Origin of the sequence: Brevibacterium sp. NPDC049920, assembly GCF_040656435.1 — a bacterium.
Lineage (GTDB): Bacteria > Actinomycetota > Actinomycetes > Actinomycetales > Brevibacteriaceae > Brevibacterium > Brevibacterium pityocampae.
In genome coordinates, this window is the sequence record NZ_JBFAMF010000001.1 from 169715 (window position 1) to 227385 (window position 57671).

Here is a 57671-nt window from a genome sequence, read left to right on the forward strand (position 1 = left end):
GTGCTCGCCGGGCCGCTCGGCGCGATGATCATCCGCCGGCCCGGCGCCGCGCTCTACTGCGAGATCCTCGCCGCCGCCGTGTCCGCCGTGCTCGGCACCCAGTGGGGCATGCAGGTCCTCATCTCCGGCGCGCTCCAGGGCCTCGGCGCCGAGCTCGTCGTCCTCCTCCTGCTCTACCGCCGCTTCGGACCGGTCGTCACCCTGCTCTCCGGACTCGGGGCCGGACTGTTCCTGGGCCTCGGCGAGAACCTCATGTACAACACCGAATGGCAGCCGGCCTGGCAGCTCGTCTACCTCGCCGCGGCCGGCGTCTCCGGGCTCGTGCTCGCCGGGGGCGGCACCCTGCTGGCGGTCCGGGCGCTGCGCCGCACCGGGGTGCTCGCCCCGCTCGCCTCCGGCCGCACCGCCGCCGAGGTGTGAGCCGGCCGATGCGCACCACCGGCCGTCCGGCCCCGGCAGTGAGCTCCGCTCGGGGGCCTGCGGTCATCACCGCCCGCGGCTACGGCTGGCGGCACGCCGGCCGGAAGGCGCCTGCCCTCACCGACATCGACCTCGCCGTGCCCGCCGGTCAGCGGGTGCTCCTCGTCGGCGCATCGGGCTCGGGGAAGTCGACGCTCCTCCACGCGCTCACCGGAGTGCTGCCGGCCGACTCCGGGCACCGCACCGGGGAGCTGCTCGTCGACGGCCGTCGCCCCGATCCGGCTCGCGGCCGCTCCGGGCTCGTCCTCCAGGACCCCGAATCCCAGGTGATCCTCGCCCGGGCCGGGGACGACGCAGCCTTCGGGATGGAGAACCTCGGGGTCGACCCCGAGGACATCTGGCCGCGCGTCGACGCCGCGCTGCACACCGTCGGCCTCGGTCCGGGCGGGGCCGCCGCTGCCGAGGCGCGGGCCCGGCTCACCCGCACCCTGTCCGGCGGGCAGAAGCAGCGCCTTGCGCTCGCCGGGGTGCTCGCGATGGAACCGGGGCTCATCGCACTCGACGAGCCGACGGCGAACATCGACCCCGCCTCGGCTCCGGTGCTGCGCGATGCCGCGCTCCGCGCGCAGGCGGTCACCGGGGCCACGCTCCTCGTCGTCGACCATCGGGTGGACCTGTGGTGCGATCACGTCGACCGCGTCGTCGTCCTCGACCGGTCGCGGATCGTCGCCGATGGCACCCCGGACCTCCTCACCGACCCCGGGCTCCGCGACCTGCTGCGCACCGCAGGCGTCCGCATCCCCGGCACTCCCCCGCCACCGGCACGACGGCCCGCCGCCGGAGGGGAGACGCTGCTCACCGCCCGCGACCTGGCCGTCACCCGTCCCGGCCGGCGGGAACCCGTCGCAGGCGGCATCGACCTCACGCTCTGCGCCGGCACGGCGACCGCGCTCGTCGGGCCGAACGGAGCGGGGAAGTCGACGACCGCGCTCACCCTCGGCGGGCTGCTGCGCCCGGCGGCCGGCGCGGTCTGGGCGACCGACGCGCTGCTCCGCACCCACCGGCCGGTCCCCCGCCGCCGGGAACCGGCCGCGTGGCGCTCGCGCGAGCTCGTCACCCGCATCGGCTCGGTGTTCCAGGAGCCCGAGCACCAGTTCCTCACCGACTCGGTCGCCTCCGAGCTCGCCTTCGGACTCCACCGGGCCAGGCTCCCCGAGGCGCGGATCCGGGACCGGGTCGAGGAGCTGCTCGGCGTGCTGCGCCTCGCGCACCTCGCCCGCGCCCACCCCCACACCCTGTCCGGTGGGGAGAAGCGGCGGCTGTCCGTGGCGTGCATGCTCGCCTGCTCGCCGCCCCTGCTCGTCCTCGACGAGCCCACGTTCGGGCAGGATGCCGCGACCTGGGAGGGGCTGCGCCTGCTGCTCACCGCGGAGCTCGACCGCGGGACCGGGATCCTGCTCGTGTCCCACGACGAGCCGTTCATCGCAGCGCTCGGGGCGCACGAGCACCCCGTCGGGGCGCGCACGGCGGTGGGCGCGGCATGAGCACACTCGCACCCCGGGCCACGCCGCTCGTGCGCTGCAACCCGGTGACCAAGCTCGCGGCCGGGTTCATCCTCATGTTCGCCGTCCTGCTCAGCGTCGACGTCGTGTCCGCTGGGGTGCTCCTCCTGCTCGAGCTCGCGCTCCTGCCGCTCGCCGGCCTGCCGTGGCGCACCGTCGTGGGCCGGACGTGGTTCCTTCCGATCATCGCGCTCACCGGCGGCTGGAGCACTGCGCTGTTGGCTGAGAAGACCGGGGCGACCGTCGTCGACCTCGGTCCGGTGCTCCTCACCGCGGACTCGCTCACGGCCGGGGCGGCGATCGGCCTGCGCACCATGGCGCTCGCGCTGCCGGCGGTCGTGCTCCTCGCCACGATCGACCCCACGGATCTGGCCGACGGGCTCATCCAGAAGCTCCGCGTGTCGGAGCGCTTCGCCCTGGCGGCGCTCGCTGCCGGGCGGCTCGTCTCCCTGTGGATCGCGGAGTGGCAGGTGCTGCGGATGGCGCGGCGGGCGCGCGGGGTCGGCGGTTCCGGGCCGCTGTCCCACCTGGGCGCGTTCTTCCCGGTGATGTTCGCCCTCCTGGTCCAGGCGATCCGTCGCGGCACCCGCCTGGCGATGGCGATGGAGGGGCGCGCGTTCGGGGCCCCGGGCCGCACCTGGGCCAGGACCTCGCGCTTCGCCGCGCGCGACCTCGGGCTCCTCGCCGGGGCACTGCTCATGGCCGCGACCGCCGTGGGCGCGGCGATCGCGACGGGCTCCTGGAACCTCATCGTGTGAGATGCGCCCGGGGCGTGGGGGCGCGGGCGGTGCGGCGCGGGCGGTGAGGCGCGGCTGACCGAACTGCGGAGTATCCGAAAGCAGGCGCGCAATTGCGCGTCGCGCTCTGGATACTCCGCAGTTCGACAGTGAGGGCGCGCGAGTGAGCGGCCAGGTGAGGGCGCGGGTCCCCGGGTGGCGGGCGCGTTCGACCTAGCGGGTGATGAGGGCGACGCTGTGGGCGACGGTGAACCAGGCGTCGGGGCCCTCGCACCAGCTGCGCCAGCCGTCGGCGATCCGCTCGAGCTCCTCCTGGGAGGCGAACCCGTAGGCCACGATGTCCTCGGCGAGCGCGGTGCGTGAGACGCGGTCGGCCCAGGTCTGCGACCACCAGCCGCAGTCCTCCGGGTTCGCGAACACCCACGGCCGGGACAGGTAGTCGACCGCGGCCGGCCCGTGGCCGAGCACCCGCGGGGCCGCGGCGTTCGTCCAGGCGCGGAGGAACACCCCGGCATCGGGCTCGCCGCCGTTGCGCCGGGCCGTCTCCCGGTAGAGCTCGAGCCAGCGGCTGATCTCCGGGGACTCGGGGTGCCAGCGGAAGCCGGCGTAGTCGGATTCCGTGACGGACACGGTGCCGCCCGGGCGGACCACGCGGATCGCCTCGGCGAGTGCGGTCACCGGATCCGCGACGTGCTGGAGCACCTGGTGGATGTGGACGGCATCGAAGAAGGCGTCCTCGAAGGGCAGCTCATGGCAGTCGGCGACGACGACGTCGATCATGTCGACGCCGCGCCGCTGCGCCTCCGCACGGGTGAGGGCGGCGCTCTCCTCGGCCCGCTCCACCGCGGTCACGTGCGCCACGTGCCCGGCGAGGTCGCAGGTGATCGTGCCGGCGCCGGAGCCGATGTCGAGGATCCGCATCCCGGGCTCGAGGCGTGCGAGCAGGTCCGGTGCGCAGCGCTGCGCGGTGCGCCACGAGTGGGAACGGATCACCGACTCCTCGTACCCGTGGGTGTACTTCGGCTGTGCGCTCATCGCAGCTCCTTCAGCAGGTCCTTGAACCAGGCCCGCCATTCCTCGACGGCGCCTGCGCTGCCCAGTCTGCTGATCTGGAAGGCCGCAGTGCTCCGCACATCCGCACTGCGGACAGCCTCCCGGCCGGATTCGCCCGCTGCGCCCTCGGCCTGCTTCCGATCGCGGGTCGGGGCCTTGGCGCCGATCGTCGCGGTCACGCGGGTGCCGTCGGCGAGCTTCGCCCGCCAGTACTGCCACTTCTCCGTGCCCGAGGTGGTGGGCTCCTCCGCGAAGTCGACCCCACCCAGCCCGGTGCGGCCGGCCATGAGGGTTTCGACGGCGGCGAGCACCTGTGCGGGGTCGCCGGGCAGTGTCTTCGACACGCTGACCTGGAAGGTGCCGTCGCTCACCTGGCCCGGGAGGCGGCGGCCGATCTGCTGCTCAAAGGCGACGGCGGCGCTCTGCGCCCACCAGCCGGCGTTGTCGACCTTCCCCCGGAACAGCGTGTGGGCGGCCGCGGCGAGCCCGGCGTGATCGGTGTCCGCACCGCCGGCGGCATCGAGGGCGGCGCTGATCTCCGACCACGGCAGGCCGGTGGCGGATTCGATGGCGGCGGTGCTGCCGGGCCGGGTGGTCATGGCGTGCGGTCCTCCGTGGAGTGGGAGAGGCGTCGTGGGACGGACACTGTGGGCCGGGCGCTGGGAGCCGGGGGACGGGCGCCCCGGGATGGGCACTGCGGGTCGGGATGCTGCAGGCTGCGGTGCAGGAGCCGCGGGAGCCGCCCAGCAGGCGCGGCGGCTGCTCGTGCGGGCTTCCGGCGCGCTCAACGTCCGGGGGTGGCGATCGCGACGAGGAAGTCGCCCGGGTCGGTGAAGGGGCGCAGCGTCCATGTCGAGAAGCGCTGGACCAGCGTGAGCCCGGCGGCGGCGAGGTCGGCGTCGAAGTCGTCGAAGTCGTAGCCGCGGCCGGCCCCGAACCCGCACACGAGCCTGCCGTCGGGGCGCAGCGCACCGGCGAGATTGCCCATCACCGCCGAGCGGCTGGTCGGGTCGAGGAAGGTCATGACGTTGCCGGCGGAGACGATGACGTCGAAGCCGGGCCGGTCGCTCTCCGGGGCGGCCTCCGGTCGTCCGAGGAGGTCGGTGGAGGCATGTGCACCGAGGTCCCGCATGTCCCGCCCCTCGTCGAGCGCGGCGAAATCGAAGCGGGCGAGGTCCCCGACGTACCAGTCCGCGCCGGGATAGGTCTCCTGCGCTTCGGCGATGAGGTAGTCGTCGAGGTCGACGCCGACGACCTCGTGACCGCGCTCGGCGAGGTATCCGCCCACCCGGCCGGTGCCGCAGCCGGCGTCGAGGATCCGACTGCCGCGCTCGGCGAGCGCGTCGACGAACCGCGCCTCCCCGTCGAGGTCGAGCCCCTGGGCGGCGAGGTCCCGCCAGCGCTGGGCGTAGCGCGCGGAGTGCTCTGGGTCCCGCTCCCGCATCTCGTCCCACATGTGCGTGTAGCTCATGGCGCCATCCTACGGACTCCCGCGGACACCGCCGAGGGACGTGCGGGCCGGCTGCGCACGGCGCCCCGTCCTGCCCTCGCCCTTTCCCGCCCTCAACCCAGGCCGCCCTCACCTCGGGTTGACCTCAACCCAGGCAACCCAGGCCGCACGCGACCCAGGCCAAACCCGCCCTAGCCTCGGGCCGGGTGGGCGCCGCGGGTCAGTCGGCGGCGAGGCTGAGCTCGGTGAAGACCTCGCCGAGCACGTCGACGACGTGGGCGATCGCCGGCTGCTCGGCCATCCGCTCGTGCACCATGATGACGATCCGCCGGCCGCCGGCGGTGATCCCCGGGACCAGGCGCGCGGTGCTCGGCGCGAGCGACATCATCACCGGGGTCGCGAGCGTGTAGCCCATTCCGCTGCCGACCATCGCGAGCGCCACCGCGGAGTCGACGACGATGTGGGATTCGCGCGGCGCGAAGCCGAGCTCCGCACACGCGAAGCGCATCGCGCGGCCGAAGGTCGACTCGTTGCGCGGCAGGATCCAGGACGCGGTGGCGAGCTCCTCCACGGTGGGGTCGGGGAGGTGGGCGGCGGCCACGACGCCGAACCGCTCGGAGCGCATGGTGTGCATGAGGAGACCACGCTGCGGGGCGAGCGGCGAGGACGGGTAGTCGATCCCGATGCCCACGTCGATCCGGCCCTCGAGCACGGCCGACTGCATGACCTCGACGTCGACCTCGCGCGCCTGCAGGCTGATGCCGGAGCCGGAGAGCTTGGCGGCCGCCGGGCCGAAGGCCACGACCGAGGCGGAGCCGAACACCCCGAGCGTCACCCCGTGAAGACTGCCCTCCACCCGTCCGCGCACCGCCTGGGCCGCCTGCTCCTCGGCGGCGAGCACGGCGCGCGCCCGGCCGAGCAGCAGCTGCCCGGTCTCGGTGAGCGCGAGCCCGCGGCCGGACTGCACGACGAGGTCGGTGCCCACGACCCGCCGCAGGGCACTCATGTGCTGGCTCACCGCCCCGGGCGTGTAGCCGAGCACTCGGGCGGCAGCGGTCATCGTGCCGTGGTCGGCCACCGCGACGAAGGTCCGCAGCTGGCCGAGAGTCCAGTTCATCGAGCCCTGCATCGTGCTCTGCGCCATCCCCGCTCCTCCTGACCACCCAGGGGGCGACACCCTATCGTCGGCACGGGGACTGCCCACCGGCCACCGCCCACCAGCCGACCCTGCATCAATCCTATGCGCGATTCAGTATCACTGATAGCACTGTTGACGTTCTATCGCTTGTCTGAACCTCGCCGAGACCGCACGATGAAGGAACAGTGATCTCCGTCACAGGAGACGGCTCCGGGCGGCATGGATCGCTGTGCACCACGGATCTCCGGTCACCGCACGGGATCCGAGCAGCGCACGACCGCACCCGGTCGCCGCGCACAGTTCCCTTCACAGCGGGAGGACCGATGACCACGGGATCGACACCCCAGGTGGCCCCGTCCCATGCCTCCGTCGTCGTCATCGGCGGCGGCATCATGGGCGCGGCCACAGCGCACTACCTCGCCGAGGCCGGAGTCGAGGACGTCGTCCTCGTCGAACGCGACGAGCTCGGCAGCGGCTCGACCTCGAAGGCGGCCGGCGGGCTCCGCTCGCAGTTCTCCGACGAGGTCAACATCGCCCTCGGGGCACGCAGCCTCGAGACGTTCCGCCGATTCACCACCGACTTCGACCACGACATCGACCTCGTCACGAGCGGCTACCTGTTCCTCCTCGACAATGACGAGGACGCGGCCGCCTTCGAGCGCAATGTCGCGCTCCAGCAGTCGCTCGGTCAGGCCTCGCGGATGGTCTCCGTCGCCGAGGCGGCCGCCCTGTCCCCGATCATCAGCACCACCGGCCTGGTCGCCGGGGCCTTCAACCCGGAGGACGCCCACTGCACGCCCGAGGCGGCCGTCGCCGGGTTCGCCCGCGCCGCCCGCCGTCGCGGGGTCACCGTGTGCAAGCACACCGAGGTCACCGACATCGTCGTGGAGGACGGCGCGGTCACCGGGGTGGAGACGAGCCGCGGGCCGATCGCCACGGACACCGTGGTGTGCGCCGCCGGCGTGTGGTCGCAGGCACTCGGGGCGATGGCCGGCGTCGAGCTGCCGGTGACGCCGCTGCGTCGCCAGATCATGGTCACCGAGCCGGTCGACTTCGACGCCCGGTCGCTGCCGTTCACCATCGACTTCTCCACCTCGTTCTACTTCCACTCCGAGGGCGACGGACTGCTCATGGGCGCACCCGAGGTCGCTGACGTGCGCGAGTTCGACATGCACCGCGACCCCGAGTGGGCGGAGCACCTGTCCGGGCTCATCAGCCGCCGCGCCCCCGCGCTCGAGGACGTGTGCGTGCGCAGCGGCTGGGCCGGCCTCTACGAGTGCACCCCGGACCACAACGCACTCATCGGCTCGGCCGAGGAGGTCAGCGGCTTCCTCTACGCCTGCGGGTTCTCCGGCCACGGCTTCCTCCAGGGCCCGGCCGTCGGCGAGGTCATGCGCGACCTCTACCTGGGCCGACAGCCCTTCGTCGACGTCAGCCCGATGGGCGTCGGCCGCTTCAGCACCGATGAGCTCCGCGTCGAGCTCAACATCGTGTGAGCGCCCGGGTCGGCCGAGCCGCGGGGCACCTCGGCGCCGGCCCGGCCCCACCGGCAGGGCACCTCGGCGCCGGTGATCCCGCACCCCGAACCGGCTCCCTGTGAGCCATGACACGATGACAGCAGACCGCTCCACGACCGTGAGCACACCGCTCCAGAGAGGACACACCATGACCGCTCCCGACTCCACGACGACCGCCCTCCCCACCGAGGACGCGATCATCGACCTCGCCCGCAGCGGCCTGTCCGCGTGCGGCGCCGACCTCGACGCGCTGCTCGCCGGCGGCGCCGAGGCGTCGTCCACGATCACGCTCCGCTCCCCGATCACCGGCCAGGTGCTCGGGCAGATGGCCGCGGACACCGCGGAGTCCGCGACAGACACGATCGGGAAGGCGCACGAGGCGTTCCTCGCCTGGCGCGACGTGCCCGCCCCGGTGCGCGGCATGGTCGTTCAGCGCTGGGGCCAGCTCCTCACCGAGCACAAGGAGGACCTCGCCAAGCTCGTCACCCTCGAGGCCGGGAAGACCCCGTCCGAGGCTGCGGGCGAGGTGCAGGAGATGATCGACATCTGCGAGCTCGCCGTCGGCCAGTCCCGGCAGCTGTTCGGCAAGACCCTGCCGAGCGAGCGGCCCGGCCACCGGCTCATGGAGACCTGGCACCCGCTCGGCGTGGTCGGCATCATCTCCGCCTTCAACTTCCCCGTCGCCGTCTACTCGTGGAACACCGCGCTCGCCCTGATCTGCGGCGACTCCGTGGTGTGGAAGCCCTCGGAGGTGTCCACGCTGTCGGCGGTCGGGGCGAACGCGCTGCTGACCCGCGCGATCGAGGAGAAGGGCGGCCCGGCCGGCCTCAACGGGCTGCTCGTCGGCGAGCGCGCGATCGGCGAGGCGCTCGTCGACGATCCGCGCGTCGAGCTCCTGTCGGCGACCGGCTCGGTGCGGATGGGCCGCGAGGTCGGCCCGCGGGTGGCGCAGCGGTTCGGCCGCTCGCTGCTCGAGCTCGGCGGCAACAACGCCGCGATCGTCACCCCGAGCGCGGACATCGATCTGGCGCTGCGCGGCGTCGTGTTCGCCGCCGCCGGCACCGCCGGTCAGCGCTGCACGACGCTGCGCCGCCTCATCGTCCACTCCGACATCGCCGGCGAGCTCGTCGACAAGATCGTCGCCGCCTACGGCACGCTGAGCATCGGCTCCCCGACCGCCGAGGGCGTGCTCGTCGGACCGCTCGTCAACCAGGCGTCCTACGAGAAGATGCAGGCCTCGCTCGAAGCCGCACAGGCGCAGGGCGGCGAGGTGCTGTGCGGCGGCACCCGCGTGCTCGCCGATGCCGCGGCCGACGCCTACTACGTCGAGCCCGCCGTCGTGCGGATGCCGGGTCAGACGGAGATCGTCGAGGACGAGACCTTCGCGCCGATCCTCTACGTCATGGAGTACACCGACTTCGATGCTGCGATCGAGCTCAACAACGCGGTGCCGCAGGGGCTGTCCTCGGCGGTGTTCACCTCCGACCTGTCCGAGGCGGAGCGGTTCATCGCCCGCTCGGACACGGGGATCGCGAACGTCAACATCGGCACCTCGGGTGCGGAGATCGGCGGGGCGTTCGGCGGCAACAAGGAGACCGGCGGCGGGCGCGAGTCCGGCACCGACTCCTGGCAGGCCTACATGCGCCAGGCGACGAACACCGTCAACTACTCCGGTGAGCTGCCGCTGGCCCAGGGCGTCGAGTTCCTCTGAGCCGAGGTTCCCGGGTAGGCGGGCGCGGTTGCCCTGTCCCCGGGCAGGCGGGCGCGGTTGCCCCGTTCCCGGGTAGGGGGGCTCCCGGTTCCCGGGTAGGCGGGGCTCCCGGGGCATTCCAGTGCGGTTCCCCGGTTACCGGGTCATTCCAGTGCGGTTCCACGATTCCAGGGTCACTCCAGTGCGGTTCCCCGGTTACTGGGTCACTCCAGTGCGGTTCCACGATTCCCGAGTCATTCCAGTGCGGATACTCGCCGGTAAGCGCACTGAACCGACTCCGGAACACCTGACGCCGCTGCGTTCTACGGCCCACCGATGCCGCCGCTCCGTCCGGGAGCGGCGGCATCGTCGTGTCCGGGTGCGCTGTCGAGTCCGAGGTGGACCACCGAGTTCGTTGGCCCCCGTCCCCGAGGCGGATCGCCGGGTCCGAGGTGGTCGCCTCGCCCGCGGCGGGTCGCTGCAAGGTGGTCGCCGGGCCCGAGCCGAGGTGCCGTGTCCGGGGTGCGTGCCAGACTGAGGGCCATGGCATACACCTGCACCGAATGCGGTCATTCGAACCCCAAGTGGCTCGGCCGCTGCCCCCAGTGCCAGGCCTGGGGCACCCTCGAGGAGACCGGCCCGGCCGCCACGTCCGTGCGCACGAAGGCGAAGGCCGCCCCGGCCGGCCGTCGCGCCGCCCCCATCACCGGGGTCGACGGCACCTTGGCCCGTGCCCGGCCCACCGGGGTCGGCGAGTTCGACCGGGTGCTCGGCGGCGGCCTCGTGCCCGGCGCGGTGATCCTGCTCGCCGGCGAGCCCGGGGTCGGCAAGTCGACCCTGCTGCTCGACGTGGCCGCCCGGGCGGCGCGCGCCTCGGCCCGGGCGCTCTACGTGTCCGGCGAGGAGTCCGCCGGGCAGGTGCGACTGCGCGCGGAGCGGATCGGCGCACTCGAGGACTCGCTCCTCCTCGCCGCGGAGACCGACCTCGGCGTCGTGCTCGGGATGATCGATTCGGAGAAGCCCGACCTCCTCGTCATCGACTCGGTGCAGACTCTCGCCTCGAGCGATGTCGAGGGCGTGCCCGGCGGTGTCACCCAGGTGCGCGAGGTCGCCGCCGGGGTCATCCGCGCGGCCAAGGACCACGGCATCCCGACGATCCTCGTCGGCCACATCACCAAGGAGGGCACGGTCGCCGGGCCCCGCCTGCTCGAGCACCTCGTCGACGTCGTGTGCTCCTTCGAGGGCGACCGGCACTCGCGGCTGCGCCTGCTGCGGACCACGAAGAACCGGTTCGGCCCCGCGGACGAGGTCGGCTGCTTCGACATGACGGAGACCGGGATCGAGAGCCTCGCCGATCCCTCCGGGCTGTTCCTGTCGCGGTCGAACACGCGTGCGCCGGGCACGTGCCTGGCGGTGAGCCAGGAGGGCCGCCGGCCGATGGTCGTCGAGGTGCAGGCGCTCGTCGAGGAGTCCGCGGCGGGCAATCCGCGGCGCACCGTGAGCGGGGTCGACGGCAACCGGGTGGCGATGAACATCGCGGTGACCTCGAAGTACACCAAGCTCGGCAAGCACGACGTGTTCGTCGCGACGGTCGGCGGAGTGCGGGTGAGCGAACCGGCAGCGGACCTCGCGGTGTGCCTGGCGCTCGTGTCCGCCGCCGTCGACCGCCCGCTGTACTCGCGACTCGTGGCGATCGGTGAGATCAGCCTGTCCGGGGAGATCCGCAACGTCCCGAACGTCGGACTCCGACTGGCCGAGGCCGCCCGGCTCGGGGTGACGAACGCCGTCGTGGCGCGCGGGGCGCTGGAGAACGTCGCGGTCCCGGCCGGCATGCGGGTCAAGGAGTGCGAGACGGTCATCGACGCGATCGACGTCGTGCTCACCGGTGCCGAGGAGACCCGGCCGGTGTGGAAGGGCAGCCGAGCGCCGGGACAGGAGGCACCAGTGTAGGTGGGCGTGGTGTAGGTGGGCGCGGTGTAGGTGGGCGCAGGCGCAGGAGGTGTGAGCGCAGGTTTGAGTTCGGGCACCGACCCCGACCCCGGCGGGGTGGTTGCTCGCGTGCCGCCGCCGACCGCAAGCCGGGTTGTCGGTATCGATACAGTTTCGAACCCCATTCGTTACCTGCCGCAGCGGTCGTGCCGCACCCCTGATCGATAGGCTGGAGGGATCCTCCCCCTTGCTCCGAAAGGCCTTGCCGGTGCGCACCCATTCCAATCCGCACATCCTCGACCCCCAGTCGGAGGAGGACCGGGCGAGCGGCGATCTGCTTTTCTCCACCCTCGCCGCGGCCGCCCCCGGGACGGAGCTCCGCGACGGCCTCGAGCGGATCCTGCGCGGGCGCACCGGTGCGCTCATCGTGCTCGGCAGCTCGCGCACCGTGGAGTCGATCTCCACCGGCGGCTTCCCCATCGACATCGAGTTCTCCGCCACCCGGCTGCGCGAGCTCGCGAAGATGGACGGGGCGATCGTCCTCGACCGCGGCGCCTCGCGCATCCACTCCGCCGGCGTCCAGCTGCTCCCCGACCCGGCGATCGACACGACCGAGTCCGGGACCCGCCACCGCACCGCCGAGCGCGTGGCCAAGCAGACCGGGTTCCCGGTGATCTCGGTGAGCCAGTCGATGCAGATCGTGCAGATCTACGTCCACAACTCCCGGCACGTCCTCCAGGTGTCCGACCGGATCCTGTCCCACGCCAACCAGGCCCTCGACACGCTCGAGCGCTACAAGGCGCGGCTCGACGAGGTCACCGGCACGCTGACCTACCTCGAAGTCGTCGACCGCGCCACGCTCGCCGACGTCCTCGTCGTCCTCCAGCGCCAGGAGATGGTGCGCCGGATCTCCGCGGAGATCTCCACCTACATCCTCGAGCTCGGGCAGGACGGACGGCTCGTCACGCTCCAGCACGAGGAGCTCATGGGTTCGTTCGGCAACGTCCAGTTCAACCTGCTGCGCGACTACATCGATGCGATCCCCGAGCACGGGGAGATCGACGACGTCATGCGCAACCTCTCCCGCCTGTCCGGCAGCGAGCTCGTCGACATCGACGTCGTCGCCCGCTCGATCGGCTCCTCGGCGGCGAGCGAATCGCTCGACCGCCACGTCTACCCGCTCGGCTACCGGGTGCTGTCCTCGATGCGACGCGTCCCCTCGCTCGTCGTCGAGCGGCTGGCCGAGCACTTCGGTCGCTTCACCGAGCTCCTCGCCGCCGACGTCACCGAGCTCAAATCGGTCGAGGGCGTGGGCGAGCACCGGGCACGGATCGTGCGCGAGGGCCTCAACCGGATCGTGGAAGAGGCGACCGAGAGCTGAGGCCCGGCGCGGCTCCGGTCACTCGCCGGATTCCTCCTCGGCAGATTCCTCCTCGGCGGATTCCTCGGACGGCTCCTCGGTGGGCTCCGGGGCGGTGATCTCGAACTCGACAGGTTCGCTCTCCGTCTCCCCCAGCGAGGTCACGAGCTCGTACTTCCCGCCCTCGAAGCCCTCGGCCATGCGGTTGCAGTTCTTGTCCACGGGCTCCACGGTCCACTTGAGCGCCGCGCGCTTCTCCGACCCGGCGGCGAACACGACCTCGGCCTCGGCGGCGTCGCCGTCGGCCTCGGGGTCCGCGCAATACTCCGAGCTCCACACCGTCTCCCCGTCCTTGCGGACGGTGAAGGTCTGCTCGCTCGTGCCGACCGCGATCCGGCAAGCGGCGTCGTGGGTGTTCGTGACGATGAGCTCGAGGGTGGCGCTCGCCCCGGGGTCGTAGGACTTCTCATTGGTCGCCGCCCCCACGGTCACCGCCTCCGTCGGGCAGGCTCCGCTCGCGTCGTCGCCGGTGGGCATGGGCGCGGTGGGCTCCGCGGTCTCCGTCGGCTCCGCGACGGGGGCGGGATCCTCGGACGGGGACCGCAGCGCCTGGACGATGACGATGGTCGCACCGACGACGACGGCGAGGATGATCAGACCGAGCACGGCCACGGTCATCCGGCGGCGACGGTACACGGCATCCATGCCCTGTCCGCCGCCTCCGCGCCCGCTGCCCGAGCCGCCTCCGGTCGCCGAGGTGCGCGCACCTCGGGCCCGGTTCGCGGCCGGTCCGGCGCCGGGCGAACGGGGGCCAGTGGACGTGCGGCCACTAGACTGCGCTGAGGCGGAGCGCCCGCCTGCCGAGCCGCTGCTCCGGCCGGTGCCGCTCGCCTTCCCGGTGCCGCGGCGCGATCCGCCGGCAGCGGACTGACCCCCGCGGCGCCGGGCGCCGGAGGAGCCGGATGAGCGCGGGGGTTCGGAACCAGGACCACGGGTCGAAGGAGACATCATCTCGAGAGTAGAACGCCGGGCCGCGAACACCGCCCAGACACTCCGGATCCCGCACGAATCCCAGCTCGCACGGGTCCGGCGCACCGTCGTCGACTGGTTCGCCGCGCACGCCCGCGACCTGCCGTGGCGGGCGGAGGGCACCTCGGCATGGGGCATCCTCGTGAGCGAGGTGATGTCCCAGCAGACACCGATGGTCCGGGTCGCGCCGCGCTGGACGGAGTGGATGCGGCGCTGGCCCACCCCGGCGGACCTCGCGGACGCCTCCCCCGCCGAGGTGCTCCTCGCCTGGGACTCGCTCGGCTACCCGCGGCGCGCCCTGCGGCTGCGCGACACCGCGCGGGCGATCGCCGACGACCACGACAACGCGGTTCCGGTGGGTGAGGCGGCGCTGCGTGCACTGCCCGGGGTCGGCGACTACACCGCCGCGGCGGTCACCGCGTTCGCGCACCGACAGCCTGCAACCGTGCTCGACGTCAACATCCGGCGGGTGCTCGGCCGGGTGTTCGCCGGCCGCTCGCACCCGACTCCCGCACCCACCCGGGCCGAGCGCGACTGGGCCGCGGCCCTTGTGCCGACTGAGGAGCACGTCGAGTGGAACGCCGGGCTCATGGAGTTCGGGGCGCTCGTGTGCACCTCGCGGAACCCCGCGTGCGAGGAGTGCTCGTTGCAGGCCGAGTGCCGGTGGTTCGCCGCCGGGCGGCCGGCGGACGCCGGGCGGAAGCCCACGACCCAGGCCTGGCACGGCACGGACCGGCAGCTGCGCGGGGCGATCATGGCCGTGCTCCGCGCCGCCGGGCCGCCAGGCGCTGACGGTTCAGGCGCGCCGGCCGAGGCGGTCGCCGCAGCCGGCGCGAACGAGGCGGCGGGATCCGATGCGGCAGCCGCGAGTGAGACTGCACCGGCCGGGGCGGGCCAGGTGAGCGGCGTGGCGCGGGCGCTCCTCACCGCGGGCACTGCGGACCTCGACGCCGAGGCGCTCGCCGCGCTGCCCGACCGGGTCGAGGCGGCGGTGCTGCGCGTGCGGGAGCTCGGGGACTCCGAGCGGGTGGACCGGCTGGTGCGCGCGCTCGTCGCCGACGGGCTGGCCGCGGAGTCCGGCGGCGTCCTCCACCTCCCGCAGTAGCAGTGCGGGCAGGCGCGTGGGCAGGCGGGTGCGGGCAGGCGCGTGCGGGTCAGAGGTGCTTGAGCATCCGCGAGTTGCCCAGGGTGTTCGGCTTGACGCGGGCGAGGTCGAGGAACTCGGCGGTGCCCTCGTCGTGGGAGTGGAGGAGCTCGACGTAGACCTCGGGCGACACCGGGGTGCCGGAGATCTCCTCGAAGCCGAGCGACTGGAAGAAGCGGGTCTCGAAGGTCAGGCAGAACACGCGGGAGACCCCGATGTCCCGGGCGTCGGCGAGGATCTGCTCCATGAGCGAGCGGCCGATGCCGCGCCCCCGGTAGTCGGGGTGGGTGGCGACGGTGCGCGCTTCGGCGAGGTCGTCCCACAGCACGTGGAGGGCCGCGCAGCCGACGACGACCTCCTGCGGCCCGGAGCGGTCGACGACGAGGCGGAACTCCTGGAGCGACTCGAAGTAGTTCACCGGGTCCTTCGCGACGAGGATCCGCGCCTCGGCGAGCGGCTCGACCAGCCCGCGGATCGCCTTGACGTCCGGGGTGCGCGCGCGGCGGATGAACAGTCCGCTCGGCAGTTCCCGGGCCTCGGGCAGCGGCGGCGTCCCGGGGTCGGAACCGGCCGCAGCGGTCACCTGGGAGGCGGTGGCCCGCTCATGCGTGGTGGTCGCCTCGGGCACGGTGGGCGCCTCGGTGGCGGTGGTCGCCTGGGGTGCCGTGGTCGCCTCGGGCACGGTGGTCCGCTCGGGACCGGAGATCGGTGGCGTCGCGGGGTCGGCAGGCATTCCTCCATTCAACACCCGAGACTGCAATTTCCCAAGGTTCCTGAGAGCGGATCCGCCAAATAGCGCAAGGTCACGGGGCCTGACCCCGGGCCGGCGAGCAACGACGGCACGCCGACCCCGGGGCGTCGCTGCCGTGCCGGCACCGCCGACTGCGCGGTATCCGATGATCAACGCTCAATTGCGCGATCCATTCGAGATACTCCGCAGTCGGACGGTGATGGATCGGCCGCACCCGCTGCCGCATCCACCGCGCGCACCGAACACAGCGCGGACGCACCACCCGCTGCAGCACCCACCGAATCGCCCTCGACACAGCACCGACGCCGTACCCGGCACTCAGTAGACCCACCCGATACGCAGCACCGACGCCCCAACGCCGTCCTGACACAGCAGAATCCTGCGGTTCCGTTCTCAGGAACCGCAGGATTCTGCTGTATGAACCGCGGGCCGACCGGGCTCAGCGGGCCGAGCTCAACCGACCAGACTCAATCGGCCGGACTCAGCCGACGGACCTCAGTGGGCCGGCTCAGAGGGTGCGCTCGGCGCCTCCGGCCGCGGCCCCTCCGGCGGGACCCTCGGAGGAGTCATCCGCATCCGGGTCCGCGTGCGAGGTGGCCGCCGCGTTCGCGACACCGGCCTCCGGGATGGCCCCGCTCACGTCCTCGGACTCGTCCGCGCCCACGGTCACCGGCACCCGCTCGGTGTCGCGGCCGTCGAACGTGAACTTGGCGTCCGCGCCCTCGCCCTCGACATCGACGAACACCGTCTGGCCCGAGTGCAGCTCGTCGAACAGGATCCGCTCCGAGAGCTGGTCCTCGATCTCCGACTGGATGGTGCGGCGCAGCGGGCGCGCACCGAGCACCGGATCGTAGCCGCGTTCGGCCAGCAGGTTCTTGGCCTCCTGGGTGACCTCGACCTTCATGCCCTTGTCCGCCAGGCGCTCGTCCAGGCGGGCGAGGAACAGGTCGACGATCCGCACGATCTCCGGCTTGCTCAGCTGCGGGAACACGATGGTGTCGTCCACGCGGTTGAGGAACTCCGGCCGGAAGTGCTGCTTGAGCTCGTCGTTGACGCGCTGCTTCATCCGCTCGTACGAAGTGGAGGTGTCCCCCTCGATCTGGAAGCCCAGCTGCTGACCCTTGGCGATGTCGCGCGTGCCGAGGTTCGTGGTCATGATGATGATGGTGTTCTTGAAGTCCACCTCACGACCCTGCGAATCCGTCAGACGCCCGTCCTCGAGGATCTGGAGCAGCGAGTTGAAGATGTCCGCGTGCGCCTTCTCGACCTCGTCGAACAGGACCACGGAGAACGGCTTGCGCCGCACCTTCTCGGTGAGCTGCCCGCCCTCCTCGTAGCCCACGTAGCCGGGAGGCGAGCCGAACAGCCGCGACACCGTGTGCTTCTCCGAGAACTCGCTCATGTCGAGCGAGATCAGCGAGGACTCGTCGCCGAACAGGAACTCCGCGAGCGCCTTGGCGAGCTCGGTCTTGCCGACGCCCGTGGGCCCGGCGAAGATGAACGAGCCCGAAGGCCGCTTGGGGTCCTTGAGGCCGGCGCGGGTACGGCGGATCGCCCGGGACACCGACTTGATGGCGTCCTGCTGACCGATGATCCGCTTGTGCAGCTCGTCCTCCATGCGGAGCAGCCGCGCGGACTCCTCCTCGGTGAGCTTGAAGATCGGGATCCCGGTCGCCGAGGCGAGCACGTCGGCGATGAGCTCCTCGTCGACGATCGCGGAGCCGTTCTTGGCGCCGGAGCGCCATTCCTTCTCCGCCTCGTCGTGCTTGGTCTGGAGCTTCATCTCCGCATCGCGCTCGTTGGCGGCGAGCTCGAAGTCCTGCGCGTCGATCGCCGCCTCCTTGCGATGGCGGGCCTCGACGATCTGCTCCTCGAGCTCCTTGATCTCCGGCGGGGTCGACAGCCGCGAGATCCGCAGCTTCGCGCCGGCCTCGTCGATGAGATCGATGGCCTTGTCCGGCAGGAACCGGTCGTTGACGTAGCGGTCGGAGAGGTTGACGGCTGCGGCGAGCGCACCGTCGGTGATCGTCACCTTGTGGTGCGACTCGTAGCGGTCGCGCAGACCCTCGAGGATCTTGATCGCGTCCGACAGCGAGGGCTCCGGGACCTGGATCGGCTGGAACCGGCGCTCGAGCGCGGCGTCCTTCTCGATGTTCTTCCGGTACTCGTCGAGGGTGGTCGCACCGATCGTCTGGAGCTCACCGCGGGCGAGCATCGGCTTGAGGATCGAGGCGGCGTCGATCGCGCCCTCGGCCGCGCCGGCACCCACGAGGGTGTGGATCTCATCGATGAACAGGATGATGTCGCCGCGGGTGCGGATCTCCTTGAGGACCTTCTTCAGGCGCTCCTCGAAGTCACCGCGGTAGCGGGATCCGGCGACGAGCGAGCCCAGGTCGAGCGTGTAGAGCTGCTTGTCCTTGAGCGTCTCCGGCACCTCGTCGTTGACGATCGCGGCGGCGAGGCCTTCGACGACGGCGGTCTTGCCGACGCCGGGCTCGCCGATGAGCACCGGGTTGTTCTTGGTCCGGCGCGACAGCACCTGCATGACCCGCTGCATCTGCTCCTTGCGGCCGATGACCGGGTCGAGCTTGCCCTCGCGGGCGGCGGCGGTGAGGTTGCGACCGAACTGGTCGAGGACGAGCGAGCCCGAGGGCGTGCCCTCCTCGCGACCGCCGGCGGCCACGGGCTCCTTGCCCTGGTAGCCGGAGATCAGCTTGATGACCTCCTGGCGCACGCGCCCGAGGTCCGCGCCGAGCTTGACGAGCACCTGGGCGGCGACGCCCTCGCCCTCGCGGATGAGGCCGAGGAGGATGTGCTCGGTGCCGATGTAGGTGTGGCCGAGCTGGAGCGCCTCGCGGAGGCTGAGCTCGAGCACCTTCTTGGCACGCGGGGTGAACGGGATGTGGCCGCTCGGGGCCTGCTGTCCCTGGCCGATGATCTCGGTGACCTGTTCACGGACCTGGTCGAGCGAGATGCCCATGCCTTCGAGCGCCTTGGCGGCGACGCCCTCGCCCTCGTGGATGAGGCCGAGCAGGATGTGCTCGGTGCCGATGTAGTTGTGTTTGAGCAGCTTGGCCTCTTCCTGCGCCAAGACCACTACGCGACGGGCACGATCTGTGAACCGTTCGAACATTTGCCCCTCCTCGGTCTGTTGATTCCTTCGACTCTAACCACCGCTCGCGGCGATTTATTGCGGTTTCGCGGTCAGCCGAAAGGGATTCGGCTCACGGCGTAATCGCCGGGTGCGGCGGCGGGAATCCGCATGACCGCGCGGGGTGATCGCGGGATGAGCGCGAAGTGGGCGTGGGTGATCCGCCGTTCCCGAGGCGCGGGCCGGCTCGGGCACAGACCGCAGCCCGCCGTACTGCGGGGTATCCGAGGATCGACGCGCAATTGCGCGTTCCGTTTCGGATACTCCGCAGTTCGACGAGGCACTGCGCAGGGAGGGGCGACGAACGGGCCGGCCCTCGCGAGGAGAACCGACCCGTTCGATGAACCGTCCGAGGTGGCGCTGCGGTTCAAGTACTGCGCGTAACTCAGTGCGCGGCGTCGTAGGCCTCGAACACCTCGGCCGGGATGCGGCCGCGGTCGGAGACGTCGTGGCCGTTGGCCTTGGCCCAGGCGCGCACCGTCGAGGTGTCCGCGCCGGTGCGCGAGGAGGCACCTGCACCGCCGCCGGTGCGGCGACGACCGGTGGAACGCTGGCGGGAGGCCACGCGGCGCGCCTTCTCGATGTACGGGGCGAGGGCCTCGCGCAGCTTGGCGGCGTTGGCGCTGGAGAGTTCGATCTCGTAGCTGTGCTGGTCGAGCGAGAAGCTCACGGTCTCCGCGGCCTCGCTGCCATCGATGTCGTCAGTCAGCATGAGTTTCATTTCACGAGCCATGTTCGGGGTCCTTTCGGGAGGTCGATTCGACCGGCACGGTGGAGTCGTGCGCAGGCGAATCGGATGCATTCAGTGCGTCGTGAGTCGGATCCGCTCCGGACGAACGAAGATCATTCAGATCACCCGTGGATTCCGGGGACTCACCCGCGGAATCTTCGTTCTCCGAATAGAAACGGTCCATCTCCCTCCGTTCGATGCTGTCGGCGCGGACCACGGAACGGATGACGTACCAGAAGAGCAGTCCGACACAGATCGAAGGAAGGAGGACTTTGACGTATTCCATAATGAATCCTAACCGACGAATACCGCCGCGGCGAATAGAGAGCTGAAATATGATCTGGACAACACGGTTATTCTCCCACCGCGTGATGAGCACTTCATGTGACCGCGCGCCGCATATGCTCGAATGTGCATATCATGGAACGCCGCATCCGGCCCGGATCGCGCCGATAAACCGCACCTGAGGCGAATGCACTCTGCGCGGGATATCGGCCGCCACCATCGATCACCTCGCAGTTGTGCGGGTCACCGCAGAACGCAGAACCGGATAACCGGAATTCGCAGTGTCGCTGACCACAGGGCGATCCATCTGACGATGAAGCGGAGTCCGCTCACTTCTCGAGCGGCTTGACGAGCGGGAAGAGCACCGTCTCCCGGATCCCCAGCCCGGTGAGCGCCATGAGCAGACGGTCAATCCCCATGCCCATGCCGCCGCTGGGCGGCATGCCGTACTCCATGGCCATGAGGAACTCCTCGTCCACCGCCATCGCCTCGTCGTCGCCTCGCGCGGCGTCGCGGGCCTGCGATTCGAAGCGCTCGCGCTGGATCACCGGGTCGATGAGCTCCGAATAGCCGGTGGCGAGCTCGAATCCGCGCACATAGAGATCCCATTTCTCCACCACGCCCGGCTTCGAGCGGTGCTCACGGGTGAGCGGCGAGGTGTCGAGCGGGAAATCGACGACGAATGTCGGCGCCCACAGCCGGTCGGAATAGAAGTGCTCCCACATCTCCTCGACGTATTTGCCGTGGCTGCGGAACACTCCTTCGAGATCGATATCGTATTTCTGCGCAATCTCCGCGAGCCGCTCCACGGTGGTCTCCGCGGTGATCTTCTCACCGACCTCCTCGGACAGCGAATCGTACATGCTCACGACGGCCCATTCGCCGCCGAAATCGTATTCCGTGCCGTCGGACAGGGTGACCTGGAGCGAACCGGTGGCATCGCGGGCGGCATTCTGGATGAGCGTCTTGGTGAGATCCGCGATCGAATGATAATCGCCATATGCCTGATAGGCCTCGAGCATCGCGAATTCCGGGGAATGCGTGGAATCCGCGCCCTCATTGCGGAAATTGCGGTTGATCTCGAACACGTTGTCGAGGCCGCCGACCACCGCCCGCTTGAGGAACAGCTCCGGGGCGATCCGCAGGAACAGCTCCATGTCGTAGGCGTTCATGTGGGTGGAGAACGGCCGGGCGGCGGCGCCGCCGTGGAGGGTCTGGAGCATGGGCGTCTCGATCTCCATGAAGCCGGTCTCCGCGAAGGTGCGGCGCAGGGAGATCATGACGTCGGAGCGGAGCTTGACCGCCTGGCGCGCGGCGTCGCGGGTGATGAGGTCGATGTAGCGCTGGCGCACCCGGGTCTCGTCGGTGAGCTCGGTGTGGAGCGCGGGCAGCGGGCGCAGGGCCTTGGCGGCGAGCTGCCATTCCGAAGCCATGACGGAGAGCTCGCCGCGCTTGGACTTGATGACCCGGCCGCGGAGGAACACGTGGTCGCCGAGGTCGACGTCGGACTTCCAGGCGTCGAGCCGCTCCTTGCCGACCTCCTTCTGCGACAGCATGCCCTGGAGGCGGGTGCCGTCCCCGGCCTGCAGGGTGACGAAGCAGAGCTTGCCGGTATTGCGGAAGAACACGACGCGTCCTGCGACGGCGACGACGTCCTCGGTCTCCTCCCCGTCCTCGAGCGCGGGGTAGGCCTCGCGCACCTCGGCCAGGGTGTGGGTGCGGGGCACGTGGACCGGGTAGGGCTCCTGCCCCTCCTCGAGCAGCCGGACGCGCTTGTCCTTGCGGATCCGCAGCTGTTCGGGGTCGAGGTGGTCCGGGGCGTCGGCCGGGGCAGCACCGGCCTGGGCGGGATCGAGTTCTGGCATGGCTCCAAGGCTACCGCGTGCGGTGCGCCCGGCAGGAATCCGCGGGTCCCGAGGCGCCCGCCGGCCCCGGCAGGAATCCGCGGTTCCCGAGGCACCCGCCGGCCCGGCAGACCACGCACGGCCCCGGCCGCCCGGCCGGAATCAGAGCTTCTCAGCTCTCGAGGAGCTCGATGATCTGCAGGGCCTTGGCGTCGTCGATCGTGCCGTTGCGCAGGGCGCGGGCCACGGTCGCCCGGGCGAGCGCCCGATACGTGTCCCCCACCTCGGTGGAGCCGGCCTCGACGGCCTGCTCGGAGAGCGCCTCGAGGTGGGCGCGCACGGTGTCGACGTCGCCGCGGCTCACGGGCCCGGTGAGCGCACCCGGCCCGGACTGCAGCGTGTTGTCGACGCTCGCGCGGAGCAGCGAGGCGAGCACCCGCGGGGCGTCGTCGATGCCGAGCCCGGCGAGCACCTCGAGCGCCTGGCCGACGATCGCGACGGTGTGGTTCGAGGCGTGGGCGATCGCGGCGTGGTAGAGCGGGCGGTCGGCCTCGGCGACGACGATCGGCTCCGCGCCCATCTCGACGACGAGCGCCTGCCCGATCGGCAGCACGGTGCGGGCGGCGGTGACGGCGATCGTCGCCTCCTGCAGTCGCGGCAGGTCCATGCTCGTACCGGTGAAGGACAGCGAGGGGTGCAGGGCGATGGTGATGGCACCGGCCCGGGCGGCGGGCTCGAGCACCTCGGTGCCGAACCGGCCGGCGCAGTGCATGATGATCTGCCCGGGCTTGAAGCGGCCGAGCGCGGCGAGCCCGGACACGAGCTCGCCGAGCACGTCGTCGGAGACGGTGAAGAGGACGAGCTCGGCGCGCTCGACGACGGTCTCGATGTCGAGGACGGGCACCCCGGGGAGCATCGCCTCGGCGCGGTCGCGGCTCGCCTCGGAGGTGGCGGTGACGCCGACGACGGCGTGACCGGCGGCCCGCAGCGCCCGGCCGATGACCGCACCGACCTTCCCGCAGCCGACGATGCCGACCCCGAGCCGGGTCTGATCCTCGAGATTCATCGCACTCCCTCCCCTGCCCGGAGCGTCCGCCGGGCCCAGTCCACACAGGCTACCGGGCGCCGACGGACGCAGTCGCCGCGGTGCGACTCAGGCGTCGAGCAGCCAGTCGTTCGGAGCGAACAGCTCGTAGTGGACGTCGGCGGCGGCGACGCCGCGCTCGTCCAGCTGCGTCCTGATGAACTGGAGGAACCCGTTGGAGCCGCAGATGTAGACGCTCGCGCCCTCCGGCAGCTCGACCGCACTGAGGTCCATGAGGCCTTCGCGGACCTCGCCCTGGAGCTCGGCGTCGGGGGTCCCGGTGCCGTACCAGGTGATCGCGGAGCCCTCGGCCAGACCGGCGGCGTACCCGGTGCGGGCGGCACCGAACGCGTCGACCTCGGCGGAGTCGTCGGCGTGGAGCGCGACCACGGTGCGGGCGGAACCGCTCGCGGCCAGGCTGTCGAGCATCCCGAGCATCGGGGTCACGCCGATCCCGGCGGAGATCAGCACGACCGGGTTCGTCGCCTGCGTGTCGAGCACGAGGTCGCCGGAGGGCAGGGTGACCTCGAGGGAGTCGCCCACCTGGACGTTCTCGCCGAGCCAGTTGGACACCTCGCCCTCGGGGGCGCTCTCCGTGGCACGGATCCGCTTGACGGCGAAGGACAGCTCGCCGGCCGCGCTGCCGCCGCGCACCAGGGAGTACTGGCGCAGCTGGCGGGCACCGTCGGGCAGGCGTGCGCCGACGGACACGTACTGGCCCGGGAGGTGCCCGGGCAGGTCCGCCGAGCCCTCGGCGGCGCGCACGGTGAAGTGGACGATGTCGCCGGGCAGGTCCCGGCGATCGACCACAGTGGTCGCACGGAACACGTCGCCGGGCTCCACCCGGGCCGAGCGGTAGAGGTCGTACTCGAAGTCGGTGAGCACGTCGGCCATGAGCCAGTACACGGAGTCCCAGGCCGCGGCGACGTCCGGGGTGACGACGTCCTCGCCGAGCACCTCGACGATCGCGGCGAAGAGGTTGTCGTGGACGATCTGGTACTGGTCCTTGGTGATGCCCAGGGACACGTGCTTGTGCCCGATCCGCGAGAGCAGGTTGACCGGGGCCGGGGCCTCGGGGTCGACGAGCATGGTGGCGAAGGTCGCCACGGAGGCTGCGAGCGCACGCTGCTGGGCGCCCTGCTTCTGGTTGCCGCGGTTGAAGGTGTCGGCGATGAGCTCGGGGTGGGCCTCGAACATGCGGGAGTAGAAGATCGGGGTGATCTCGTTGATCTTCGACCCGACGAGCGGCAGGGTCGCCTTGATGATCTCCTCGTGCTCCGGGGTGAGGCCGATGGAGTCGAGTTCCTTCTCGTCGAGGTAGAGGTCGGACGTGCTCATGGATTCTCCTGAACTGTTGCGGATTCACACACCGCCGCCGGCGGCATGCCTGAGCTGGTGGAACATCTGTGGGGAGCGCGCGGGCACCGGGCCCGAGGCGGTCAGTGCCCGGGCATCGGACCGGGCCGGGCCCGAGGCGGTCGGTGCGCGGGCATCGGGTCGGGCATGGCAGGGCAGGGTCGGGATCACGACACCGCTGCCGGTCTTCCGCAGTCCGGGCCGGCGCGCTCGGTCAGCGGCGCCGCAGGCCCGCGGTCTCCCGGCGGGCCGGAGAGCAGGGTCAGCAGCACGGGTCCGGTCGGGGAGTCGACGAGATCGCTGAGGCAGACCTCGTCGAGGACGGCGAGGAACGCCTGCTCGGCGCGGTCGAGCACGCTCTTGAGCCGGCAGTTCCCCCGCAGCGGGCAGGTCGAGCAGTCGACGACGGCGCCGACCCCTTCGAGCTCGCGGACGATCGAGCCGATCGGGCGGGTGCGGCCCTCCTCGGTGAGTGTGAGCCCTCCGGTGCGCCCGCGCCGTGAGGCGATGACGCCGGTCCCGGACAGTCGGGAGATCGCCTTCGCCAGGTGCGTCTCCGAGGCCTCGAGTCGCAGGGCGAGCTCGGCGGTGGTCATGCGCGTCCCGGACTCGGCCGTGGCGAGCATCATGAGTGCGCGGAGGCCGAGGTCGGTGAACCGGGATACCTGCATGGGTCCACCGTACCTAATTCGGAGTCTATAACTCCAATTAACGGAGCGGGCCGTGCTCCACCGGATCCGGCCCTCCGCTATGCGGCTCCACCGGATCCGGCCCGCCGGTGTGCGGCTCCACGACATCCGGCCCGCCCGTGTGCGCGTCGAGCGCGGCGCGGGCCTGCCGGGTGATCTCCGCGTGCTCGAAGAAGAACTCCTCCGCCGTCGCCGCCGTCTGGTGGCTCACCTGCGGCTTGACCGGGCCCGCGGTGGAGTGGAGGTCGACGCTCGCGAGTCCGAGCGCACGCTGGATCGGCCCGGCGAACACCCGCATCGACTGCACGCGGGCGTGCGGCACGCAGTCGACGCGCCGGTCGAGGCGGCCGGACCGGATGACGAGCATGCTGCCGGTGCGCACCCAGCCGTTGCGTCGGTAGGTCAGCGGGTCGAGCCAGCGCGAGGCCCGGTCCTGGTGGTGGAAGAGCGCCTCGACCCCCGGACCGCCGGCATCCGGACCGCCGGCATCCGGACTATCGGCACCCGGACCGTCAGCATCCGACGGCTCAGCATCCGACGGCTCGGCATCCGCGCCCGGCGCGGGGCCGGCGTACATCGCCTCGACCATGAGCTCGCGGCCGCTCAGGCCGCCGGGCACCTGCGGGTGTGGGAGGACGAGTCCGAGCATCATGAGGCACTGGTCGAGCGAGCCGACGGGCAGCAGGGTCGTCGAGGTGTTCTCCCCCTCCTGCCCGGCGATGGTGTACTCGGCCCGCCACCAGTCCGGGTAGCGCCACAGCAGCGGCTGGGAGAGCCGCACCGCCTGGATCCGGTCGAGCGGGATGATGCGGCGCGTGGTCGTGGTGAGCCCGTGCGTCACGGCGAGCCCGTCGCGGGTGATGGTGACGGAGAAGTTCGACTCGTCGAAGGATTTCTTCACGACGCCGTACGCGGCGGCGAAGAGCGGGATGATCGCGACGATGCTGCCGGTGATCGCCTCCCAGCGGCCGATCACGGCGAGGACGACGAACCCGGCGAGCACCGCGAGGACGAACGCGAGCGTCACGAGGGTGCCGGTCGACAGCAGCCCGGAGAGCAGCACGGTGTGGGCGGGGATGCGCAGGATCCGGCCGTCGTCGTCGGCGCGCGCCCGCACGGTGTACGGCCGGAGCACGTCGGTGAGGGTGCCTCCGATGTCGCCGATCACCCCGGCCGCGGTCGGTTCGATCCGTGCCATGAGGCGGCTGCCGAGGTTCGCCCCCGGCGCCGAGGCGGCACTCGCCCGGCCGCGTCCGCCCGCCGGTCCGTCAGCACGGCCGACCGCACCTCCGGGATGGCTTCCGGGGCCGCTGCCGGGGACTCCGCTGCCGGCGCCCGTATCGCCGGGATGGCCGGCACTGTCCGGAAGCGTCCCGGCGGGACCGTGACCGACACCGGGAGCCGACCCGGATCCACCGGCCGGGTCGCCGGCCCGATGGCTGTCCTCGGCCGCGCGGAGTGCCCGCACCCGGTCGAGGAGCGCCTCCCGGAGCTCCTCGGCGCGGTCGCGGCCGAGGAACTCGAGATCGACGGAGGAGTCCTTGCCGCCGGCGACGTCGAAGCGCAGCTTCGCGAGTCCGAACAGGCGCGGCACGAGCGGCTGGTTGATGTCGATCGCCTGCACCCGGTCGAGCCGGGCGGTGCGCAGCTGCCGGTTGAGCAGGCCCTTGCGCAGGTAGATCGCCTCGTCGTCGATGTGGTAGCCGGTGCGCCGCCACACGAGCCAGTTGAGGAACCCGATGAGGGCGAGGAGCAGGATGAGCCCGCCGAGGGTCGCAAGGATGACGAGCGGGTGGTCGAGCAGCCAGGCGAGGATCCCGTCCGAGCCGGTGAATCCGCCGGTGACGAGCTCCTGGAGGAACTGCTGGCTCTGCGCCAGGAGCACGCCGATCGCGGCGAGGATGAAGAGCCAGCTCTTGAGCGCCGGGGTCAGCGGGTGGACCCGCCGCCATTCGGTGAAGTCGGAGGTGGTCGACCCGGTGTCGGGCGTCCCATGCCCGGGCTCCATCGGTCCGGGGTTCAACGGCTCGGGTGCTCCTGGATCAGGCATTCCGGTCATCGGCGATCACAGCCCTGCGAGCCGGGCCTCGCCGCGGGCGGCGAGCGCGTCGCGGAGGCGCTCGGCCTCCGCCGCGGGCAGGCCGGGGATCGAGGCGTCGGTGGCGGCGGAGGCGGTGTGGAGCTCGACGGTGGCGAGCCCGAACAGCCGCTCGATCGGCCCGGACTTGACGTCGACGAACTGCATCCGCCCGAACGGCACCACGGTGGTCGAGCGGAAGAGGATGCCGCGGCGGATGAGCAGGTCGTCGGGGCGCTCGGCGTACCCGAGCCGCCCGACCTGGCGGATGAGGACGATCGCGCTCCACACGACGACGACGAGCCACAGCGCGGCGGCGGCCCACATCCAGGGACGCACGGCTTCGAAGATCACGCCGAGCACGATCATCGGGATGAGAAGCGGGACCATCCAGATGAGCAGTCCCAGGAGGTGGACCCCGATGAGCTTGCGGCTGACGGGGACGAACTCGATGTCGGTCATGCGGGATCGGCTCCTGCGGTGTCGTCGGGTGGCAGGGTGCAGTAGGACTCAACGATGAGCCCTACGATCATGAGGATCGCCGAGGCGGCGACGGCGAGCAGCATGCCGAGTGCGGCGCTCGCCCGCACCCCGCCGGCGCTGATGAACAGGTAGGCGGCGGCGCCGAGGTACCAGCCGGTGAGCAGGCTCCCGGTGAGCGAGGCGGCCTTGGCGAGCATCGCCGTGCGAGCGGCGGCGACGTGGTCGATGTCGCGGCTGCGGTCGCCGTCGTTCCACTTCTTGATCGGCCAGCCGAGGACGAGGAGGACGAGGGAGAGCACGATCATCCCGAGGATCGCCGGCCACGGCAGGCCGGGCAGCGCCTGGCCGAGCGACTCCCACACGTAGTGGAACGCGAGCGAGGCGAGGAGTCCGACGAACCCCCAGCTGAAGAGCTGCGTGGAGGTGGTCTGCTTCATCGCGCCTCCTCACTCCCGGGAGCCGGCTGCGGTGCCGGGGAGGTGGGCGGTTCCGGAACCGCAGGCCCCAGGGTGTCCGCGGTGCGCTCGACCCCGCCGGCGTCGGCGGCACGGGCGATCGCCTCGGCGAGGCCGACGGCCGCACCGGCGACCTCCACCCGAGCGCCGGGGGCGATCTCCTCCCAGGGGGCGAGGACGAAGGCGCGCTCGGCGGCCCGCGGGTGGGGCAGGTCGAGGCGGGGCAGCGCGAGGCGCATCTGCTGCGCCGGGTCGTCGAGCTCGGCACCCGGTGCGGCATACCGGATGAGGTCGATGTCGAGGGTGCGCGGGCCCCAGCGGACGTCGCGGGTGCGGTGGGCGGCGACCTCGATCCCCTGGGCGACGCCGAGGAGTTCGAGCGGGGTGAGTGCGGTGTCGACGAGGACGGCGGCATTGAGGAAGTCGGGCTGCTCGACCCCGCCGACGGGTGCGGTGCGGTACACGTGGGAGGCCGCGGTGACGGTGATGTGCGGGTGTCTTTCGAGCGCAGCGACCGCGGTGCGGAGCGCGGTGAGCGGCTCGCCGAGGTTCGCGCCGAGCGCGAGGACCGCGCGGGCCGGGCGCTGCCGCGCCGCGTCGCCACCGCTCTCGGTCCCGGCCTGCGCCTCACCGGTCCCGGCGGGCCGGCTGCCCGCGCTGCTCGCGCCTCGGGAGCGGGTGACGGTGACGGACACGTCGGCGAAGGCGTGCGGGATCGGGGCCTGCGGCTTGTGGACGGTGACGGTGATCTGCGCGCAGTGGGCCAGGCAGCGGCGGGCGATCCCCTCCGCCACGCTCTCGATGAGGTCGAAGGGCTCCCCGGTGATCACCGCGACGGCCTCCTCGGCGAGCACCCCGTAGTCGACGGTGTCGGCGAGCGCGTCGCCGCGCCCGGCCGTGGAGAGGTCTCCGGGCACCTCGAGGTCGACAAGGAACTCCTGCCCGTCCGTGCGCTCATGGTCGAACACCCCGTGGTGTCCGAACGCGCGCAGCCCGGTGAGCCGGATCCGGTCCATCAGGGGACCTCGGAGTCCGGTCGGGTGCCGGGGGCCGGGCGGGAGGTCCCCGGCCCGACTGCCGCCTCCGGGCTCGGGGAGTCCTCCGCCCCGGCCGGGTCGAGCGGCAGCTCGGGTGCGCGGGCGGCGTGCTCGGCGAGCGCCTCGGCGACCTGCACGGCGATGAGGGAGCTGCGCGGTTCGTGGACGCGCACCGCCCAGGCCCCGGCGCGGGCGCAGTAGGCGCTGATCGCGGCGGTCGCTGAGTCCCGGTCGGTGTTCGTCACGCCGGCCGGGTCCTGCGGGTCGAGCAGGGAGGCGAGGAAGCGCTTGCGGGAGCCGGCGACGAGCAGCCGGAAGCCCATCCGGGTGAAGGCGTCGAGGCCGGCGAGGAGCTGCCAGTTGTGCTCGGCGTTCTTCGAGAACCCCAGGCCGGGGTCGAGGATGATGTCGGATTCGGCGATCCCGGCGGCGAGCGCGGCGTCGATCCGCTCGCTGAGCTCGGTGCGCACCTCGGCGACGACGTCGTCGTAGGCGTACTCGGCGTGGGCGTCGGTGAGGAGGCCGCGCCAGTGCATGAGAACGATGGGGGCGCCGGATTCGGCGGCCACGCCGAGCATCGCGGGGTCGGTGAGCCCGGCGGAGACGTCGTTGATGATGCGGGCGCCGGCGTCGAGTGCGGCCCGGGCGACGGCGGCGCGCATGGTGTCGACGCTGATCACCGCACCCTGCCGGGCGAGCTCGCGGGTGACGGGGACGACGCGGGCGAGCTCCTCGTCCTCGGGCACCCGGACGGAGCCGGGGCGGGTGGACTCCCCGCCGATGTCGATGATGTCCGCGCCGGCCTCGAGCAGCGCGATGCCGTGGCCGACCGCCTGGTCGAAGTCGAGCCAGCGGCCGCCGTCGGAGAACGAGTCCGCGGTGACGTTGAGCACGCCCATGATCTGCGTCCGCATCGGCTCACTTCCCCAGGATCAGGCTCATGGCCTCGGCGCGGGAGGCCCCGTCGCGCAGCTGGCCGCGCACCGCGGAGGTGATCGTCGAGGCGCCGGGGCGCTGCACGCCGCGCATCGACATGCACAGGTGCTCGGCCTCGACGACGACGATGACACCGGCGGGGTTGAGGTGGGTGACCATCGCGTCGGCGATCTGCGCGGTGAGCCGCTCCTGCACCTGCGGGCGGCGGGCGTAGATGTCGACGAGCCGGGCGAGCTTGGACAGCCCGGTGACGTACCCGTCGGTGCCCGGGATGTAGCCGATGTGGGCCACACCGTGGAAGGGCACGAGGTGGTGCTCGCAGGTGGAGTACATCTCGATGTTGCGGACGAGCACCATCTCGTCGTAGCCGACGTCGAAGTGCACGCCGAGCACCTCGGCGGCGTCGCGGCCGAGGCCGGAGAAGATCTCCTCGTAGGCGCGGGCGACGCGGGCCGGGGTGCCCTTGAGGCCGTCGCGGTCGGGATCCTCGCCGATCGCGGCGAGGATCTCCCGCACGGCGGCCTCGATGCGCGGCTGGTCGACCATGTCAGTGCACCGGGCCCTGGGGTCCGCTCTCCGGGGGCTGGGTCGGGCCCTGCGGGGGCACGCCGCCGTGGCCCTCGTGCGGGGGCTGCGGGCCGGCGCCCGGCGGGGTCGGGCCCGGCTGCACCGGCGGCTGACCGCCGGCACCCGGGGCGCCCGGCCCGTCGGGACCGGGGCCGCCCTGACCACCGGCACCCGGGCTTCCGGCACCCGGCGCGTGCGAGCCGCCGGCCATGACCTCGGGCTCGAAGGGGTTGAGGCGGCGCTCCGGGATCGGGATGGGGCCGCGCTCGGACACCGGGCGGTCGTCGTTGGCGAGCCACACCTCGCGCACGGGGCGCTTGGTGACGGGGGCGAAGATCGCGGCGAGCTCGTGCTGGTCGAGCGTCTCCTTCTCGAGCAGCTCGTGGGCGAGCGCGTCGAGGACGTCGCGGTTGGTCGTCAGCGCCCAGTAGGCGTCGGCGTGGGCTTCGTCGATGAGGCTGCGGACCTCGGAGTCGATGACCCTGATGGTGTCCTCGGAGTAGTCGACGCCGTGGCCGTAGCCCTTGCCGGCGAACGGCTCGGAGTTGTCCTCGCCGACCTTGACCATGCCGACCTTCTCGCTCATGCCGTACTGCGTGACCATCTTCCGCGCGATCCCGGTCGCCTTCTCGATGTCGTTGCTCGCCCCGGTGGTCGGGTCGTGGAAGACGATCTCCTCGGCCACCCGGCCGCCCATCGCGTAGGCGAGCTGGTCGAGCAGCTCGTTGCGGGTGGTCGAGTACTTGTCCTCCGTCGGCATGACCATGGTGTAGCCCAGGGCCCGGCCGCGCGGCAGGATCGTGACCTTGGTGACGGGGTCGGTCTGGTTCATCGCCGCGGCGACGAGCGCGTGCCCGCCCTCGTGGTAGGCGGTGACGAGCCGCTCCTTGTCGTTCATCAGCCGGGTGCGCTTCTGCGGGCCGGCGATGACGCGGTCGATCGCCTCGTCGACGGCGTACTTGTCGATGACGGTCCTGTTCATCCGCGCGGTGAGCAGCGCGGCCTCATTGAGGACGTTGGCCAGGTCCGCGCCGGAGAACCCGGGCGTGCGCTTGGCGACCATCCCGAGGTCGACGTCGGGGGCCAGCGGCTTGCCGCGGGAGTGGACCTCGAGGATGTGCTGGCGGCCCTTCATGTCCGGGGCCTCGACGGAGATCTGGCGGTCGAAGCGGCCCGGGCGCAGCAGCGCGGGGTCGAGGACGTCGGGGCGGTTGGTCGCGGCGATGAGGATGACGTTGCTCGTCGCGTCGAAGCCGTCCATCTCGACGAGGAGCTGGTTGAGGGTCTGCTCGCGCTCGTCGTGCCCGCCGCCCATGCCGGCGCCGCGCTGGCGGCCGACGGCGTCGATCTCGTCGATGAAGATGATGCACGGCGAGTTGTTCTTCGCCTGCTCGAACAGGTCGCGCACGCGGGAGGCGCCCACACCGACGTACATCTCGACGAAGTCGGAGCCGGAGATCGAGTAGAACGGGACCCCGGCCTCGCCGGCGACGGCGCGCGCGAGCAGGGTCTTGCCGGTGCCCGGGGAGCCGTAGAGGAGGACGCCCTTGGGGATCTTCGCCCCGACGTCCTGGAACTTCTTCGGCTCGGCGAGGAACTCCTTGATCTCCTCGAGCTCCTCGAGGGCCTCGTCGACGCCGGCGACGTCGGCGAAGGTGACGTCCGGGTTCTCCTTGTTGACGAGCTTGGCGCGGGACTTCCCGAAGCTCATGATCTTGCCGCCGCCGCCCATCTGGGACACGAGGAACCAGAAGATCGCGATGATGATGATGAAGGGGACGATGTTGAGCAGCAGGGTGGTGAGCCACGACTGGCGGGGCACCTCGTCGGTGTAGCCCTGCTCCGGGGCGGCCTGCTCCACGGCCTCGACGACGGCCTCGCCGCGGGGTTCGACGTAGTAGAACTGCACCTGCGTGCCGTACTCGCGGTCGTCGACGGTGAAGTCCTCGGTGAGAACGAGGTCGACGCGCTGGTCGTTGTCGACGATCTTCGCCTGCTCGACCTTGCCGTCGGAGAGCAGCTTGAGCCCCTGATCGGTGTCGATCCGCTGGAACCCGCCACCGGACAGCAGCATGGTGCCGAAGGACACGATGATGATGGCCAGGATGATCCATATCAGCGGCCCGCGCGCCAGCTTCTTGACGTCGGTGCCGCTCTTCTTGGTCTCGGCCATGGGTCCTCTCAGGCAGACGGATCGGTTCGGAGCACGGTCAGCCTACCCGAGTGGGTTGGGAATCCCTGTGACGGAGCGGAAGGGCTGGAGCCGCCAGGTGGCGGCGGACCGCAGCGCCGGTGGGCCACCGGTGCCGAGGCGCCCGCGCCTCGGCACCGTGCCTCGGCCTCGCGCCTCGGCCTCGTGCCGCGGCTCGCGGCCGCGGCGGGTCACTGGTAGACGTGCGGGGCGAGCGTCGCGACGAAGGGGACGTTGCGGTAGCGCTCGGCGTAGTCGAGGCCGTAGCCGATGACGAACTCGTTGGGCACGTCGAAGCCCACGTAGCGCACGTCGAGCTCGACCTTGACGGCCTCCGGCTTGCGCAGCAGCGTGCAGATCTCCACCGAGGCCGCGCCGCGGGAGCGGAGGTTCGACAGCAGCCACGACAGGGTGAGGCCGGAGTCGATGATGTCCTCGACGATGAGCACGTGCTGGTCCTTGAGGTCGGTGTCGAGGTCCTTGAGGATCCGCACGACGCCGGAGGACTTGGTGCCCGAGCCGTAGGAGGACACGGCCATCCAGTCCATCCGGACCGGGGAGTGGAGTGCGCGGGCGAGGTCGGCCATGACCATGACGGCACCCTTGAGCACGCCGACGAGGAGCACGTCCCTGCCCTGGTAATCGCGGTCGATGTCGGAGGCCATCTCGGTGAGGCGGTGCGCGATCTGCGCTTCGGTCACCAGCACCTTCTCGATGTCGGTGCCCAGGTCGTTCTGATCCACTGTGTCAGCTCCTCGGTGCTGTGCGCGATGCTCGGGGTCCGGTCTCAGCGTATCCCAGAACCGGTGGGGGCCGGCAGGCCGAGCAGGGTGAAGATCAGCCCTCCGCCGGCGGTCCGCCGCACCTCCGCGGCGCCGGGCACCGAGACCGCGCCGCGGCGCCGCCCGGTGAGCAGATCGTCGACCGCCTCGACGTGGTGGGCGCCGACCTCCTGCGCGGTGCCGGCGTGCTCGCGCAGCCAGTCGCGCAGCACCCGGGTGCGCACCGCCTGCGGGAGTCCGGCAGCGCTCGCGTGCACCTCCGGGCCCGAGGTATGGGCCGGGCGGGCGGCCGCCGCCTGCGCCTCGAGTGCGTCGGAGTCGGCGGCGAGGAGGGCGGCGGTGCGGGCGAGCGCGCGGGCGGCGCCGGGGCCGAGCTCGGCCTCGAGCACGGGCAGGACGCGGGTGCGGGCGCGGACCCGCGCGAACCGGGGGTCGGCGTTCATCGGGTCCTCCCATACGGGGATGCCGGAGGCGGCGCAGGAGGCCCGGGTCTGTGCGCGGGTGATGTCGAGGAGCGGCCGCCACAGGTACCCGGAGCGGGGCCGCATGCCGGCCAGGGACCGGGCGCCGGAGCCGCGCAGCAGCCCGAGGAGCACGGTCTCGGCCTGGTCGTCGCGGGTGTGCCCGGTGAGGATCGCCGCCGCTCCGCGGCTGGTGCGGATGCGTTCGAGGGCGGTGTAGCGGGCGGTGCGGGCGGCGGCCTCGATGCCGCCGTGAGCGGGGTCGACGGCGACGCGCACGGACTCCGCGGACAGGCCGAGGCCGGTGAGGCGCTCGACGACTGCGGCGGCGTTCGCGGCGGAGCCGTCCTGGAGGCCATGGTCGACGACGACGGCGTGGAAGCGGGGAGCGGGTGCTGCTGGTGCGGAGTTCGGTCCCGGGTCCGGGCGGGTGCCGACAGCGGTGCCAGCTCCTGAGCGGAGGCTCGGTCCCGGGTCCGGGCGGGTGCCGAGGTGGGCGCAGGCGGCGGCGAGCGCCATCGAGTCCGCTCCCCCGGACACCGCGAGGACGAACTCCGGTGCGGGCTCCTGCTCGTGCGGCGGGGCCGGGGCCGCGACGGCGGGGTGATCCGGTGAGTCGGCGGGCGCCTCGGCGAGCAGGGCGCGCACCGCGTTGCGGATCTCCGCGGTCGCCCGGTCCAGGCGCGGCAGTCGACTCCCTGCCGACCCGGTCATCCTGCCGGTCCCGTCATCGCCGCCGCCTCGGCCGTGGTCCTGCCATCGGAGCAGCCTCAGGCGTCGCCGGGGCGGGGCACGCGGGCGAGCCAGAGTGCGGGCTCGGCGATCTCCGCCGCGCTCGGCAGGAGCTCGGGGGCCTCCCACACGGCGGCGAGCCCGTCGTGGCCGCGATCGCGGACGACGGCGCGGACGAACGCGGCACCGCGGGCGTACTGGGCGATCTTCTCGTCGATGCCGAGCAGCGTGGAGACGATCGCGCGGATCCCGGTGGCCGAACGCCTCCGCGCGTCGAAGGCCCGGCGGATCCGGCCCACGCGCGGGATGACCTTCCGGCCGACGGTGTCCATGAGGACGTCGGCGTGGCCTTCGAGGAGGCTCATGAGGGCGCCGATCTCCTCGACCGCGGCGGCCTGCTCCGGTCCGACGACCGCGTCGAGGAGGCTCTCGCCCTCGCGCAGCGCATCCGGCAGGGCGCGCAGGCTGTCGAGGAACCCGTCGCCGGCCTCGGCGCCGAGCAGCGGGTTCAGCAGTCCGTCGATCCGGGAGCGCAGGTGATCGGCGAGCCAGGGCGCGGCGGCGAACTGGACGTGGTGGGTGCGCTCGTGGAGGGCGACCCAGAGCCGGAAGTCGCGCGGCGGGACGTCGAGGGCGTGCTCGACTTCCCACACGCTCGGGGCGACGAGGTAGAGCACCCCGGCTTCCCCGGCGAAGGGGTCGAACTGGCCGAGCACCCGGGAGCCGACGAGCGCGAGCGCCCCGCCGAGCTCCACCGAGGCCGTGGTCCGCGCCGAACGATCGCGCAGCCGCCGGAGCATGCCGGGGCTGTGCGAACCCTGGGGCACGGTCCCGCGCGAACCCTCGGGCCCGGTTCCACGCGAGTCGCTGGGTCCGGTCCCGGCGGTGCCGCCCGGCGTGGGCACTCCTCCGTGCGCCGTGCCGCGCTCCCGCGCCCCGCCGGACTCGCCCGGCTGCGCGCCGGAGAGAAGGCTCGCAAAGGTCTCCGCGTTGGCCTGCACCCAGCCGAGCCGGTCGACCACGCGGGTCTCCCCGGCAGCCAGGCGCGCCCGGGCGGCGTCCTCCACCGCGGGCGCCAGGCGCATCGCGTCGAGGACGAGGTCGGTCGAGGTCTCCGCCGCCTCGCGGAGGTCGTGGACGAGGGCGCGCGCCTCGGCGGGGTCCGGCAGCGCGCCGGGCGGCATGAGCTCGCGGGCGGCAGCGATGACGGCGGGGACGGAGATGAGGTTCACGGGCACCCGCAGTCGGCGATCGCGGTGACCGCCTCGTCGACGACCTGCCGGGCGCGGCCGGCGGTGCCGGGGTCGAGGTCGTCGGCGAGGATCGAGAACACGATGAGCCGGCCGTCGGCGGTGAGCACGGAGCCGGCGAGCGAGGTCACGGTGCGCAGGGTGCCGGTCTTCGCCGACACCTTCCCGGCGGCGTCCCGGGTGTCCTCGTCGAGGTAGCGGTCGAACAGGGTGCCGGACAGCCCGCCCACCGGCATGCTCGGCAGGAGGAGGGAGAGGTCGCCGTCGGTGGAGGCGGCCTCCTGGAGGATCGTCGTGAGGTCGTGCGCGGAGATCCGGTTCGCGTAGTCGAGTCCGGAGGTGTCGGAGAGCTCGATCGAACCGGTGTCGAGCTGCTGGGCGGCGAGCGCGTCGATGACCGCGGCGGGCGCCTCGGCGGCGGCCCCGGGGCGGCCGAGGGCGAGCGCGACCTCCCGGCCGATCGCCTCGGACACGACGTTGTCGCTGGCGAGCATGAGGTGGCGCACCACCCCGGCGACGGGCGCGGACTCGACGAACGCGAGGTCCGTGGCGCCCTCGGGTGCAGGAGCGGGTGCGGCGGTGTCGACGGCGATGCCATGGCCTTCGAGGGCTGCGGCGAAGGCGTCGAGCGCGACCTGCGCCGGGTCCTCCTGGCGGGGGGTGCCGCGCTGGGTGGAGGTGAGCCCGGAATCGGTCATGAGGGGTTCGATGGGTGAGATGTAGCCGTTGCCGATGTCCGCGCGGTCCCAGCCGGGGTTGAACGCGGGCCCGGAGTAGCGGGAGAGGTCGGCGGCGACGGTGACGGTGTCGATACCGGCCTCGCTGAGGGCGGCGGCGGTGTCCGCGGCGAGCGTGCCGAGCCCGGCGTGGCCCATGACGCCGTCGGGCTTCGACTCCCCGGTGCCCAGCAGCACGTCTCCCCCGCCCACGAGGTGCACGGTGGCGCCGGCGTCGGACTGGCCCGAGAGGCGGGTCTCGGTGCGGAAGCGGGTGTCGGCGCCGATCGTGCCGAGCGCGGCGGCCGCGGTGAGGACCTTGGTGACGGAGGCCGGGGTCTTGGCGCTGTTCTCGTCCGCCGTGTAGAGCACCTCGTCGGTCATCGCGTCGCGGATGTCGATGCTCATCCCGCCGGTCATCCCGTCCTGGTCGAGGATCGGATCGATGCGCGAGGCGAGGTCCTGCGGGATCGGGGCGGACTCCGGCAGAGGGCTCACCGGTTCGGCGGGGGCCGCCTCGGCCTCGGGCTTCGGCAGCGCCTGGACGGTGATCGGCGGGTCGAGGGTGAGGATTCCGGGGGCCACGTCGAAGGCGTCGGCGGTCCCGTAGCCCACGAGCGCCAGAGCCAGGGCGCCGGCGGTGAGCGGCAGGGCACGCGAACGGCGCCGGTCGCGGCGCCGGGCGTCGCGGCGGCTGCCTCGGGTGTCCTCCACGTGACCGTCCTGTCCTGTCGTGTGCAGTGGTGCGATGTGCGGTGGTGCGGGCCGGGTGGTCCCGGCTGGCGCCTCGGGAACAGTACCGGCCCTGCGCCGCTGTGATGACGCGGTGCGCGGCGCGTGGACCGATTGCGGGCCGCGGCTCGCCCTTCATTATGCTAGTGGAGTCGCACAATGCTCGTGGCGCCGCACACAGCACGTCGTGCACCCCGTTCGCACATCATTTCTAGGAGTCCGCATGGAACTGCTCGCCACCGTCGAAATCCCCAAGGGTTCGCGCAACAAGTACGAGGTCGACCACGAGACCGGTCACGTCAAGCTCGACCGCTACCTCTACACCTCGATGGCCTACCCCACGGACTACGGGTACTTCGAGGACACCCTCGGCCTCGACGGCGACCCGCTCGACGTCATGGTGCTGCTCACCGAGTCGGTGTTCCCGGGCTGCGGCGTGGACGTCCGCCCGATCGGCATGTTCAAGATGACCGACGAGGCCGGGGGCGACGACAAGGTCCTCGCCGTGGTCGCCGGCGATCCCCGCTGGGACGCGATCCAGGACATCGACGACGTCGACTCCTTCACCCGCGACGCGATCGAGCACTTCTTCGTCCACTACAAAGACCTCGAGCCGAACAAGTTCGTCAAGGGCTCGAACTGGGTGGGCCGCGAGGAGGCCGAGGCGGAGGTCAAGGCCTCGCTCGAGCGCTTCCAGGCCGCCGGCGAGCCCTCCGAGCCCGACGACCGCGAAGGCCGCCAGGGCCGCGACGTCGAGTGAGCTGAGGTCCCCGCGCGCAGCGGCGAGTCGAGTCGGGTTTCCGGCCGGGCGCCTGCCGCGCTCCCGCTCCTCCGCTGAGGTGTCGATCCAGTACGGTTCCGCACGGGAATCCGCACTGGATCGACACCTCAGTCGTATTCAGGGATCAGCCGGGTGCAGGTGCTCCGCCGCACGCGCGAGAGAGTGACGCGCGCCACAGAAAACAAGTTAGGGTGACCTAACTCACAGACGCGGCGGCGATATGGGATTCTCGTGGCATGCATCTCGATCATGTCTCCTTCGCCAGCGAACACGACGGTCTGCAGGCCACCGCGGCCCGGATCTCCGAGAAGCTCGGGATCGAACCGTACGACGGCGGCGTCCACCCGCGGTTCGGCACCCGCAACCTCATCTTCCCGCTCGCCGACGGGCACTACCTCGAGGTCGTCGAAGCCCTCGAGCACCCCGCCGCGCTGAGCACCCCTTTCGGCCAGGCCGTGCGCGCCCGCAGCGAGCTCGGCGGCGGCTGGATGGGCTGGTGCGTGTCGGTGAGCGACCTCGCCCCCGTCGAGGACCGCCTCGAGCGCAAGGCCGTCGACGGAAACCGCACTCCCGATGACGGCGTCGAGCTCCTGTGGAAGCAGATCGGCGTCAAGGGCCTCATCGCCGACCCTCAGCTGCCGTTCTTCATCCACTGGCTCTCCCCCGCAACCCAGCACCCCTCGGCGCGCGGCGCGGAGTCCGGCGTGACGATCTCCGCACTCGAGATCGCCGGCGACCGCGACCGGCTGCGCGAGTGGCTGGGAACCGACGAGCCCAAGCCGATCCCGGAGATCAGCATCGCCTGGACCGCCCCGCACGGCACCCCGGGGCTGATGTCGGTGACCTTCGAGACCCCCCGGGGCCCCATCACCCTCTGAGCGGCCGGCGCTCTCAGAGCGGGTCGACGGCGGCGAGGATGCCCGGCGCGAGGAAGCCCACGGCGTCGATGAGGGTGTGGGCGACGACGAACGGCATGACACGCCGCCACCGCAGGTAGAGCCAGCCGAACAGCAGCCCCATGAGGACGTTGCCGACGAACGGCCCGACCCCCTGGTACAGGTGGTACGAGGCGCGGAAGAGGGCGAGCCCGATGATGATCGCCCACGGCCCCAGCCGAAGCTTCTCGAGCCGGTCGACGCCGTAGCCCAAGAGCAGCACCTCCTCGAGGATGCCGTTCTTCGCCGCGGAAAGCAGGAGCACCGGCACCGTCCACCAGTAGGCCTGGAGGTTGTTCGGCAGGATCTCGGCGGTGAGCCCGAGCGCCCTGCCGGTCGCGTAGACGCCGAGCGTGCCGATCCCGATGACGAGGAAGAGCAGCGTTCCCGTCCCGAGGTCCCAGCCGGGACGCCGGAGGTCGAACCCGATCCGCTGGAGCGCCGGCCGGACATCCGCCGCGCCTTCACCGCGCACGGCGTCCGCCTTCCGGCTCCCTCGGAAGCCGAGCCCCCGCAGGGCAACTGGCCCGCCGCCGAGGTCGGCACCGGTGGCCGCCCACACCCGGTCGCGGTTGAGGAGGAACAGGACGAGGAGCACCGGCACGAGCGCGAACCCGATGCCGAGGAGCTGGTACACGAGGTCGAACCACGGCCGCGGGGATGCCTCGACGTTGAGCCGGGCCTGGGTCTCGGTGAGCGGTCCGCGGGTGGAGATGTCGATGAGCCGGACGAGCGCGTACACCGCCGACTGGCCGAGCGCGAGCGCGGCGACGAGCGTGAGCTCCCACCCCCAGCGCGGCCGCCCGAGGCGCTCGACCACCGGTGTCACCGCTCAGCGGCGGGACCCGGCTCAGCCGAGTCGGTCCCACCCGCGTCACCGTTCACGCGGTCATCGCTCCCGCTGTCGGCGCTCGCACCGCCCCCGCTCGCGGCGGCCTCGGCGCGGATCCGCTCGGAGCGCTCGGCCTCGCGGCGGGAGTCCTCGGCCGCCTCGGCCTCGTCGATGACCCGGCCGCGCGCCATCTCGGTGATCGCCCGCTTCTCCGCCCGGCGCTCCTTGATGCCCTCGAGGAGCTGGTAGAGCACGGGGACGAGGACGAGCGTGAGGATCGTCGAGCTCACCAGGCCGCCGATCACGGTGATCGCGAGCGGCTTCGAGATGAACACGCCGCCGCCGGTGAGGCCGAGCGCCATGGGGACGAGCGCGAAGATCGTCGCCGCCGCCGTCATGAGGATCGGCCGGTAGCGCAGGCGCGACCCCTGGACCACCGCGGTGCGCAGCGGCACCCCGCGGGCGCGGAAGTGGTTGATGAGGTCGATGAGGACGATCGCGTTCGTCACGACGATGCCGATGAGCATGAGCAGACCGATCATCGCGGTGAGGCCGAGCGGGGTGTCGGTGAGCAGCAGCAGCCCGATCGACCCGGTCGCGGCGAACGGGATCGACACGAGGAGGATGAGCGGCTGGAGCAGCGACTTGAAGGTCGCGACGAGGATGACGAACACGATGAGCACGGCGGCGAGCATCGCGAGGCCCAGCTGGGTGAACGCCTCGGTCTGCTCCGCGGTCGCACCGCCGATGTCCGCGCTCACCGCGTCGGGCAGTTCGGCGGAGTCGAGAGCACCGGTGACCGCGGTGCTCGCCGCGCCGAGGTCGTCGCCGGCCGGGGTGACGCTCACCGTGACCGAGCGCAGACCGTCGGAGTGGGTGATCGTCGGCGCGGTCATGACCTCGTTGACGTCGGCAACCTCGTCGAGGGTGATCGTCTCCGGCTCCGGTTCCGGGGCCGGCACAGCGGGAGCACCGCCGGGTGCCTGCGCCCCGCCGCCGGGAGCCTGACCCCCCGGTGCCTGGCCGCCGGCCCCACCCTCGGGACCGCCGGGTGCGGGGGCTGCCGGAGCGGGAGCTGCGGCCGGCTGCGCAGGCAAGGTGATCTCGAAGTCGCGGAGCTCCTCGACCGTCTCGACGTTCCCGTCGTAGAGGAGCACGCGGTGGGAGATGTTGTCGAGCACGACGTCGCCGAGCTGCTGGCCGCGCATCGCCCGTGCGACGAGGCTGCCGATCTCGGACTCCGACAGGCCGTTGTCCGCGGCCTCCTCGCGGTCGATGTCGACCTCGATGATCGGCTGCACGGCCTCGAGGTCGGTCGACACCGACTGCACCTCGGCGAGGTCCTCGAGCTCCGTGGTGAGCGCCTCGGCGCCGGCTTCGAGCTCGTCGGGGTCGTTCGCGGTGAGGGTGACGTCGATCGTCGAGCCACCGGGCATGGTGCCGCCGGCGAGCACCTCGACGTCGCCCACATCGGTGAGCTCGTCGAGCTGCTCCTGGAGCTCGGTGCCGAACGCACCGGTGTCGGTGCCGGGGGCGATGTTGACGAAGTAGTTGCCGGTCGTCGCACCGCCGCCGAACGCGAGGTCGCCGCCGATCGAGAGCTGGTAGGACTCGACGTCGGGGTGGTCGGCGATGACCTGCTCGACCGGTTCGGCGTCCCTGCCGGCCTGTTCGAGCTCGGTGCCCGGCTCGAAGGTCTGCATGACCTGGACGCTGTCCTCTCCGGTGTCGCCGAACAGCTCGGTCTTGAGCAGCGGGGTCATCGCGAAGGTCGCGACGAGGACGAGGAGCGAGGCGACGACGGTGATCACCGGGTGCCGGGTGGTGAACCCGATGACCGGGAGGTACGTCTTCTGCAGACGGGTGACCGGCGACTTGAGGCTCGCGAGCTCGTCGACCTCGGCGGCCTCGTCGTCGGTCCGCGGGCCGACGATGGGCAGCTCGGACGTCGAGTGCCGACCCGACGGGTTCTCGACGTCGACCTCACGGGAGCGGGCGGCCTTCCGCTCGGCCTTCCATTCCGCGAGCGCGGACTTCCGGTCGGACTTCACGCGGGCCTTCTGCTCCCGGGTGAGCCTGACCCGGCTCTCGCGGGCCCGGAGGAACCAGTAGGCGAGGACGGGGACGATGGTGAGCGCGACGAGCAGCGAGCTCAGCAGCGCGATCGTCGCGGTCATCGCGAACGGCCGGAACAGCTCGCCGGTCTGCCCGGAGACGAAGACGAGCGGGAGGAACACGGCGACCGCGGTGAGGGTCGAGGCGGTGATGGCGCCGGCGACCTCGCCGACGGCGGCGAGGATGTTGGAGAACTTCGAGCCGCCCAGGGAGTGGCGGCGGCGGATCGATTCGATGACGACGATCGAGTCGTCGACGACGCGGCCGATCGAGATCGTCAGCGCTCCGAGGGTGAGCATGTTGAGCGTGTACCCGCCCAGCCACAGGCCGATGAGGGTGACGAGCAGCGAGAGGGGGATGGAGATCGCGGTGATGATCGTCGCGCGGACGCTGAAGAGGAAGACGAGGATGACGACGACGGCGAACACGAGGCCCAGCAGACCCTCGGTCATGAGGTCCTCGATGGACTGCTCGATGAACGGCGCCTGGTCGAACACCGTGACGAACTCGACGTCGCCGCCCATGGTGTCGGTGATCTCTGGCAGCGCGGCGATCACGGCGTTGGAGATCTCCACGGTGTTCGCGTCCGGCTTCTTCGACACCGAGAGGGTGAGCGAGGGCTCGCCGTTCGTGCGGGAGATCGAGGTGGCCTCCTCGTCGCGGAGCTCGACGTCAGCGACGTCGCGGACGAGCACGGGGCCGTCGGGTCCGGCGAGAGCGATGTCGGCGATCGCCTCGACGCTGCGGATCCGGGTGCCGATCTCCACAGGGGCGGACCCCTCGCCGGTCTCGAGCGCACCGGCCGAGGTGGGCACGCCGTTGGCCTGGAGGATCGAGGCGAGCTGGTCGACGGACACCCCCTCGTCCTCGAGGTCGTCCTCGCGGACGGTGATCGCGACCTCCTGCGGGAGGTCGCCGGCGACCTCGACCTGCCGGACGCCCTCGATGTCGCGCAGCTCCGGGACCGCGATGTCCTCGAGGTCGGCGGCGAGCTGGTCGGTGTCCTCCCCGCCGGTGACGGAGAAGACGATGATCGGGAAGTCGTCGAGCCCACCGGACATCACCGTGGGCTCGACCCCGTCGGGCAGCTGGGACTCGACCTGGGACACGGCGCGCTGGAGGGAGCGGACGATGTCGTCGGAGCTCGTGCCATAGGCGGTCTCGACGGTGATCTGGGCGGAGCCGGTCGACGACACCGAGGACACCGATTCGACCTCCTCGACGCCGTTGAGCGCAGCTTCGAGGGGTTCGACGACCTCGGATTCCACGGCCTCGGGCGAGGCGCCCTCGTACTGGGCGGAGATGAACGACTGCGGGAGCTCGAAGGAGGGGAAGAGCTCCTGTTTGAGGGCGCCGGCCCCGATGACGCCGAAGATCACCGCGCACACGGAGATCAGCGCGATGAGCGCCCGGTTCTTCAGGCTGATGAATGTCAGCTGGTTCACAGGGGGAGGTCCTTCGTCCGGGAGGTGGGTCCCCACCATCCTAGGAGTCGGTGCGTGCGGGGGCGCTCAGGGTTCTCCCCGGATCCGGGTCGGGGTTTCCCCACCCGGCGGCGGGGTGTCGCGGGACGTGAGCGCGGGCCGGGCGCGAGGCGGTGGCTCCCGCAGCTCGGCCGACAACGGTGCGCTCTCGCGGGCCGGGCGCGAGGCGGTGGGCTCTTACCGCTGGGCCGGCTGGGACCCGTCCTCGCGGGACGGCAGCGTCTCCCGTCCGGAGAGCCAGGCGCCGAACGCGAGGAGGACCGCCGCGCCGGACACCGCGAAGGCTGCGGAGTAGCCGAGTGATTCGGCGAGGAGGCCGGCGATGATCGGCCCGAAGATCGCTCCGGTGTCCATCGCCATCTGGTAGCGCGAGAGGACGACGCCGCCGGCGCGGTGGGGTCCGACGACGTCGGCGACCACGGCCTGCTGGGACGGGTTGAGCAGGCCGGCGCCGATCCCGGCGATCGCGGACAGGACGAAGAACACCGCGACGCTGCCGGAGAAGCCGAGGGCGATCGTGCTCACGCCCATGATGAGCAGGCCGGTGAGGATGAACGGGCGGCGGCCCAGGCGGTCGGCCCAGCGGCCCACCGCGGCGACGGCGACGGTGTTGCCGAGGGCGAACACGGTGAGCGCGAGTCCGGACACCCCAGCTCCCGCGCCGAGGACGTGGAGGGCGAAGAGCGGGTAGATCGCGACCCGGATGCCCATGGACGTCCAGCCGTGGGCGGCCCCGGAGACGAGCGCTGCCCGGTAGGCGGAGTCCCGCCAGGCCTCGCGGAAACGCATGACCGAGCGGTCGGGGGCGGGCTCGGCCGGTGCGGTGGGCTCGGCGGCACTCGGGGCGGGCTGAGGTGCTGCGGGCGCCTCGGCGGCGGTCCCGGTATCCCCGCCGTCGGTGACCAGGCCCCGGTCTGCCGGCTCGTGGTCGTCCTGGTCCTGGGCAGCCTGTTCGGCGGCGAGGAGGCGTTCGTTGCGGCCGAGCCGGAAGTACACGACGGCCGCGGCGGCGACGAGGGCGGCGGCGTAGACGAGGAAGGGCACGCGCATCCCCCACCCGGCCATGAGGCCGCCGACGACGGGGCCGGCGATGTTGCCGAGCAGGAAGGCGGTGGCGTAGCGGCCGGCGGCGCGCGCCCGGGCGGTGGGCGGGGCGAGGCGGATGATGAGCGCCATCGCGGACACGGTGAACATCGTCGAGCCGAGCCCGCCGAGCGCGCGGAACAGGAGGAGCTGCCAGTAGCTCTGGGCGAGGGCGACGCCGAAGGTCGAGGTGGCGACGATGAGGAGGCCGGTGACGTAGACGGGCCGCTCCCCCAGGCGGTTGACCAGGCGCCCGCCGGCGGGTGCGGAGATCAGCCGGAAGAACGCGAAGGAGCTCACGACGATCGTCGCGGCGGTCACACCGAGGCCGAAGGATTCGGCGAACTGGGGCAGGACGGGGGCGATGATCCCGTAGCCGATGGCGACGATGAAGGCCGCGGAGACGAGCACCCAGATGTCGGCGGGGAGCTTCGCCCCCGGGGCGGCGGTGTCCGGGCGGGTGCGGGTCACCTCGGCGTCGGGTCCGGGAGGCGGCCGAGGAACGGGGCCGGGTCGAGCGGGGGCCGGTTGGAGGCGGCGAGCTTCTCGCGGAAGGCGGGGTCGATGTCGCCGACGTAGAGCCAGCCCATGAGGAGCTCGGAGTCGGTCAGGCCGTGGAGGGCGCGGACGGCCGGTGCGTTGGCCTCCCGTCCGGAGCGCCACATGACGCCCCAGCCGGCCTGCCACAGGGCGAGCTCGAGGAGGTGGGCGGCGCCCGCGGCGGTGGCGTGCTGCTCCCAGGCGGGGACCTTGGGGTGTTCGGTGGGTGAGGCGATGACGGCGATGAGGAGTTCGGCGCGCAGGGGCTTGGGGTTGACCTCGCGGGGGGCGCGCTCGGCGCCGGAGGCGGTGTCGAGGGCCTCACCCAGGCGCAGGCGGTCGTCGCCGCGCAGCAGCAGGAGCCGCCAGGGACGCAGCGCCTTGTGATCGGCCACCGGGGTGACGGCGGCGAGCAGCCGGGCGATCTCGGCGTCCGTGGGGGTGTGCTGGCCGACCTTCGACACCGAGCGGCGCGAGGCCATGGCCTGGAGCACGGGGTCCTCGAAGTGCTTCACGACATCCACTCCGCGAACCCGGCGCGGGCTCGGGCGAGCTTGGGGTCGATGATGTACGTGCAGTAGCCGTTGTACGGGTTGCGGGTGTAGAAGTCCTGGTGGACCTCCTCGGCGGGGTAGAAGGTGCCGAGGGGTTCGAGGGTGGTGACGATGGGCTGGTCGAAGAGCTCCTGGGCGTGTTCGATAGCGGCGGCGAAGCGGGCGCGCTCGTCCTCGTCGCGGTAGAACATCGCGGAGCGGTACTGGGTGCCGACGTCGTTGCCCTGCCGGTTGAGCGAGGTGGGGTCGTGGCCGGTGAAGAACTGGCCGAGGATCACCTCGGCGGGGACGACCGATTCGTCGAAGGTGACCTGGAGGGCCTCGGCGTGGCCGGTGATGCCGGCGCACACGGAGTAGTAGTCCGGGTCCTCGACCTCTCCCCCGGTGTACCCGGAGGTCACGTCGGTCACGCCGCGGGTGCGGCGGTAGACGGCGTCGAGGCACCAGAAGCACCCGGCGGCCAGAGTGAGAGTCTGCATACCGTGTAGGACACCCGCGGCCCGGCGATTATTCCACTGGTGTGTTCCGGCGGGACTGCGGGTGGTGGGGTGGTGCGGTTGGTGGTGCGGGGTCGAGGCACCGAGGTGCTGGCCGGCCCGGGTTGGTTCCGCGTCAGCGATCGAGATGCTGGCCGGTTGAGGCCGGCCGGCACTCTGGCGGGGCGGGTGTCAGCGATCGCGGGCGACGATGTGGCCGGCGTGCTTGAGCAGCGGGGCGTCGATCATCTTGCCCTCGTAGCTGAACGCCCCGGCCGAGGTCTCGGCGAGTTCGAGCACGGCGCGCGCCCAGGCGAGCTGCTCCGGGGTGGTCCGGTAGGCGTCGCGGACGACGGGGATGTGCTTGGGGTGGATGGAGACCTTGCCGGCGAAGCCGCTCTCCACCGCGTCGAGTGCCTCGGCGGCGAGCCCGTCGAGGTCGTGGATGTCGGCCCAGATCGAGTCGAGCACCCATTTGCCGTGGGCGCGCCCGGTGAGCAGGGTCTGCGAGCGGACGTGGAGCGCGACGTCGCGGTAGCCGCCGGCGGGCAGGCGGGAGGAGCCGCCGCCGAGGTCGGCGATGAGGTCCTCGGAGCCCCACATGAGGCCGGCTACCTCGGGGGCCGCGGCGATCTCGGAGAGATTGACGGCACCACGGGCGGTCTCAATGAGGGCGACGACGCGGTAGTCGGACAGGGGCGCGGAGTCCGCGGCGGATTCCGCCTTGGGCAGCATGACGTGGGTGTAGGGCAGGGTGGCGAGGAGTTCGAGGTCGGCGGCGAACTCCTCGGTGTCACGCGGGTTGATGCGCACCACCGTGCGGGCGGGGTCGAGGAGGTTGTCCTTGACCGACCGGCGGGCGGCGGCCTTGTCCGCGGGTGCGACGGCGTCCTCGAGGTCGATGATGACGATGTCGGCGCGCTCGGCTGCCTTGGCGTAGCGGTCGGGGCGGTCGGCGGGGACGAACAGCCAGGCCGGCGCGAAGTCGAAGTCGGCGGGCTGGGTGGTGGCCTTGTCGGTTGTGGGGCCGGTGTGGGCGGAGTCGGTGGGGCTCATGCGGTGATCTCCGGGTTCTGCGGGTCGTGGGCGGAGGTGAAGACCATGGTCTGGCGGACGGCCTTGGCGACGACCTCGCCGCGCTGGTTGCGGCCGATGTGTTCGAGGGTGACGATGCCCTGGTTGGGGCGGGACTTCGATTCGCGCTTGTCGAGGATCGTGGTCTCCGCGTAGAGGGTGTCGCCGTGGAACAGGGGCTTGGGGAAGGAGACCTCGGAGAAGCCGAGGTTGCCGACGATCGTGCCCTGGGTGAGCTGCGAGACGGAGAGCCCGACGAGGGTGGCGAGCGTGAACATCGAGTTGACCAGCCGCTGGCCGAACGGCTCGGTCTGAGCGAAGGCGGCGTCGAGGTGGAGTGCCTGGGTGTTCATCGTCACCGCGGTGAACCACGTGTTGTCCGCCTCGGTGATGGTGCGGCCCGGCGCGTGCTTGTAGACCGTGCCGACCTCCATCTCGTCGAACCAGAGCCCGCGTTGGGTGATGGTCTTGGGGGTGTCGCTCACTCTGGGTTCCTCCTCGAACAGGTGACGCAAACGTGGTTCAATCATAGCGAGCACCTTTTAAGGGACTGCCGCACGAACAGGTGACAGTTGGGGTGTCAGGCCGCGAGGCTCACGGCGGGGTTCATGATGGTCTCGTATTCGATGGGGGTCAATCGACCCAGACGGGCCTGTCGACGGCGGCGGTGATACTTGCGTTCGATCCAGGTAACGATCGCGATCCGGAGCTCGTCGCGGGTCCGCCACCGCTTCCGGTCCAGGACGTTCTTCTGCAGCAGGGCGAAGAAGGACTCCATCGCGGCGTTGTCCCCAGCGGCACCGACTTTCCCCATCGACCCGATGAGGTGATGACGGTTCAACGTCTGCACGAATTTGCGTGACCGGAACTGGGATCCTCGGTCCGAATGCACGATGCAGCCAGCGACGTCACCGCGGCGGGAAGCGGCGTTGTCCAGGGCGTTCACCGCCAGTCGCGCCTTCATACGGTCGCTGATCGAGTAGCCGACGATCCGGCCTGACAACACGTCCTTGATCGCGCAGAGGTAGAGCTTTCCCTCATCGGTCCAGTGCTCTGAGGGGGCACCTCCCGCTTGCGGGGGAATGTCGGTCAGCCACAGTTCGTTGACGTCATCGGCGGAGAAATCCCGCTTCACGAGATCGTCGTGGACCGGCGGCCCGGGACGCTTTCCGTGCTTGCCGCGATTCTTCCCGAACACGGACCACCACTGGTTGTCCCGGCAGATGCTCCATGCCGTCCGCTCGCACATCACTTCGCCGGCCTCGGCGGCTTCGCCGGCCAGGAACCGGTAGCCATACTCGGAGTCGTCGACGTGGGCGTCCAGTAACGCGTTGGCGCGGTAGGCCTCAGTCAGCTCAGCCTGGGTGACCTGCTGGTGGCGCCAGCGGTAGTAGGGCTGGCGGGAGAGCTTCAGGACCCGCAGGGACACCGCGACGGGGATGCCATCAGCGGCGAGCTCACTCACGAGCGGGTAGAACCTTTCCCGGCAGGTTCGCCTGGGACAGGTAGGCCGCGGCACGGCGGAGGACCTCGTTCTCCTGCTGGAGCAGCCGGATCTGCTTGCGGGCCTCGCGCAGCTCGGTCGACTCCTCCCGTGTCCTGACGGGGCGGTTGCCGTCGTCGATGTCGGCTTGGCGGATCCATTTGTGGAGCGTCATCTCGTGGACGCCGAAGTCCTTCGCGATCTGCGCGATGGTGATGCCGTCCTCACGGGACCGGCCACTCGCACGACGTCTTCGCGGAACTCCTGGGGGTAGGGGGCGGGCATGATGCACATCCTTCCAGGCCGCCCAACGGGCAAGCCAGATCAGATGTCACCTATCCGTGCGGCAGTCCCAAGTGTCCGGCGATGTGGTGTTTGGCTGACAGATGTGCCCACGAGCAGGCAACATGGTTTGATGCTCGATCATCTGCTCCAGGTACAGGCGGGCGGCCGCGCAAACCGCGAGCCTTAGCGATCTGTCGCGGTCTTCCTGGTCGTAGGGCTTGGCTCGATCAGAGCTGCGATCAGCGGAGTCCTTGTTGCTCAGATCCCTAGTGTCTCCGACCGGTTCTTCCGCCCACGTATTGAGCATCGCGTGCTTAAGGTCGATCTCGGTGCTGTAGGCGTTCATGACCTCCTGCGCCAGGTCCCGCGGGGGTGCCTTGCTTGTGCCTGCTCGCTGTCCGTGAGTCCTCGCGGTCGACTACGGGATATCCCCCGAGCTGTGGCATCAGCTCATGGAGACGAGGATCTTCACCTCGCTGTCGCGGTCGGTGATCAGCCGTTCCAAGCCCTTCTCCACGATCTCCTCGGCCCGGATTCGGCTGGTGATGAAGTCGCTGAGCCGAACTCTTCCGTTGCGCGCCAACTCGATCGCCTCGGTGTGATCGCCGGCGTATGCCAGTGAGCTGCCGACCTCCCGGTCGTGCCGCATGAGGTGTGCGGAGATGTCCAGCGCGAACGGCTCCTTGTGCACCGCGACGACTTCCAGCCGACCACGCGCGCCGAGCAGGTGGAACAGCTGCGACACCACACCACCCGCGCCGGCAGCGTCGAAGGCCAGATCCGCGCCCGCGCCGCCTGTGGCCTCAGCGACCACTGCACTCAGATCGTCCTGAGCAGGGTCGACCACCTGGTTTGCCACACCGGTCGACGCGGCGATCTCGCGGCGCAATCCGGACACTTCGCTGACTATTGCGCTCACCCCGTACGCCTTGAGGACGGCGGCGGTGAGCAGTCCGATCGGCCCGGCACCGCCGACCACTGCGGTCTGGCCCTGCTTCGCTCGGGCGTGCCGCACGGCGTGGACCGCGACAGCCAGTGGCTCGATGAGTGCGGCCTCGTCCAAGGGCATGTCGCCGACGGGATGCACCCACCGTCGCGGGACGACGACCTGCTCGCTGAGCCCGCCCCCGCCGCCGGAGATGCCGATGAATCCGAGCTGATGGCACAGGTTGTAGGAGCCGCTCAGGCATGCAGCGCACGTGCCGTCGACGAGCAGCGGCTCAACGACAACCGCATCCCCCGGTTCGAGACCCACGACCTCCTCGCCGACCTCCATGACGGTCCCGGAGAACTCGTGCCCCAGCACAACCGGCAGCGTCTCGCCGGAGAGCGGGTGCGGCACTTCGGCCGTTGGGGCGAGAGCGCTAGGTCCGTCGTGATAGAGGTGCAGGTCGCTGCCGCAGATGCCGTTGTAGGCCGGCCGGATCCTGACGGAGTCCGGTAGCAGTGGGGGCGCTGGCACCTCTTCGAGACGCACGTCGTGTTTGCCGTAGTACATCACGGCCTTCATGTTGCGGCTCCCTGGACCTCCGCCGTTTCAGTTGCTGCATCGGTCCGCATTGAGTCCGCCGATACCATGAACTCTTCCGGGGGGTGGGCACTGCCAATAAGGTCCGGCTGTGCCGTCCAGGCGGTGAGCCCTCCATCCACGGGCAGCACCACTCCGTTGATGAAGGAGGCTTTTTCCGAGGCGAGGAACAGGATCGCCTCAGCGATCTCTTCAGGTTCGGCAATCCGGCCCAGCGGGATTCGCTGCGCATAGGTCTCAGTGAGCTCGGGACTCCGATCCAGCGCCGGCCGAAGGATCGAGGTGGCCACGGGTCCCGGCGCCACCGAGTTCACCCGGACGCCGCGCCTTCCGTAGTCCACAGCCATGCTGCGGGTCAGATTGATGACTGCCCCTTTCGCCGCGGCGTAGGCGGCCATCCGCCGATCACCGCCCAGCCCGGAGATCGAGCTCGTGGTGACGATACTGCCGCCGGTATCTATGAGATGAGGCAGCGCTGCCCGGCACAGATGGAAGACGCCGTCGACCACCACGGATTGCACTGCGCGCCAGGACGCGTCATCGAGCTCGGCAACTCCGCCGACACCGCCGATCCCGGCATTGGCCACCGCGATATCGAGCCGCCCGGTCCGAGCGGTGAACGCGGATACCGCCGCATTCACCGCAGCGGAGTCGGCGACATCGACCTCAAGAGTGAGCAGCCTGTCGGCGTGGGCGGTGTTGGAATCGGCGAATCTTGCGAGGTTCTCCGCCGAGTAGTCGAGCACGGCTACCTGTGCTCCATCGTCGAGCAGTCGCCGGGTGACGCTTGCGCCGATTCCGGACGCCCCGCCGCTGACGACGGCGGACCTGCCTGCGAAGGCTACGTCGCTCATCGCCGGGGGAAGTTGGAGTAGTAGGGCACGACGATCTCGTCCGGATTGTCGATGTCGCCGAGCAGGCGCAGTGTCGTGGGGTGGATGACCTCTGGGTCGATCTCGAGGTTGAGGCAGGCGGGCAATCCGGAGTCGATCGCCCGCTGCACCGCGCCGGGGATGTCCTCGAGAGCAGTAACCCGCTCGCCGTATCCGCCGAACGCCTCGCACACCTTGTGGTAGTCGCTGTCCTCGAGGCGGCTGACCACGACGCCTTCCTCGCCGTAGACCGCCTGCTGGCCGTGGATCGACATCCCCCACACCTTGTTGTTGTAGACGACGGTGATGATCGGGATTCGGTGCCGGACCATCGCCTCGAACTCCTGGATGTTGAAGCCCAGGGCACCGTCGCCGGTGAAGATCACGGTGGTGCGGGGGTTCGCGGTGTAGGCGCCCATCGCGTAGCCCTGGCCCACTCCCAGGCAGCCCAGGTAGCCGATCCGGAGCACATCTCCCACGTTGCGGGCCTTGAGATGATATGTGGCCCATGGCGCGTTCTCGCCGCCGTCGAGCACATATGTGACGTCCTCCGGCAGTGCGTCGATGACCGCCTTCGAGGCGTGGTATGGGTGCATTCGCCCGGTCTCGGTTTTCGGATCGGCGAACTGCACAGCATGGGAGTCGCGTGCGGTGCGCACGGTGGTCAGCCACTCCTGGCGGCCGCTGCGGATTTCGCCGGCTGTTGCCTCGGACTCTGTTGCGGTGCGCAGCTGCTGCAGCACGTCGCGGCAGTCTCCGGCGATTGGCACTTCGACGTCGAAGATCCGGCCCAGTTCGCTGCCGTCGATGTCGACCTGGATGATCGCGGCGTCCGGGAAGAAGCCCTTGGCCCCGCCGCTGAACATGCCTTGGCGGAGGCCCAGCATGAGCACCACATCGGGGGCCTTGCCCTGCATCGCCAGTGCTCCGGCGGTGCCGAGGCCGCCGCCCCATTCCGGTGCGTCGTGGGCGATGATGCCCTCGGATTTGTTCGGCGCGCACACCGGCAGGCCGAGCCCCTCGGCCAGTGCCCGCAGATCCTCCTGCGCCTGTGCGAAGGTCACCCCTCCACCCACGAATACCAACGGCCGCTGCGCCTGCGTGAGCAGCTCTGCAGCCTCTGCGACCTGCGACTCGGCTGCTCCGGCGAACGAGCCGGGAGCGGTGTAGGACGGAAAGCGGACCTCCGCCTCGGGGGCCTCGTCGAAGAGGACGTCGATCGGCACCTCGATGAGGACGGGGCCAGGCACCCCCTCGGTTGCCTTCGCTTTAGCGAGCCCGACGATTTCGGGGATCCGCCAGGGGTGGGTGACCTGGAAGGCGAACTTCGTGACGGGCTTGATCATCCCGATCTGGTCGATCCCGGCCTGCAGCAGATTGCGTTCGCTCTCCCGCAGCGGCGGGGCGCCAGCGATGACGATCATCGGGACGCGATCGAGGAACGCATCGCCCACTGCGGTGACGACGTTGAGAAATCCGGGGCCCGAGGTGACGACCGCGACCGCAGGCGTACCGGTGGCCTTGGCATAGCCGGCCGCCGCATGCCCGGCGGTTGCCTCGTGGCGGGTGTCGGTCAGTGAGATCCCGTACTTTCGGCACTCGACGAAGAAGGCGTCGAGGTGCCCGCCGTGAAGGGTGAAGACGGTGCCCAAGCCCGAGCGCTGGAGCGCTTCAGCCAGGTAGGAGCCACCGGTCCGTGCTTTCGAGGTCTGCGTGGCGGGCGGGATCAGATTCTGTGCGATCTGGGTTGTCATGATTGCGTTCACTCCATCGTGCTCGTGATCGAGCGTTGTTGTAAGTCTGGGGAGCAGGTGGCTCTGCCGGCTACTCGGGGCGCTTGGAACCTGCGGCTTGTTCGAAGGCGCCAGCGTAGAAGTCGGCGAGATAGTCTGCCGAAGCGGACGTCAGATCTCCCTGATACCAGTCCCCGAGATTTGAGAAACTTCCGTCATCGGTGAATCCGGTCGCCAATGCTTCTTGCTGCCACTGCTGGACCGCAGTCGTGTAGCGGTCAGCGAAATCGGCGGCATCGTAGAGATCGGTGGCCGACTGCTCGGCCAGGATTTCCTCGTTAGCAGCCGCAAGGGCTTCTGAAACGCTCTTATCGAAAACACCGATCTCACCGCCGGATTCAGTGCTTTCCTGGGCCGACAGGCTCAGGTAGCGGAAAGCGGCGTGGTTAGAATCCTTGAGCCATTCATAGATCTTGTCGTAGACGAGTTGGCGCGCGGGCAGCGGCAGCGACTCCCAGCTGGAGCCGGCAAGGATGGAGGTCGGACCTGATTGGAAGTTCGTGTCTTCTGGGTAGTAGAAGTACGGAGCGACTTCCGTCAAACCCATACCTTGATACACAGGAGGTACTGCCAGTGCGCAGTCGACGATACCGCGCTGGAATGCCTCGTAGAGCTCGGTGTACTCAACGCTGACGACGACCCCGCCCAGAGCCTCGACCTGCCGGGACTGGACCGTCGAGTTCGGAAGGATTTGGAGTCCTTCGAGGTCGTCAACGGAAGACACCGGTTCAGAGCAGGCCATGCCGGTGGTCCCGAAGTGGGCGATCGGCAAGAGCGGAGTGACGCCCTTCTCGGCGTACTCCTCGTAGACTGCAGGCGTATTGACCGTCGCCTGCAGCATTCCCAAGGTCTGAGCGATCTCCCCGGAGAGCGGAGTCACCGCCCCCGCCACCGAAGCGTCGTTCATGTTGTTGGTGATGGGGAATTCCTGCGGCTGATACGTGAAGCTCAGCTGCCCCAAGTCCAGACGACCGTCAGCCAAAGCGTCGTCGACTTCTGTCAGCGCGGCGATCGATCCGGCCCAGTTGAGCTCGATGGTGACCTTGCCGTCCGACCACTCATTCACCTGATCAGCGAAGTTCTGGTAGGTCTGCCCCAGCGGGCCGTCCGGCGCCGAGGCGCCGGTCTGGAAGGCCAGGGTGATCGGTTCGACATCCGCGAAGGCTGCCTGCGTCTCTTCCAGTGAAGCGCCGTGGGCGAACGACTCGCCCTGGTGTCCCCCACTGGCCTGTCCGGCCGAACCGGCGCAGCCGGAAGCAACGAGTGCCAGTCCGAGGGCAGCGCCGACGGCTGGCAGAGCGCGATGTCGCTTAATTCCAAGTGTGATTCCCACCAAAACTCCTCATTGAGCTGCTAAACGCGGCGAACCGTGCGCGCCAGGCGCACGGTGAGACGACGGTAACAGGTTTCACTGTGTGCGACAAGAGTTGCATTATGCAACCACGTGGGTGCAAGCCTACGATAGAGCAATGGTGCGACCTTCACCTCAGACCGAGCGCCTGGTCGAGATCATCGAGATGCTGTCCGAGGCTGGAGTTTCCGGAAGGAGCCTCGCTGAGATCTCGCAGCACCTCGACGTCAATAAGGCGACCATCTATCCGATGCTCACCGAACTCCTCAATGTCGGATGGCTGGTTCGCGATCCCAGGACCAAACTGTTTCGGCTGGGGCCGCGGCTCGTGGCAGTCGGGCAAGCCGCGGAAGCTTCTTTTGACATCGTCGACGTCGTCCGCCCACACTCCCTGTCTCTTGCCCAAAAACTGGATGCCACGTGCATGCTCGTCTCGCAGGGGCCCCAGGGCATTGTCGTCGTCGACGTAGCTAGCGGCTCAGCTCGGGCTCGCCAGCGGGGATCAAAAAGTTGGGCAATTGGTCTCAAACCAGGTGACACCATCAGCTTCAAACCGCCGCAGGCCTCAGTGATCGCCGCATGGGGGGAAGAAGGTGTGCGCGACAGCTGGCTCGCGCACGCACAGCCGGAGGAGCGCCCGAGCCTTGAGGAGCTCCTCGCTATCGTCCGAAAGCGCGGGTTCGCCGTCGAAGACTTCCGGCCTACCCCCGAACCATTGGGCGAGATCATCCACGCCGCGATCGGCACTACCCACGGCTCACAGCGCGCCCGACTGCTCCAGCAGGGAATAAGCCCGGCAGGTCACATACAACTGGTAGGAGAACTGGCCGACGACGCGGAGTACCACCCGGTATCGATCAACGCACCGATCTTCGACACCGATGAACAAGTCGCCTACATCCTGCTCGTCACCGATCTTGAAATACCGGTGACCGGAGCTCAGGTCTCTGAGATCGCCCAGGCCGTCGTCGCGACGACTCGACAGATCGCGGCCGAGGGCGGTCACCCAGGGCCGAATTGAACCGCGCCGGCTCGCTTCAGCATCGCAATCCTCCCAGAGAGTCGGTCACCGCGATGCCTGCTTTAAAGGACAAGTTCATCAAGCGACAGTAGATCGTCACCACAGGCGGCCGAAGTCAGGGGGCCTCATGGGAGAAAACGCGGCAGGGCAAGGGACCGCTGCACGAATAGGTGACATCTGATCTGTGACGCTGTAAGGCGTCACTGGAAGGATGTACACCGTGCCCAAGCCCCATCCCCAGGAGTTCCGCGACGATGTCGTGAACGTCGCCCGTAACCGTGAACCTGGCCAGACCATCAAGCAGATCGCTTCCGATTTCGGCATCGCCGAGTCCTGCCTGCGTAACTGGATGCGCCGGGCGGACATCGAGAACGACTCGACGTCCGGAACCACCGCCGAAAAGAACGCCGAGCTCCGCGAGGCCAAGAGGCGCATTCGGTTGCTGGAGCAGGAGAACGAGGTGCTGCGCCGCGCCGCGGCCTACCTGTCGCAGGCCAATCTGCCGTTAAAAGGCTCTACCCGCTCGCGAAGGAGCTCGCCGCCGACGGGGTGCCCGTCATGGTGACGTGAATCGCCCCGGGTCTGGTGGAGGGTCTGAAATCCCGAGAGGATGAGACCTATGCCAGCTTTGAGGAAGTATCCGCCGGAGTTGCGGGAGCGAGCGATAAGGCTCGTGCAGGAAGCCCGGAAGGAAGATCCGGAGCTGTCGGTGAACCAGGCGGTGATCCGGATCGGTCAGCGTGTCGGGGTGAATCCTGACACGCTGCGCGGTTGGGTCAAGCAGGCGCAGATCGACGCGGGTGAGCGGCCTGGAACGACGACAGACGACGCGTCGAGGATCAAGCAACTTGAGGCGGAAGCGCGTGAACTCAAGCGCGCGAACGAGATCCTGCTGACGGCGTCGAGTTTCTTCGCGCGGGAGCTCGACCCGCGACTGCCGTGGTAGTTCAATTCATCGATGACCATCGTGACCGGTTCGGGATCGAGCCGATCTGCCGCGTGCTCACGAAGCACGGTGTGAAGATCGCCCCGTCCGGTTACTACGCCTTCAAGAAGCGACCCGTCTCCGCGCGAGCCGTGTCCGACGCCGAGCTGGCGGTCCAGATCGAGCGCGTGTTCTGGGACCGAAAACTCGGCCGCGGCATCAGCGGCGCACGCAAGATCTGGCGGCTGCTGCGCCGCGAGGGCATCATCGTCGCCCGGTGCACTGTGGAACGCCTCATGCGACAGCAGGGACTGCGTGGCCTCCGCCGCGGCAAGCAGTTCATCACCACCCGCCCTGACACGTCAGCACCGCGGGCGGAGGATCACGTGAAGCGGGAGTTCCATGCTGACCGGCCCAACGAGCTCTGGGTCGTCGACTTCACCTACGTCCCGACATGGTCAGGGATGGCGTTCACCGCGTTCGTCACCGACGTGTTCTCCCGCCGCATCGTCGGCTGGCGGACCATGTCGAAGATGCCGACTGATCTGCCGCTAGACGCGCTGGAGATAGCGCTGTGGATTCGCGATCGCGCCGGAGAAGACGTCACCGGCGTCATTCAACACTCGGACGCCGGGACGCAATACACGGCTCTGCGCTACACAGAGCGGCTCGCCGAGGTCGGCGCGATCGCCTCGATCGGAACGGTCGGCGATAGCTACGACAATGCCCTCGCAGAGAGCGTCGTGGGCCTCTACAAGACCGAGTGCCACAAGATCGACGGCCCGTTCCGCAACGCCGACAACCTCGAGCTGGCGACGCTGTCCTGGGTGCACTGGTTCAACGAGAACCGGCTGCACTCCTCGATCGGGTATCTCACACCCGTCGAGAAGGAGAACGAGTACTACCGTGAGATGAACTCCCCGAGCCACCCGGCGCTGGGAGAACTCGCCCTCCACTAAACCCGGGGCGATTCATCGTCCGGGTGCTGGGCGAACGCGGCGTCGAGATTCGGATCGCACAGGTGGCGGGCATCGAATCCGATGATCGTGGAGCGCAGGTGAACCTGACAGATGGAACTGGAATCTCGGCAGATTTCTCGGTCCTCGCCACCGGCGCGTGGTCGAGAGAATTAGCGAAGGAATCCGGGTTCTTCGTCCCCGTTGCGGACCTCGCAGAGCAGTCCACGCGCACGCACAGTCTT

50 protein-coding genes, 1 pseudogene and 1 other annotated feature (2 of these 52 running past the window's edge) are annotated in these 57671 nt (G+C 70.6%); of the genes and pseudogenes, 14 read left to right on the top strand and 37 right to left on the bottom strand.

Translation table 11 applies throughout. From position 1 onward, the window contains the following. The 3 genes in view from AB0I45_RS00825 to AB0I45_RS00835 are tightly spaced (at most 8 nt apart) and all read left to right on the top strand, a layout consistent with a single transcriptional unit that may run on beyond the window. Positions 1-420, top strand: partial view of an ECF transporter S component gene (locus AB0I45_RS00825; RefSeq protein ID WP_295689885.1) — the 3' portion only. It extends 327 nt beyond the left edge of the window; the window shows 420 of its 747 coding nt (coding positions 328-747); the start codon falls outside the window, past its left edge; the stop codon is at positions 418-420. A gap of 8 nt (positions 421-428) precedes the next feature. Further along, on the top strand, positions 429-1964 hold the full coding sequence (locus AB0I45_RS00830) for an ABC transporter ATP-binding protein (protein ID WP_360316050.1): 1536 nt from the start codon (positions 429-431) through the stop codon (positions 1962-1964). Further along, the gene (locus AB0I45_RS00835; protein ID WP_101652287.1) at positions 1961-2740 is read left to right on the top strand and encodes an energy-coupling factor transporter transmembrane component T; all 780 of its coding nucleotides are present in this window, start codon (positions 1961-1963) and stop codon (positions 2738-2740) included. Before AB0I45_RS00830 ends, AB0I45_RS00835 begins: the two co-directional genes overlap by 4 nt. Positions 2741-2932: 192 nt before the next feature. On the opposite strand, the gene AB0I45_RS00840 is transcribed toward AB0I45_RS00835, so the two are convergent. From AB0I45_RS00840 to AB0I45_RS00855, 4 genes are all read right to left on the bottom strand, one after another. Next, positions 2933-3754: a class I SAM-dependent methyltransferase gene (locus tag AB0I45_RS00840; RefSeq protein WP_360316053.1), complete on the bottom strand. Its 822-nt coding sequence runs from the start codon at positions 3752-3754 to the stop codon at positions 2933-2935. Beyond that, positions 3751-4371, bottom strand: a complete 621-nt coding sequence (locus tag AB0I45_RS00845; RefSeq protein WP_247618259.1) for a hypothetical protein — start codon at positions 4369-4371, stop codon at positions 3751-3753. The genes AB0I45_RS00840 and AB0I45_RS00845 overlap by 4 nt, the downstream gene beginning before the upstream one ends. Before the next feature lie 185 nt (positions 4372-4556). Continuing rightward, the gene (locus tag AB0I45_RS00850; protein WP_360316056.1) at positions 4557-5243 is read right to left on the bottom strand and encodes a class I SAM-dependent methyltransferase; all 687 of its coding nucleotides are present in this window, start codon (positions 5241-5243) and stop codon (positions 4557-4559) included. Between the two features lie 199 nt (positions 5244-5442). Continuing rightward, a complete protein-coding gene (locus AB0I45_RS00855; RefSeq protein WP_360316059.1) occupies positions 5443-6366 on the bottom strand; it encodes a LysR family transcriptional regulator in 924 nt (307 codons plus the stop codon). 317 nt (positions 6367-6683) lie between these two features. Between AB0I45_RS00855 and AB0I45_RS00860 the strand changes: the two genes are divergently transcribed. From AB0I45_RS00860 to disA, 4 genes are all read left to right on the top strand, one after another. Next, positions 6684-7856 (top strand): FAD-binding oxidoreductase, encoded by a 1173-nt coding sequence (locus tag AB0I45_RS00860; protein ID WP_360316062.1) that lies wholly within the window; start codon positions 6684-6686, stop codon positions 7854-7856. Between the two features lie 169 nt (positions 7857-8025). Then, positions 8026-9588: an aldehyde dehydrogenase family protein gene (locus AB0I45_RS00865; RefSeq protein WP_137318045.1), complete on the top strand. Its 1563-nt coding sequence runs from the start codon at positions 8026-8028 to the stop codon at positions 9586-9588. 522 nt (positions 9589-10110) lie between these two features. Further along, positions 10111-11517: a DNA repair protein RadA gene (gene radA, locus AB0I45_RS00870; RefSeq protein WP_247618254.1), complete on the top strand. Its 1407-nt coding sequence runs from the start codon at positions 10111-10113 to the stop codon at positions 11515-11517. Between the two features lie 247 nt (positions 11518-11764). Next, positions 11765-12877 (top strand): DNA integrity scanning diadenylate cyclase DisA, encoded by a 1113-nt coding sequence (gene disA / locus AB0I45_RS00875; RefSeq protein WP_360316067.1) that lies wholly within the window; start codon positions 11765-11767, stop codon positions 12875-12877. A gap of 18 nt (positions 12878-12895) precedes the next feature. On the opposite strand, the gene AB0I45_RS00880 is transcribed toward disA, so the two are convergent. Then, positions 12896-13561, bottom strand: coding sequence for a hypothetical protein (locus tag AB0I45_RS00880; RefSeq protein WP_360316070.1), 666 nt, complete (start codon positions 13559-13561; stop codon positions 12896-12898). A 478-nt stretch (positions 13562-14039) separates the two neighbouring features. On the opposite strand from AB0I45_RS00880, the gene AB0I45_RS00885 reads away from it, so the two are divergent. Then, positions 14040-14990 (top strand): A/G-specific adenine glycosylase, encoded by a 951-nt coding sequence (locus tag AB0I45_RS00885; RefSeq protein ID WP_360316073.1) that lies wholly within the window; start codon positions 14040-14042, stop codon positions 14988-14990. Between the two features lie 49 nt (positions 14991-15039). Here the strand turns inward: AB0I45_RS00885 and AB0I45_RS00890 are convergent, their stop codons facing one another. From AB0I45_RS00890 to dacB, 19 genes are all read right to left on the bottom strand, one after another. Further along, a complete protein-coding gene (locus tag AB0I45_RS00890; protein WP_137320295.1) occupies positions 15040-15573 on the bottom strand; it encodes an amino-acid N-acetyltransferase in 534 nt (177 codons plus the stop codon). Positions 15574-16288: 715 nt separating this feature from the next. Continuing rightward, positions 16289-18913 carry an ATP-dependent Clp protease ATP-binding subunit gene (locus tag AB0I45_RS00895; RefSeq protein ID WP_137318049.1) on the bottom strand — a complete coding sequence of 875 codons (2625 nt, stop codon included), beginning with the start codon at positions 18911-18913 and terminating at the stop codon, positions 16289-16291. Positions 18914-19316: 403 nt separating this feature from the next. Next, entirely contained in the window at positions 19317-19643 is a 327-nt protein-coding gene (locus AB0I45_RS00900) for an Lsr2 family protein (protein WP_276087651.1), read from the bottom strand. 10 nt (positions 19644-19653) lie between these two features. Then, a complete protein-coding gene (locus AB0I45_RS00905) occupies positions 19654-19947 on the bottom strand; it encodes a hypothetical protein (RefSeq protein WP_247618251.1) in 294 nt (97 codons plus the stop codon). A gap of 328 nt (positions 19948-20275) precedes the next feature. Beyond that, positions 20276-21811 (bottom strand): lysine--tRNA ligase, encoded by a 1536-nt coding sequence (gene lysS / locus AB0I45_RS00910; protein ID WP_360316078.1) that lies wholly within the window; start codon positions 21809-21811, stop codon positions 20276-20278. Between the two features lie 151 nt (positions 21812-21962). Then, on the bottom strand, positions 21963-22856 hold the full coding sequence (locus tag AB0I45_RS00915) for a DUF2520 domain-containing protein (RefSeq protein WP_360316081.1): 894 nt from the start codon (positions 22854-22856) through the stop codon (positions 21963-21965). Positions 22857-22943: 87 nt separating this feature from the next. Next, entirely contained in the window at positions 22944-24212 is a 1269-nt protein-coding gene (locus tag AB0I45_RS00920) for a globin domain-containing protein (RefSeq protein WP_360316084.1), read from the bottom strand. Positions 24213-24397: 185 nt separating this feature from the next. After that, positions 24398-24901: an Rrf2 family transcriptional regulator gene (locus tag AB0I45_RS00925; protein ID WP_265809139.1), complete on the bottom strand. Its 504-nt coding sequence runs from the start codon at positions 24899-24901 to the stop codon at positions 24398-24400. Positions 24902-24938: 37 nt separating this feature from the next. Beyond that, entirely contained in the window at positions 24939-26942 is a 2004-nt protein-coding gene (locus tag AB0I45_RS00930) for a PH domain-containing protein (RefSeq protein ID WP_360316088.1), read from the bottom strand. Positions 26943-26984: 42 nt separating this feature from the next. Further along, entirely contained in the window at positions 26985-27458 is a 474-nt protein-coding gene (locus tag AB0I45_RS00935) for a PH domain-containing protein (protein ID WP_345030080.1), read from the bottom strand. Next, the gene (locus tag AB0I45_RS00940) at positions 27455-27916 is read right to left on the bottom strand and encodes a DUF3180 domain-containing protein (protein ID WP_295688830.1); all 462 of its coding nucleotides are present in this window, start codon (positions 27914-27916) and stop codon (positions 27455-27457) included. Before AB0I45_RS00940 ends, AB0I45_RS00935 begins: the two co-directional genes overlap by 4 nt. Next, positions 27913-28950 carry a 2-amino-4-hydroxy-6-hydroxymethyldihydropteridine diphosphokinase gene (folK, locus tag AB0I45_RS00945; RefSeq protein ID WP_360316092.1) on the bottom strand — a complete coding sequence of 346 codons (1038 nt, stop codon included), beginning with the start codon at positions 28948-28950 and terminating at the stop codon, positions 27913-27915. Before folK ends, AB0I45_RS00940 begins: the two co-directional genes overlap by 4 nt. After that, positions 28950-29885, bottom strand: a complete 936-nt coding sequence (gene folP / locus AB0I45_RS00950; RefSeq protein ID WP_360316095.1) for a dihydropteroate synthase — start codon at positions 29883-29885, stop codon at positions 28950-28952. The genes folK and folP overlap by 1 nt, the downstream gene beginning before the upstream one ends. Before the next feature lie 4 nt (positions 29886-29889). Next, positions 29890-30453 carry a GTP cyclohydrolase I FolE gene (gene folE, locus AB0I45_RS00955; RefSeq protein ID WP_265809142.1) on the bottom strand — a complete coding sequence of 188 codons (564 nt, stop codon included), beginning with the start codon at positions 30451-30453 and terminating at the stop codon, positions 29890-29892. A gap of 1 nt (position 30454) precedes the next feature. Further along, positions 30455-32647 carry an ATP-dependent zinc metalloprotease FtsH gene (gene ftsH, locus AB0I45_RS00960; RefSeq protein ID WP_360316099.1) on the bottom strand — a complete coding sequence of 731 codons (2193 nt, stop codon included), beginning with the start codon at positions 32645-32647 and terminating at the stop codon, positions 30455-30457. 209 nt (positions 32648-32856) lie between these two features. Continuing rightward, entirely contained in the window at positions 32857-33408 is a 552-nt protein-coding gene (gene hpt / locus AB0I45_RS00965; protein WP_247618241.1) for a hypoxanthine phosphoribosyltransferase, read from the bottom strand. A 44-nt stretch (positions 33409-33452) separates the two neighbouring features. Next, positions 33453-34622, bottom strand: a complete 1170-nt coding sequence (gene tilS / locus AB0I45_RS00970; protein WP_295688837.1) for a tRNA lysidine(34) synthetase TilS — start codon at positions 34620-34622, stop codon at positions 33453-33455. A 56-nt stretch (positions 34623-34678) separates the two neighbouring features. Further along, entirely contained in the window at positions 34679-35872 is a 1194-nt protein-coding gene (locus tag AB0I45_RS00975) for a zinc-dependent metalloprotease (RefSeq protein WP_295688839.1), read from the bottom strand. Then, positions 35869-37320, bottom strand: coding sequence for a D-alanyl-D-alanine carboxypeptidase/D-alanyl-D-alanine-endopeptidase (gene dacB / locus AB0I45_RS00980; protein WP_360316104.1), 1452 nt, complete (start codon positions 37318-37320; stop codon positions 35869-35871). Before dacB ends, AB0I45_RS00975 begins: the two co-directional genes overlap by 4 nt. A gap of 241 nt (positions 37321-37561) precedes the next feature. On the opposite strand from dacB, the gene AB0I45_RS00985 reads away from it, so the two are divergent. After that, entirely contained in the window at positions 37562-38098 is a 537-nt protein-coding gene (locus tag AB0I45_RS00985; RefSeq protein WP_137318066.1) for an inorganic diphosphatase, read from the top strand. A 257-nt stretch (positions 38099-38355) separates the two neighbouring features. Next, positions 38356-38997, top strand: a complete 642-nt coding sequence (locus tag AB0I45_RS00990) for a VOC family protein (protein ID WP_137318067.1) — start codon at positions 38356-38358, stop codon at positions 38995-38997. A gap of 13 nt (positions 38998-39010) precedes the next feature. Here the strand turns inward: AB0I45_RS00990 and AB0I45_RS00995 are convergent, their stop codons facing one another. The 13 genes and pseudogenes from AB0I45_RS00995 to AB0I45_RS01055 all read right to left on the bottom strand — a co-directional run bounded on the left by AB0I45_RS00995 (position 39011) and on the right by AB0I45_RS01055 (position 54506). After that, the gene (locus AB0I45_RS00995) at positions 39011-39874 is read right to left on the bottom strand and encodes a CPBP family intramembrane glutamic endopeptidase (protein WP_295688842.1); all 864 of its coding nucleotides are present in this window, start codon (positions 39872-39874) and stop codon (positions 39011-39013) included. Positions 39875-39879: 5 nt separating this feature from the next. After that, complete coding sequence (locus AB0I45_RS01000; protein WP_295688843.1) at positions 39880-43446, bottom strand: efflux RND transporter permease subunit; 3567 nt, start codon at positions 43444-43446, stop codon at positions 39880-39882. A 216-nt stretch (positions 43447-43662) separates the two neighbouring features. Further along, positions 43663-45039, bottom strand: a complete 1377-nt coding sequence (locus AB0I45_RS01005) for an MFS transporter (protein ID WP_295688846.1) — start codon at positions 45037-45039, stop codon at positions 43663-43665. After that, the gene (locus AB0I45_RS01010; RefSeq protein WP_295688848.1) at positions 45036-45623 is read right to left on the bottom strand and encodes a nitroreductase family protein; all 588 of its coding nucleotides are present in this window, start codon (positions 45621-45623) and stop codon (positions 45036-45038) included. The genes AB0I45_RS01005 and AB0I45_RS01010 overlap by 4 nt, the downstream gene beginning before the upstream one ends. After that, positions 45620-46141 (bottom strand): peptide-methionine (S)-S-oxide reductase MsrA, encoded by a 522-nt coding sequence (gene msrA / locus AB0I45_RS01015; RefSeq protein WP_295688849.1) that lies wholly within the window; start codon positions 46139-46141, stop codon positions 45620-45622. The genes AB0I45_RS01010 and msrA overlap by 4 nt, the downstream gene beginning before the upstream one ends. Positions 46142-46330: 189 nt before the next feature. Beyond that, positions 46331-47194 carry a CoA ester lyase gene (locus tag AB0I45_RS01020; RefSeq protein ID WP_295688851.1) on the bottom strand — a complete coding sequence of 288 codons (864 nt, stop codon included), beginning with the start codon at positions 47192-47194 and terminating at the stop codon, positions 46331-46333. Further along, positions 47191-47697, bottom strand: coding sequence for a MaoC family dehydratase (locus AB0I45_RS01025; protein WP_360316112.1), 507 nt, complete (start codon positions 47695-47697; stop codon positions 47191-47193). The genes AB0I45_RS01020 and AB0I45_RS01025 overlap by 4 nt, the downstream gene beginning before the upstream one ends. 95 nt (positions 47698-47792) lie before the next feature. Further along, a pseudogene (locus AB0I45_RS01030) lies at positions 47793-48980 on the bottom strand (IS3 family transposase). 46 nt (positions 48981-49026) lie between these two features. Continuing rightward, entirely contained in the window at positions 49027-49326 is a 300-nt protein-coding gene (locus tag AB0I45_RS01035) for a hypothetical protein (RefSeq protein WP_360316115.1), read from the bottom strand. Positions 49327-49425: 99 nt separating this feature from the next. Further along, positions 49426-50490 (bottom strand): 2,3-butanediol dehydrogenase, encoded by a 1065-nt coding sequence (locus tag AB0I45_RS01040; protein ID WP_295688854.1) that lies wholly within the window; start codon positions 50488-50490, stop codon positions 49426-49428. Beyond that, positions 50487-51362, bottom strand: a complete 876-nt coding sequence (locus AB0I45_RS01045; RefSeq protein WP_360316118.1) for an SDR family NAD(P)-dependent oxidoreductase — start codon at positions 51360-51362, stop codon at positions 50487-50489. Before AB0I45_RS01045 ends, AB0I45_RS01040 begins: the two co-directional genes overlap by 4 nt. After that, positions 51359-53134, bottom strand: coding sequence for a thiamine pyrophosphate-binding protein (locus AB0I45_RS01050; RefSeq protein ID WP_295688859.1), 1776 nt, complete (start codon positions 53132-53134; stop codon positions 51359-51361). The genes AB0I45_RS01045 and AB0I45_RS01050 overlap by 4 nt, the downstream gene beginning before the upstream one ends. Before the next feature lie 70 nt (positions 53135-53204). Beyond that, positions 53205-54506 (bottom strand): hypothetical protein, encoded by a 1302-nt coding sequence (locus AB0I45_RS01055; RefSeq protein WP_295688860.1) that lies wholly within the window; start codon positions 54504-54506, stop codon positions 53205-53207. Between the two features lie 136 nt (positions 54507-54642). Here AB0I45_RS01055 and AB0I45_RS01060 point away from each other — a divergent pair, with 136 nt between their 5' ends. The 4 genes from AB0I45_RS01060 to AB0I45_RS01075 form a co-directional block, all read left to right on the top strand. Then, positions 54643-55545 (top strand): helix-turn-helix domain-containing protein, encoded by a 903-nt coding sequence (locus tag AB0I45_RS01060; RefSeq protein WP_295688862.1) that lies wholly within the window; start codon positions 54643-54645, stop codon positions 55543-55545. A gap of 211 nt (positions 55546-55756) precedes the next feature. After that, complete coding sequence (locus tag AB0I45_RS01065) at positions 55757-56110, top strand: transposase (RefSeq protein ID WP_360316123.1); 354 nt, start codon at positions 55757-55759, stop codon at positions 56108-56110. A 45-nt stretch (positions 56111-56155) separates the two neighbouring features. Next, positions 56156-57429 (top strand): IS3 family transposase gene (locus AB0I45_RS01070; RefSeq protein ID WP_360316126.1). Its coding sequence is split into 2 segments (ribosomal slippage): positions 56156-56450 and positions 56450-57429, totalling 1275 coding nucleotides; the frame shifts between segments, so codons are not numbered across the junction. Continuing rightward, positions 56450-56577: a sequence feature (AL1L pseudoknot), on the top strand. (Overlaps the previous gene by 128 nt.) 23 nt (positions 57430-57452) lie before the next feature. Then, on the top strand, positions 57453-57671 hold the beginning of the coding sequence (locus tag AB0I45_RS01075; RefSeq protein WP_295690830.1) for an FAD-dependent oxidoreductase. 462 nt of this gene lie beyond the right edge of the window; only the first 219 of its 681 coding nucleotides appear in the window; the start codon lies at positions 57453-57455; the stop codon falls past the right edge of the window.

Bases quoted from the DNA above. Each gene is read 5' to 3' on its own strand.
- folK (WP_360316092.1), bottom strand. From the start codon at position 28,950: ATGGACCGGATCCGGCTCACCGGGCTGCGCGCGTTCGGACACCACGGG.
- AB0I45_RS00855 (WP_360316059.1), bottom strand. From the start codon at position 6,366: ATGGCGCAGAGCACGATGCAGGGCTCGATGAACTGGACTCTCGGCCAG.
- ftsH (WP_360316099.1), bottom strand. From the start codon at position 32,647: ATGGCCGAGACCAAGAAGAGCGGCACCGACGTCAAGAAGCTGGCGCGC.
- AB0I45_RS00845 (WP_247618259.1), bottom strand. From the start codon at position 4,371: ATGACCACCCGGCCCGGCAGCACCGCCGCCATCGAATCCGCCACCGGC.
- AB0I45_RS00865 (WP_137318045.1), top strand. From the start codon at position 8,026: ATGACCGCTCCCGACTCCACGACGACCGCCCTCCCCACCGAGGACGCG.
- AB0I45_RS00840 (WP_360316053.1), bottom strand. From the start codon at position 3,754: ATGAGCGCACAGCCGAAGTACACCCACGGGTACGAGGAGTCGGTGATC.
- AB0I45_RS00935 (WP_345030080.1), bottom strand. From the start codon at position 27,458: ATGACCGACATCGAGTTCGTCCCCGTCAGCCGCAAGCTCATCGGGGTC.
- AB0I45_RS01020 (WP_295688851.1), bottom strand. From the start codon at position 47,194: ATGAGCCCCACCGACTCCGCCCACACCGGCCCCACAACCGACAAGGCC.
- tilS (WP_295688837.1), bottom strand. From the start codon at position 34,622: ATGACCGGGTCGGCAGGGAGTCGACTGCCGCGCCTGGACCGGGCGACC.
- AB0I45_RS00920 (WP_360316084.1), bottom strand. From the start codon at position 24,212: ATGAGCACGTCCGACCTCTACCTCGACGAGAAGGAACTCGACTCCATC.
- AB0I45_RS00905 (WP_247618251.1), bottom strand. From the start codon at position 19,947: ATGGAATACGTCAAAGTCCTCCTTCCTTCGATCTGTGTCGGACTGCTC.
- AB0I45_RS00830 (WP_360316050.1), top strand. From the start codon at position 429: ATGCGCACCACCGGCCGTCCGGCCCCGGCAGTGAGCTCCGCTCGGGGG.
- AB0I45_RS01050 (WP_295688859.1), bottom strand. From the start codon at position 53,134: ATGACAACCCAGATCGCACAGAATCTGATCCCGCCCGCCACGCAGACC.
- AB0I45_RS00880 (WP_360316070.1), bottom strand. From the start codon at position 13,561: ATGGATGCCGTGTACCGTCGCCGCCGGATGACCGTGGCCGTGCTCGGT.
- AB0I45_RS00850 (WP_360316056.1), bottom strand. From the start codon at position 5,243: ATGAGCTACACGCACATGTGGGACGAGATGCGGGAGCGGGACCCAGAG.
- folE (WP_265809142.1), bottom strand. From the start codon at position 30,453: ATGGTCGACCAGCCGCGCATCGAGGCCGCCGTGCGGGAGATCCTCGCC.
- AB0I45_RS00940 (WP_295688830.1), bottom strand. From the start codon at position 27,916: ATGAAGCAGACCACCTCCACGCAGCTCTTCAGCTGGGGGTTCGTCGGA.
- AB0I45_RS00915 (WP_360316081.1), bottom strand. From the start codon at position 22,856: ATGAATCTCGAGGATCAGACCCGGCTCGGGGTCGGCATCGTCGGCTGC.
- lysS (WP_360316078.1), bottom strand. From the start codon at position 21,811: ATGCCAGAACTCGATCCCGCCCAGGCCGGTGCTGCCCCGGCCGACGCC.
- folP (WP_360316095.1), bottom strand. From the start codon at position 29,885: ATGCGGACGCAGATCATGGGCGTGCTCAACGTCACCGCGGACTCGTTC.
- AB0I45_RS01060 (WP_295688862.1), top strand. From the start codon at position 54,643: ATGGTGCGACCTTCACCTCAGACCGAGCGCCTGGTCGAGATCATCGAG.
- radA (WP_247618254.1), top strand. From the start codon at position 10,111: ATGGCATACACCTGCACCGAATGCGGTCATTCGAACCCCAAGTGGCTC.
- AB0I45_RS00885 (WP_360316073.1), top strand. From the start codon at position 14,040: ATGTCCCAGCAGACACCGATGGTCCGGGTCGCGCCGCGCTGGACGGAG.
- AB0I45_RS01035 (WP_360316115.1), bottom strand. From the start codon at position 49,326: ATGAACGCCTACAGCACCGAGATCGACCTTAAGCACGCGATGCTCAAT.
- AB0I45_RS00900 (WP_276087651.1), bottom strand. From the start codon at position 19,643: ATGCTGACTGACGACATCGATGGCAGCGAGGCCGCGGAGACCGTGAGC.
- AB0I45_RS00895 (WP_137318049.1), bottom strand. From the start codon at position 18,913: ATGTTCGAACGGTTCACAGATCGTGCCCGTCGCGTAGTGGTCTTGGCG.
- AB0I45_RS00835 (WP_101652287.1), top strand. From the start codon at position 1,961: ATGAGCACACTCGCACCCCGGGCCACGCCGCTCGTGCGCTGCAACCCG.
- AB0I45_RS01045 (WP_360316118.1), bottom strand. From the start codon at position 51,362: ATGAGCGACGTAGCCTTCGCAGGCAGGTCCGCCGTCGTCAGCGGCGGG.
- AB0I45_RS00860 (WP_360316062.1), top strand. From the start codon at position 6,684: ATGACCACGGGATCGACACCCCAGGTGGCCCCGTCCCATGCCTCCGTC.
- AB0I45_RS00925 (WP_265809139.1), bottom strand. From the start codon at position 24,901: ATGCAGGTATCCCGGTTCACCGACCTCGGCCTCCGCGCACTCATGATG.
- AB0I45_RS00985 (WP_137318066.1), top strand. From the start codon at position 37,562: ATGGAACTGCTCGCCACCGTCGAAATCCCCAAGGGTTCGCGCAACAAG.
- AB0I45_RS01040 (WP_295688854.1), bottom strand. From the start codon at position 50,490: ATGAAGGCCGTGATGTACTACGGCAAACACGACGTGCGTCTCGAAGAG.
- msrA (WP_295688849.1), bottom strand. From the start codon at position 46,141: ATGCAGACTCTCACTCTGGCCGCCGGGTGCTTCTGGTGCCTCGACGCC.
- AB0I45_RS00990 (WP_137318067.1), top strand. From the start codon at position 38,356: ATGCATCTCGATCATGTCTCCTTCGCCAGCGAACACGACGGTCTGCAG.
- AB0I45_RS01065 (WP_360316123.1), top strand. From the start codon at position 55,757: ATGTACACCGTGCCCAAGCCCCATCCCCAGGAGTTCCGCGACGATGTC.